The 53,852-nt window shown below is 66.0% G+C and carries 64 protein-coding genes and 2 pseudogenes (1 of these 66 running past the window's edge); 35 read left to right on the top strand and 31 right to left on the bottom strand.

Annotated features, from left to right (window positions below; all coding sequences use genetic code 11):
• Window positions 1-59 carry the 3' portion of a hypothetical protein gene (locus Q0964_RS17350; RefSeq protein WP_299270267.1) on the top strand. 106 nt of this gene lie to the left of the window's left edge, so the window shows 59 of its 165 coding nt (coding positions 107-165); the start codon falls outside the window, past its left edge; the stop codon is at window positions 57-59.
• A 4-nt stretch (window positions 60-63) separates the two neighbouring features.
• On the opposite strand, the gene Q0964_RS17345 is transcribed toward Q0964_RS17350, so the two are convergent.
• Together Q0964_RS17345 and Q0964_RS17340 are read right to left on the bottom strand one after the other, a co-directional pair.
• Entirely contained in the window at window positions 64-486 is a 423-nt protein-coding gene (locus Q0964_RS17345) for a universal stress protein (RefSeq protein WP_299270265.1), read from the bottom strand.
• A 70-nt stretch (window positions 487-556) separates the two neighbouring features.
• Window positions 557-2,353 carry an acyl-CoA carboxylase subunit beta gene (locus Q0964_RS17340; protein WP_299270262.1) on the bottom strand — a complete coding sequence of 599 codons (1,797 nt, stop codon included), beginning with the start codon at window positions 2,351-2,353 and terminating at the stop codon, window positions 557-559.
• Between the two features lie 93 nt (window positions 2,354-2,446).
• On the opposite strand from Q0964_RS17340, the gene Q0964_RS17335 reads away from it, so the two are divergent.
• Both Q0964_RS17335 and Q0964_RS17330 read left to right on the top strand, forming a co-directional pair.
• A complete protein-coding gene (locus Q0964_RS17335) occupies window positions 2,447-2,845 on the top strand; it encodes a hotdog family protein (RefSeq protein ID WP_299270259.1) in 399 nt (132 codons plus the stop codon).
• Window positions 2,803-4,290, top strand: coding sequence for an acetyl-CoA hydrolase/transferase C-terminal domain-containing protein (locus tag Q0964_RS17330; protein ID WP_475405897.1), 1,488 nt, complete (start codon window positions 2,803-2,805; stop codon window positions 4,288-4,290). The genes Q0964_RS17335 and Q0964_RS17330 overlap by 43 nt, the downstream gene beginning before the upstream one ends.
• 12 nt (window positions 4,291-4,302) lie before the next feature.
• Here Q0964_RS17330 and Q0964_RS17325 read toward each other — a convergent pair whose 3' ends face one another.
• Window positions 4,303-5,166, bottom strand: coding sequence for a class 1 fructose-bisphosphatase (locus Q0964_RS17325; protein ID WP_299270252.1), 864 nt, complete (start codon window positions 5,164-5,166; stop codon window positions 4,303-4,305).
• The gene (locus tag Q0964_RS17320) at window positions 5,167-5,982 is read right to left on the bottom strand and encodes a class I fructose-bisphosphate aldolase (RefSeq protein ID WP_299270249.1); all 816 of its coding nucleotides are present in this window, start codon (window positions 5,980-5,982) and stop codon (window positions 5,167-5,169) included.
• A 135-nt stretch (window positions 5,983-6,117) separates the two neighbouring features.
• Between Q0964_RS17320 and Q0964_RS17315 the strand changes: the two genes are divergently transcribed.
• Together Q0964_RS17315 and Q0964_RS17310 are read left to right on the top strand one after the other, a co-directional pair.
• The gene (locus Q0964_RS17315; RefSeq protein WP_299270247.1) at window positions 6,118-6,981 is read left to right on the top strand and encodes a 3-hydroxyacyl-CoA dehydrogenase family protein; all 864 of its coding nucleotides are present in this window, start codon (window positions 6,118-6,120) and stop codon (window positions 6,979-6,981) included.
• A gap of 59 nt (window positions 6,982-7,040) precedes the next feature.
• Entirely contained in the window at window positions 7,041-7,229 is a 189-nt protein-coding gene (locus Q0964_RS17310; protein ID WP_299270245.1) for a hypothetical protein, read from the top strand.
• Here the strand turns inward: Q0964_RS17310 and Q0964_RS17305 are convergent.
• Complete coding sequence (locus Q0964_RS17305; RefSeq protein WP_299270243.1) at window positions 7,226-7,711, bottom strand: hypothetical protein; 486 nt, start codon at window positions 7,709-7,711, stop codon at window positions 7,226-7,228. The genes Q0964_RS17310 and Q0964_RS17305 overlap by 4 nt on opposite strands.
• A gap of 32 nt (window positions 7,712-7,743) precedes the next feature.
• Complete coding sequence (locus Q0964_RS17300) at window positions 7,744-8,439, bottom strand: TOBE domain-containing protein (protein ID WP_299270240.1); 696 nt, start codon at window positions 8,437-8,439, stop codon at window positions 7,744-7,746.
• A 67-nt stretch (window positions 8,440-8,506) separates the two neighbouring features.
• Between Q0964_RS17300 and Q0964_RS17295 the strand changes: the two genes are divergently transcribed.
• From Q0964_RS17295 to Q0964_RS17260, 8 genes are all read left to right on the top strand, one after another.
• Complete coding sequence (locus Q0964_RS17295; protein ID WP_299270237.1) at window positions 8,507-9,556, top strand: extracellular solute-binding protein; 1,050 nt, start codon at window positions 8,507-8,509, stop codon at window positions 9,554-9,556.
• A gap of 47 nt (window positions 9,557-9,603) precedes the next feature.
• Window positions 9,604-10,581: an ABC transporter permease gene (locus Q0964_RS17290; RefSeq protein ID WP_299270234.1), complete on the top strand. Its 978-nt coding sequence runs from the start codon at window positions 9,604-9,606 to the stop codon at window positions 10,579-10,581.
• Window positions 10,578-11,690, top strand: a complete 1,113-nt coding sequence (locus Q0964_RS17285) for an ABC transporter ATP-binding protein (protein ID WP_299270232.1) — start codon at window positions 10,578-10,580, stop codon at window positions 11,688-11,690. Before Q0964_RS17290 ends, Q0964_RS17285 begins: the two co-directional genes overlap by 4 nt.
• A 68-nt stretch (window positions 11,691-11,758) precedes the next feature.
• Entirely contained in the window at window positions 11,759-12,661 is a 903-nt protein-coding gene (locus Q0964_RS17280; RefSeq protein WP_299270230.1) for an alpha/beta hydrolase, read from the top strand.
• Window positions 12,662-12,707: 46 nt separating this feature from the next.
• On the top strand, window positions 12,708-13,850 hold the full coding sequence (locus Q0964_RS17275) for an acyl-CoA dehydrogenase (RefSeq protein WP_299270227.1): 1,143 nt from the start codon (window positions 12,708-12,710) through the stop codon (window positions 13,848-13,850).
• A 289-nt stretch (window positions 13,851-14,139) separates the two neighbouring features.
• Window positions 14,140-14,469: a hypothetical protein gene (locus Q0964_RS17270; protein ID WP_299270224.1), complete on the top strand. Its 330-nt coding sequence runs from the start codon at window positions 14,140-14,142 to the stop codon at window positions 14,467-14,469.
• Window positions 14,470-14,547: 78 nt separating this feature from the next.
• A complete protein-coding gene (locus tag Q0964_RS17265) occupies window positions 14,548-15,213 on the top strand; it encodes a helix-turn-helix domain-containing protein (protein ID WP_299270221.1) in 666 nt (221 codons plus the stop codon).
• Window positions 15,214-15,311: 98 nt separating this feature from the next.
• Window positions 15,312-15,662 (top strand): hypothetical protein, encoded by a 351-nt coding sequence (locus Q0964_RS17260; protein ID WP_299270216.1) that lies wholly within the window; start codon window positions 15,312-15,314, stop codon window positions 15,660-15,662.
• A gap of 1 nt (window position 15,663) precedes the next feature.
• On the opposite strand, the gene Q0964_RS17255 is transcribed toward Q0964_RS17260, so the two are convergent.
• On the bottom strand, window positions 15,664-15,942 hold the full coding sequence (locus Q0964_RS17255; RefSeq protein ID WP_299270213.1) for a PadR family transcriptional regulator: 279 nt from the start codon (window positions 15,940-15,942) through the stop codon (window positions 15,664-15,666).
• A gap of 106 nt (window positions 15,943-16,048) precedes the next feature.
• Between Q0964_RS17255 and Q0964_RS17250 the strand changes: the two genes are divergently transcribed.
• Window positions 16,049-16,330, top strand: coding sequence for a DUF7111 family protein (locus tag Q0964_RS17250; RefSeq protein ID WP_299270210.1), 282 nt, complete (start codon window positions 16,049-16,051; stop codon window positions 16,328-16,330).
• Window position 16,331: 1 nt separating this feature from the next.
• Here the strand turns inward: Q0964_RS17250 and Q0964_RS17245 are convergent, their stop codons facing one another.
• Window positions 16,332-16,547 (bottom strand): helix-turn-helix domain-containing protein, encoded by a 216-nt coding sequence (locus Q0964_RS17245; protein ID WP_299270207.1) that lies wholly within the window; start codon window positions 16,545-16,547, stop codon window positions 16,332-16,334.
• Window positions 16,548-16,638: 91 nt separating this feature from the next.
• On the opposite strand from Q0964_RS17245, the gene Q0964_RS17240 reads away from it, so the two are divergent.
• The 3 genes from Q0964_RS17240 (at window position 16,639) to Q0964_RS17230 (ending at window position 18,596) form a co-directional block, all read left to right on the top strand.
• Window positions 16,639-16,920, top strand: coding sequence for a YncE family protein (locus tag Q0964_RS17240; protein WP_299270204.1), 282 nt, complete (start codon window positions 16,639-16,641; stop codon window positions 16,918-16,920).
• 123 nt (window positions 16,921-17,043) lie between these two features.
• Complete coding sequence (locus tag Q0964_RS17235) at window positions 17,044-18,213, top strand: thiolase C-terminal domain-containing protein (RefSeq protein WP_299270202.1); 1,170 nt, start codon at window positions 17,044-17,046, stop codon at window positions 18,211-18,213.
• On the top strand, window positions 18,210-18,596 hold the full coding sequence (locus Q0964_RS17230) for a Zn-ribbon domain-containing OB-fold protein (RefSeq protein WP_299270199.1): 387 nt from the start codon (window positions 18,210-18,212) through the stop codon (window positions 18,594-18,596). Before Q0964_RS17235 ends, Q0964_RS17230 begins: the two co-directional genes overlap by 4 nt.
• On the opposite strand, the gene Q0964_RS17225 is transcribed toward Q0964_RS17230, so the two are convergent.
• From Q0964_RS17225 to Q0964_RS17200, 6 genes are all read right to left on the bottom strand, one after another.
• Window positions 18,593-18,997 (bottom strand): hypothetical protein, encoded by a 405-nt coding sequence (locus Q0964_RS17225; RefSeq protein WP_299270195.1) that lies wholly within the window; start codon window positions 18,995-18,997, stop codon window positions 18,593-18,595. The genes Q0964_RS17230 and Q0964_RS17225 overlap by 4 nt on opposite strands.
• A gap of 1 nt (window position 18,998) precedes the next feature.
• The gene (locus Q0964_RS17220; protein ID WP_299270192.1) at window positions 18,999-19,988 is read right to left on the bottom strand and encodes an alpha/beta fold hydrolase; all 990 of its coding nucleotides are present in this window, start codon (window positions 19,986-19,988) and stop codon (window positions 18,999-19,001) included.
• Between the two features lie 59 nt (window positions 19,989-20,047).
• Window positions 20,048-20,221, bottom strand: coding sequence for a hypothetical protein (locus Q0964_RS17215; RefSeq protein WP_299270189.1), 174 nt, complete (start codon window positions 20,219-20,221; stop codon window positions 20,048-20,050).
• Between the two features lie 103 nt (window positions 20,222-20,324).
• On the bottom strand, window positions 20,325-21,347 hold the full coding sequence (locus Q0964_RS17210) for a transposase (protein ID WP_299270187.1): 1,023 nt from the start codon (window positions 21,345-21,347) through the stop codon (window positions 20,325-20,327).
• A gap of 459 nt (window positions 21,348-21,806) precedes the next feature.
• Window positions 21,807-22,853, bottom strand: a complete 1,047-nt coding sequence (gene meaB, locus Q0964_RS17205) for a methylmalonyl Co-A mutase-associated GTPase MeaB (protein ID WP_299270184.1) — start codon at window positions 22,851-22,853, stop codon at window positions 21,807-21,809.
• A gap of 73 nt (window positions 22,854-22,926) precedes the next feature.
• A complete protein-coding gene (locus tag Q0964_RS17200; protein ID WP_299270181.1) occupies window positions 22,927-23,346 on the bottom strand; it encodes a cobalamin B12-binding domain-containing protein in 420 nt (139 codons plus the stop codon).
• Window positions 23,347-23,624: 278 nt separating this feature from the next.
• On the opposite strand from Q0964_RS17200, the gene Q0964_RS17195 reads away from it, so the two are divergent.
• Entirely contained in the window at window positions 23,625-24,284 is a 660-nt protein-coding gene (locus Q0964_RS17195) for a DUF420 domain-containing protein (RefSeq protein WP_299270179.1), read from the top strand.
• 212 nt (window positions 24,285-24,496) lie between these two features.
• Window positions 24,497-24,850, top strand: a complete 354-nt coding sequence (locus tag Q0964_RS17190; RefSeq protein ID WP_299270176.1) for a DUF7522 family protein — start codon at window positions 24,497-24,499, stop codon at window positions 24,848-24,850.
• A gap of 147 nt (window positions 24,851-24,997) precedes the next feature.
• Here Q0964_RS17190 and Q0964_RS17185 read toward each other — a convergent pair whose 3' ends face one another.
• Genes Q0964_RS17185 through cyoE form a run of 5 tightly spaced genes read right to left on the bottom strand, consistent with a single transcriptional unit; the run spans window position 24,998 to window position 29,156 of the window.
• On the bottom strand, window positions 24,998-25,771 hold the full coding sequence (locus tag Q0964_RS17185; protein WP_299270173.1) for an ABC transporter permease: 774 nt from the start codon (window positions 25,769-25,771) through the stop codon (window positions 24,998-25,000).
• Window positions 25,768-26,736, bottom strand: a complete 969-nt coding sequence (locus tag Q0964_RS17180) for an ABC transporter ATP-binding protein (protein WP_299270171.1) — start codon at window positions 26,734-26,736, stop codon at window positions 25,768-25,770. Before Q0964_RS17180 ends, Q0964_RS17185 begins: the two co-directional genes overlap by 4 nt.
• Before the next feature lie 49 nt (window positions 26,737-26,785).
• Window positions 26,786-27,016: an Rdx family protein gene (locus tag Q0964_RS17175; protein ID WP_299270168.1), complete on the bottom strand. Its 231-nt coding sequence runs from the start codon at window positions 27,014-27,016 to the stop codon at window positions 26,786-26,788.
• A 35-nt stretch (window positions 27,017-27,051) separates the two neighbouring features.
• Complete coding sequence (locus tag Q0964_RS17170; protein ID WP_299270165.1) at window positions 27,052-27,738, bottom strand: DUF7546 family protein; 687 nt, start codon at window positions 27,736-27,738, stop codon at window positions 27,052-27,054.
• Window positions 27,735-29,156 (bottom strand): heme o synthase, encoded by a 1,422-nt coding sequence (gene cyoE / locus Q0964_RS17165; RefSeq protein ID WP_299270162.1) that lies wholly within the window; start codon window positions 29,154-29,156, stop codon window positions 27,735-27,737. The genes Q0964_RS17170 and cyoE overlap by 4 nt, the downstream gene beginning before the upstream one ends.
• A 159-nt stretch (window positions 29,157-29,315) precedes the next feature.
• On the opposite strand from cyoE, the gene Q0964_RS17155 reads away from it, so the two are divergent.
• Complete coding sequence (locus Q0964_RS17155; RefSeq protein ID WP_414652184.1) at window positions 29,316-30,314, top strand: cytochrome c oxidase subunit II; 999 nt, start codon at window positions 29,316-29,318, stop codon at window positions 30,312-30,314.
• 54 nt (window positions 30,315-30,368) lie between these two features.
• On the opposite strand, the gene Q0964_RS17150 is transcribed toward Q0964_RS17155, so the two are convergent.
• The 3 genes from Q0964_RS17150 to Q0964_RS17140 all read right to left on the bottom strand — a co-directional run bounded on the left by Q0964_RS17150 (window position 30,369) and on the right by Q0964_RS17140 (window position 32,061).
• On the bottom strand, window positions 30,369-30,620 hold the full coding sequence (locus tag Q0964_RS17150; RefSeq protein ID WP_299270160.1) for a helix-turn-helix domain-containing protein: 252 nt from the start codon (window positions 30,618-30,620) through the stop codon (window positions 30,369-30,371).
• A 121-nt stretch (window positions 30,621-30,741) separates the two neighbouring features.
• Window positions 30,742-31,479: a spore germination YkwD domain-containing protein gene (locus Q0964_RS17145; protein ID WP_299270157.1), complete on the bottom strand. Its 738-nt coding sequence runs from the start codon at window positions 31,477-31,479 to the stop codon at window positions 30,742-30,744.
• Window positions 31,480-31,605: 126 nt separating this feature from the next.
• Window positions 31,606-32,061, bottom strand: a complete 456-nt coding sequence (locus Q0964_RS17140; protein WP_299270154.1) for a MaoC family dehydratase — start codon at window positions 32,059-32,061, stop codon at window positions 31,606-31,608.
• A gap of 86 nt (window positions 32,062-32,147) precedes the next feature.
• Between Q0964_RS17140 and Q0964_RS17135 the strand changes: the two genes are divergently transcribed.
• From Q0964_RS17135 to Q0964_RS17120, 4 genes and pseudogenes are all read left to right on the top strand, one after another.
• Window positions 32,148-32,999 (top strand): HpcH/HpaI aldolase/citrate lyase family protein, encoded by an 852-nt coding sequence (locus Q0964_RS17135; RefSeq protein ID WP_299270151.1) that lies wholly within the window; start codon window positions 32,148-32,150, stop codon window positions 32,997-32,999.
• A gap of 79 nt (window positions 33,000-33,078) precedes the next feature.
• Window positions 33,079-34,338 carry a Glu/Leu/Phe/Val family dehydrogenase gene (locus Q0964_RS17130; RefSeq protein WP_299270148.1) on the top strand — a complete coding sequence of 420 codons (1,260 nt, stop codon included), beginning with the start codon at window positions 33,079-33,081 and terminating at the stop codon, window positions 34,336-34,338.
• Between the two features lie 54 nt (window positions 34,339-34,392).
• Window positions 34,393-34,872: an SRPBCC family protein gene (locus Q0964_RS17125; RefSeq protein ID WP_299270145.1), complete on the top strand. Its 480-nt coding sequence runs from the start codon at window positions 34,393-34,395 to the stop codon at window positions 34,870-34,872.
• Window positions 34,873-34,917: 45 nt separating this feature from the next.
• Window positions 34,918-36,671, top strand: a pseudogene (locus Q0964_RS17120) (MutS-related protein).
• Here the strand turns inward: Q0964_RS17120 and Q0964_RS17115 are convergent.
• On the bottom strand, window positions 36,668-36,871 hold the full coding sequence (locus Q0964_RS17115) for a hypothetical protein (protein WP_299270142.1): 204 nt from the start codon (window positions 36,869-36,871) through the stop codon (window positions 36,668-36,670). The pseudogene Q0964_RS17120 and the gene Q0964_RS17115 overlap by 4 nt on opposite strands.
• Window positions 36,872-37,150: 279 nt before the next feature.
• Here Q0964_RS17115 and Q0964_RS17110 point away from each other — a divergent pair, with 279 nt between their 5' ends.
• A complete protein-coding gene (locus Q0964_RS17110) occupies window positions 37,151-37,402 on the top strand; it encodes a DUF8015 family protein (protein WP_299270140.1) in 252 nt (83 codons plus the stop codon).
• Window positions 37,403-37,432: 30 nt separating this feature from the next.
• Here Q0964_RS17110 and Q0964_RS17105 read toward each other — a convergent pair whose 3' ends face one another.
• Together Q0964_RS17105 and Q0964_RS17100 are read right to left on the bottom strand one after the other, a co-directional pair.
• Window positions 37,433-39,352, bottom strand: a complete 1,920-nt coding sequence (locus Q0964_RS17105; protein WP_414652183.1) for a DEAD/DEAH box helicase — start codon at window positions 39,350-39,352, stop codon at window positions 37,433-37,435.
• Window positions 39,353-39,432: 80 nt separating this feature from the next.
• On the bottom strand, window positions 39,433-39,567 hold the full coding sequence (locus Q0964_RS17100) for a DUF7128 family protein (RefSeq protein ID WP_299270138.1): 135 nt from the start codon (window positions 39,565-39,567) through the stop codon (window positions 39,433-39,435).
• A 77-nt stretch (window positions 39,568-39,644) separates the two neighbouring features.
• Between Q0964_RS17100 and Q0964_RS17095 the strand changes: the two genes are divergently transcribed.
• Window positions 39,645-41,789 carry an AAA family ATPase gene (locus tag Q0964_RS17095; RefSeq protein WP_299270135.1) on the top strand — a complete coding sequence of 715 codons (2,145 nt, stop codon included), beginning with the start codon at window positions 39,645-39,647 and terminating at the stop codon, window positions 41,787-41,789.
• A gap of 371 nt (window positions 41,790-42,160) precedes the next feature.
• Here Q0964_RS17095 and Q0964_RS17090 read toward each other — a convergent pair whose 3' ends face one another.
• Complete coding sequence (locus Q0964_RS17090; protein ID WP_299270132.1) at window positions 42,161-42,874, bottom strand: cytochrome c biogenesis CcdA family protein; 714 nt, start codon at window positions 42,872-42,874, stop codon at window positions 42,161-42,163.
• Window positions 42,871-43,410, bottom strand: a complete 540-nt coding sequence (locus Q0964_RS17085) for a TlpA family protein disulfide reductase (protein ID WP_299270129.1) — start codon at window positions 43,408-43,410, stop codon at window positions 42,871-42,873. Before Q0964_RS17085 ends, Q0964_RS17090 begins: the two co-directional genes overlap by 4 nt.
• Window positions 43,411-43,540: 130 nt before the next feature.
• Here Q0964_RS17085 and Q0964_RS17080 point away from each other — a divergent pair, with 130 nt between their 5' ends.
• Window positions 43,541-44,152 (top strand): DUF998 domain-containing protein, encoded by a 612-nt coding sequence (locus Q0964_RS17080; RefSeq protein ID WP_299270126.1) that lies wholly within the window; start codon window positions 43,541-43,543, stop codon window positions 44,150-44,152.
• Window positions 44,153-44,226: 74 nt separating this feature from the next.
• Window positions 44,227-45,063 carry a DUF7537 family lipoprotein gene (locus Q0964_RS17075; RefSeq protein WP_299270124.1) on the top strand — a complete coding sequence of 279 codons (837 nt, stop codon included), beginning with the start codon at window positions 44,227-44,229 and terminating at the stop codon, window positions 45,061-45,063.
• Here the strand turns inward: Q0964_RS17075 and Q0964_RS17070 are convergent.
• Window positions 44,982-45,437, bottom strand: coding sequence for a TrkA C-terminal domain-containing protein (locus Q0964_RS17070; protein WP_299270121.1), 456 nt, complete (start codon window positions 45,435-45,437; stop codon window positions 44,982-44,984). The two genes, Q0964_RS17075 and Q0964_RS17070, sit on opposite strands and share 82 nt — an antisense overlap.
• A 35-nt stretch (window positions 45,438-45,472) precedes the next feature.
• Window positions 45,473-45,976 (bottom strand): annotated as a pseudogene (locus Q0964_RS17065) (TrkA C-terminal domain-containing protein); the annotation flags it as partial.
• 168 nt (window positions 45,977-46,144) lie between these two features.
• On the opposite strand from Q0964_RS17065, the gene Q0964_RS17060 reads away from it, so the two are divergent.
• On the top strand, window positions 46,145-46,384 hold the full coding sequence (locus Q0964_RS17060; protein WP_299270118.1) for a CDGSH iron-sulfur domain-containing protein: 240 nt from the start codon (window positions 46,145-46,147) through the stop codon (window positions 46,382-46,384).
• A gap of 21 nt (window positions 46,385-46,405) precedes the next feature.
• Here Q0964_RS17060 and Q0964_RS17055 read toward each other — a convergent pair whose 3' ends face one another.
• Complete coding sequence (locus Q0964_RS17055; protein ID WP_299270076.1) at window positions 46,406-47,203, bottom strand: enoyl-CoA hydratase/isomerase family protein; 798 nt, start codon at window positions 47,201-47,203, stop codon at window positions 46,406-46,408.
• 172 nt (window positions 47,204-47,375) lie between these two features.
• On the opposite strand from Q0964_RS17055, the gene Q0964_RS17050 reads away from it, so the two are divergent.
• The 6 genes from Q0964_RS17050 to Q0964_RS17025 all read left to right on the top strand — a co-directional run bounded on the left by Q0964_RS17050 (window position 47,376) and on the right by Q0964_RS17025 (window position 52,941).
• Window positions 47,376-47,597 (top strand): hypothetical protein, encoded by a 222-nt coding sequence (locus tag Q0964_RS17050; RefSeq protein WP_299270073.1) that lies wholly within the window; start codon window positions 47,376-47,378, stop codon window positions 47,595-47,597.
• 119 nt (window positions 47,598-47,716) lie between these two features.
• A complete protein-coding gene (locus Q0964_RS17045; RefSeq protein WP_299270070.1) occupies window positions 47,717-48,460 on the top strand; it encodes an ABC transporter ATP-binding protein in 744 nt (247 codons plus the stop codon).
• Between the two features lie 32 nt (window positions 48,461-48,492).
• Window positions 48,493-49,872, top strand: coding sequence for a hypothetical protein (locus tag Q0964_RS17040; RefSeq protein ID WP_299270067.1), 1,380 nt, complete (start codon window positions 48,493-48,495; stop codon window positions 49,870-49,872).
• 111 nt (window positions 49,873-49,983) lie between these two features.
• Entirely contained in the window at window positions 49,984-51,384 is a 1,401-nt protein-coding gene (locus Q0964_RS17035) for a response regulator (protein ID WP_299270063.1), read from the top strand.
• An 81-nt stretch (window positions 51,385-51,465) separates the two neighbouring features.
• Window positions 51,466-52,251, top strand: coding sequence for an HAD-IIA family hydrolase (locus Q0964_RS17030; RefSeq protein ID WP_299270060.1), 786 nt, complete (start codon window positions 51,466-51,468; stop codon window positions 52,249-52,251).
• 93 nt (window positions 52,252-52,344) lie between these two features.
• Window positions 52,345-52,941, top strand: coding sequence for a DJ-1/PfpI family protein (locus Q0964_RS17025; RefSeq protein WP_299270057.1), 597 nt, complete (start codon window positions 52,345-52,347; stop codon window positions 52,939-52,941).
• 20 nt (window positions 52,942-52,961) lie between these two features.
• Here Q0964_RS17025 and Q0964_RS17020 read toward each other — a convergent pair whose 3' ends face one another.
• Window positions 52,962-53,753, bottom strand: a complete 792-nt coding sequence (locus tag Q0964_RS17020) for a cyclase family protein (RefSeq protein ID WP_299270054.1) — start codon at window positions 53,751-53,753, stop codon at window positions 52,962-52,964.
• Window positions 53,754-53,852: the final 99 nt, after the last annotated feature.

Here is a 53,852-nt window from a genome sequence, read left to right as displayed (position 1 = left end):
TCTCGTCGCTCGGCGGGTACCTCGGGGTCGAACTGGCCGACCGAGACGGGGCGGCCTGAACCGTCAGGACAGATCGACAGTCAACACCGGCACCGACGCGTCGGCGACGACCTGTTCCGCCGTACTCCCGAGGATATTCTGCGTGTAGTCGTCGCCCTGGGTGCCCATCGTCACCACGTCGACGCCCTCCTGTTCGGCGTATGCGACGATTTCGTCGGCCGGTGTCCCCCGTCGAATCGCGGTGACCGCCTCCAGCCCGGCGGCTTCGAGCTTCTCCGCGACGCTACCCACAGCATCGGTCCCCTCTGCCTGCAGGTCGTCGAGGACGTCTGCCTTCATCTCGTCGTCAAGTGTCAGGAACGCCCGGTCGTCGACGACGTAGAGGACGTGAACGGTGCCGTCGTCGGGGACGATGTCGACGGCGCGGTCGAGGACGGCGTCGAACCCCTCGCCGCCGTCGGTCGGGATCAGAATGTCGTCGTACATACGGGAACGTCACCCCGCGGTGTACACACCCCTTTCGGTTGCAACCCGGTCGCCTTGTTTCGACCCCGAGTCAGATGACGGTACCGTGTTTCTTGCTCGGCCGGTCTTTCTCGACGTCCTCGTAGAAGTCGAACCGAGCGGCCAGTTCCGCCCGCAGGTCGCCGGGCGGGACGATGTCGTCGATGACGACCTCGCTGGCCATCCGGTGTACGTCGATATCCTCGCGGAACTGTTCGCGGAGTTCCCGCTCGCGTTCGGCCCGCTCGTCCTCGTCGTCGATCGCCGCCAGTCGGTTGGCGTAGACGGCGTTGATCGCCGCTTCCGGCCCCATAATCGCAATTTCCCCGCTCGGCAACGCGATGGTCGACTCGGGGTCGTAGGCCGGCCCCGACATCGCGTAGATGCCCGCGCCGTATGCCTTCCGGACGACCACACACTGCTTGGGCACCGTGGCCGCCGACGCGGCGTAGATCATCTTCTTTCCCTGTTCGAGGATGCCCGCTCTCTCGACGCCTGAACCTGCCATGAACCCCGGCGTATCACAGAGATAGAGCAGCGGCACGTCGTAGGCGTCACACGTCCAGACGAACTGGGCAGCCTTCTCCGCGGCGTCGGGGAAGATCGCGCCGGCGCGTTGGGCCGGTTGGCTGGCGACCACGCCGACGGGACGCCCGTCGATCCGCGCGAACCCGGTCAGGATTTCCGCGCCGAACTGGGGGCGTAACTCGAGGAAGGTGTTCGCGTCCACAACTCGCTCGATCACGCTGGTCATGTCGTAGCCCTTGTTCGGTTCCGCGGGGACGATTGAATCGATTCCCTCGGGTGGTTTCGCGGGCGCGGTTCCGGCGACGTTCGGCGGGTTCTCGTCACTGTTGTCCGGGAGATAGGAGAGCAGTTGGGCCACCAGCGACCGGGCGTGTTCCTCGTCCTCTGCGACCAGGTCCGCGCTGCCGGTGTGTCGGGCGTGGACCTCCGCGCCCCCAAGCTCCTGCAGGTCGATCTGCTCGCCCGTGACCATCTCGACCATTCGTGGACTGGCGATAGCCATCGCGCTCACGTCCCGCACCATCACAGTGAAGTCCGCGAAGATCGGCGTGTAAGCAGCACCGGCGATACAGGGGCCGTAGAGCACGCAAATCTGTGGCACTCGACCGGAGAGCCGAGAGTGGTTGAAGTAGTACTTCCCGATTCCCTCCCGGTTCGCGAAGAAACCGGTCTGCTGGTCGATCCGGCCGCCCGAGGAGTCCATCAGATAGAGAACGGGCTTGCCTGTCTTCAGGGCTCGCTGTTGCATCCGGAGGAACTTCTCGACGCCCTTCTCGGCCATGCTGCCGGCCTTCACGGTGAAATCGTTGGCCATGAAGTGGACGTCCCGGCCCTCGAACTCGGCCGCGCCGGTGAGCAGGCCGTCGGCGGGGAGGCGGTCGCCGTCCCCGTCGTCCTCACCTCTGGCGTCGTCGTCTCGCGGGTCACTTCGCTCCTCGCTCGACTGTTCCGAGGCCTCGCTACGCCACTCGTCGAAGTTCGCGAACCGTCCGTCCTCAAAGGCCACGCCGTCCTCGCCGAACCAGAGGTCCAGACGGTCGCGGACGAACAGTTTGCCCTGCTCTTCGAGACGCTCGCGGTACTTCTCGGGACCGCCGGCCTCGATGTCCGCGATCTCCTCGCGCAACCGCCGCTCGCGCTCGGTCGGGCCGAGGCCGTCGTCCGGTTCGGCCCCGTCCCGCCCCTCCGCCGCGTGGGTGACGGTGGGTTCGGTCGCGTCACCGACGTACAGTTCGACCGTGTCTGCGACGTGCTGGGCCATCGCTTCGGCGATGGCGGCCAGTTCCTCCTGATCGGCCCCCTCCGGAACGCGGAGTTTCATGCCACAGGACTGTGCCCAGGAGTGTGAAACCGTTTTCCCCTCTCTCGGTTCGCGACCGACACTGACACAATCCCGGCCTGCGAGCCAGTGGCTATGACAGCACAGGAGCCAGCGGATTCGGACCGCGGTCTCGTCGAGGGCTGGCAGGGCCGCCTCTTCCAGGACTTCACCGTCGGTGAGGTGAACGACCACCCATACGGCTGGACGGTGAGCGAAACCGGTAACGTCTGGTTCAGGAACCCGACGACGAACGCCGACCCGATGCAATTCAACGAGACCGACACCGGCACCGCCGATGGCGTACTGCTGGAAACACCTGACTTCGACTCCCGCGACCACGTCGGCATCGTCACCACCGAACTCCGGACGTGCAACCAGGACGACGACCTGGTCCTCACGCTTGAGCGGACGCCGATGGTGCTGAAACGCGAGGCCGCCGCCCCGACCGGCTGGCCAGAGGGCGTCGGAACCCAGCCGGAGGGCCCGTCGTGACCGAGCTCCCTCGGATCGAGGGTACCCGTCCCGTCCGGGAGGCCGGGGTCGCCGCCGCCGAGATTCCCGCCGACGCCACAGTGCTGGTCAGCGGCTTCGGGAGCGTCGGCTATCCAAAGGCCGTGCCGATGGCGCTCGCCGACTCGGACCGCGACCTCTCGCTGACCGTCGTCAGCGGCGGGAGCGTCGGCGAGGAGATCGACGTCGCGCTGGTCGAGGCCGGCGCCATCGCCCGCCGATACCCCTACCAGGCACGCTCGCCGGCCCGCGCCGCCGCCAACGACGGGCGGATGGCCTTCTCAGACCGCCACATCTCGACGCTGGGCGACGACGTGCAGTTCGGCGGACTGGTCGACGCGGACGTGGCGGTCGTCGAGGCCGTCGCCGTCGGCGAGGACTGGCTGATCCCGTCGGCCTCGGTCGGGCACACGCCGGCCTACGTCGACACCGTCGACAGCCTGCTCGTCGAAGTCAACCACGCACAGCCGCGGTCGCTGGCCGGCCTCCACGACATATACCGCCCGGACCTGCCGCCCGACCGCGATCCCGTGCCGCTGTCCGCGCCGGACGAGCGCATCGGCGGCCCGAAGATCCGGTTCGACCCCGACGACCTGCTCGCAGTCGTCGAGACCGACCGCCGCGACGAGTCCTACGAGTTCCGCGACCCGACCGACACGGATCGAGACATCGCGGCGAACCTCCGCTCGTTCGTCACCGACGAGGTCGAGCGCTCGCCGCTCTTCGCCGACGCCGTGCGCCTCCAGTTCGGCGTCGGGAGTCTCGGGAACGCGCTGATGGGCGCGCTCGCCGACGCCGACTTCGGCGACCGGGACCTGGTCTACTTCGGCGAGGTAATCCAGGACGGCCTGCTCGACTTACTCGACTCTGGGGACCTGGCGTCGGCGAGCGCCACCTCGCTCGCGCTCTCGGCCGAGGGACAGGACCGCCTGTTCGCGGACGCCGAGCGCTACGCCGAGGACGTGGTACTCCGACCCGCCGACGTGTCCAACCGGCCTGCACTGATCGACCGGTTCGGCGTGGTCGCGGTCAACAGCGCTCTCGAAGTCGACCTGTACGGTCACGCGAACTCGACTCACGTCGACGGGTCCAGAGTGCTGAACGGAATCGGCGGGAGCGCCGACTTCACCCGTAACGCGGCGCTGTCGATTCTCGCACTTCCCGCGACGGCCGCCGACGGTGACCGCTCCCGGGTCGTCCCGATGGTGCCACACGCCGACCACACCGAACACGACGTGGACGCCGTCGTCACCGAACACGGTGTCGCGGACCTGCGGGGCACAGTACCGCGGGAGCGCGCCAGCCTGCTCGTCGAGCGCTGTGCCCACCCCGACTACCGCGAGCGGTTGCAGACCTACCTCGACGGCGCGCTCGAAGGTGGCGGGCACGAACCACACGACCTGGACGCGGCCTTCGACTGGCGCTGAAAAACGGGTGCGCTACGCCAGCGCGCCCTCCAACCGCTCGATCAACTCGGTGTTGCCGACGTGGACCGGGACGCGCTGGTGAAGCCGGTCGGGCTCGACAGCGAGCAGTGACTGTCCCCCGTCGGAGGAACGGCCCCCGGCACACTCGACGATGTAGCCGATAGGGTTGCCCTCGAACTGGAGGCGGAGCTTGCCGTTTTCGGCCGACTGGAGCGACGGGTACGCGAAGACGCCACCGTACTCCATGACCTGGCTCACGTCGCCGATCATCGCGCCGCCGTAGCGGAGCTTCAGTTCGTCTTCGATCTCCCGGACGAACCCCTCGAAGTCGTCGTGCCAGTCCGGGACACGACCGCCGAACCCGTAGACCACCGGATCGGTGGGAATCGTCACCTCCTGTTCGACCACGCGGCGCTCGACGCCCTCGTCGGTGTCGTCGATCACGTACTCGGTCACCGTCCCGTTACGGGCCAGCACGAGCGTCGTGATCGGCCCGTAGAGAACGTAGCCCGCGGCGACGAGCGCACGGCCCGGCGCGGGCAGTGGCTGGTCGTACACCGCCAGAATCGTCCCCATGACGTTGTTGGACTTCAGGTTCGACGAGCCGTCGAGCGGATCACAGGCGACGTGGTAGTCGCCCTTGGCTCCCTCGCTCTCGACGACCTCCTCGCGTTCTTCGCTGGCGTAACTGGCGACGCCGTCGATGGCGAGCAGGCGTGCTTCGAGCAACTCGTCGGCGTGGCGGTCGGCCGCGAGCATCTGCTCGCCCGAGGGGTTCTCGCTGGTCTCGTACTCGCGCCGGCCGGTCAGGCCAGCCCGGACGTCCGGCGCGGTCTCCGTGACGACGTCGACGATTCGGGAGACGGTGTCAGTCATCTACTCGGCTTCCGGCGCCGCGCCCCCGGCAGCGGCCAGGGCCTCCTCGACGGAGGACTCCTCGAAGATGACCTTCTCCAGGGCGTCGAGGATGCGTTCGGGGTGCTCCCGCTGGAAGACGTTGCGGCCGACCGCGAGGCCCGCACCGCCGGCGTCGATCACACTCTTGACGTTCGAGAGGAACGCCTCGTCGGAGCGCTTCGAGCCGCCGGACATGACGACTTTCGTCTTTCCGGCCATCCGGACGGTCTCTTCCATCGCGTCCTGGCTGCCGGGGTACTTGACCTTCGCCACGTCCGCGCCCAGTTCCAGGCCCAGCCGGGCCGAGTAAGCGATGCTCTCGGGGGTCGTGGCGTTGCGTAGGCCCTGACCGCGCGGGTAGGACCACATGACCACGGGCATGTCGTACTCGCGGGCCTTCTCCTGGGCGTCGCGGAACTCCTCGACCATCTCGATCTCGTGGTTCGAACCGCCGTAGACGGTGAACCCGATGGAGTCGGCGCCGACCTCGTTGGCGTAGTCGACGGTCCAGTTGACGGCCGAGTTCGGTTCGCCCCGCCAGAGGTTCGACGTGCCGTTGAGCTTGGCCAGCAGGTCCACGTCGTCCTCGTAAGACGGGTAGTACGCTTCCGCGACGCCTTTCTGGACCGCGAGGGAGGTCACGGCGTCGTGGGTCGCCACGTCGAAGACGTGTGTGGGGTCTGCACTCTCCGGTACGTCCTCGAAGTCGACTGGCCCGTGTTCCAGGCCGTGGTCGTACGCCAGAATCAGCACCTTCCCGTCCCGGGTCAGGGGGCTGTCGTCGATAGGGATCATCTCACTTTTCTCTGCCTCACGTTCGCTAATTAAGTTGTTGGAGACCGTCAGTGAAACTCTCCTTCGAATTCGAGTTAATTTTCGACAGACGGGACCGGCGACACACTTAGGCGAGTCGGCATGGTCCACTTTTGCATGCGCTCACTGGACGAGATTCAGACCTGGGGCGTCGTCGGCGCGGGGACGATGGGCCACGGTATTGCACAGGCTGCGGCGACGAGTGGCTACGATGTCGTGCTGCGCGACGTCGAGGCGGAACTGGTCGAGCAGGGGCTACAGGGTATCGAAGCCAGCCTCTCACGGTTCGAGGAGAACGACGACCTCAGCAGTGAGGAAGCCACCGCGGCCCGCGACCGGGTCACCGGGACGACCGACCTCGCCGACCTCGCCGACTGCGATCTCGTCGTCGAGGCAATCGTCGAGAACGTGGATATCAAGCAGGACGTGTTCGCCGATCTGGACGAGACGGTCGAGGAGGACGTGATGCTGGCGACCAACACCAGCACGCTCTCGATCACCTCTATCGCGAGCGCGACCGAGCGCGCCGAGCAGGTGGTCGGCCTGCACTTCATGAACCCCGTCCCGCTGATGGAGGGCGTCGAGGTCGTCGTCGGGGAGCGGACCAGTGCCGAGACCGTCCAGTTAGCCCACGACCTCGCCGAGGACGTCGGCAAGACCACCTGGGAGTCCGACGACAAACCCGGGTTCGTCACCAACCGCGTGCTGATGCCCTGGATCGCCGAGGGCATCCGGGCTTTCGACGAGGGTGTCGCCACGAAAGCCGACATGGACAAAGGGATGAAACTCGGCACGAACGTCCCGATGGGGCCGCTGGAACTCGCCGACCACATCGGGCTGGACATCTGTCTGGACGCGATGGAGACCCTCCACGAAGAACTCGGCGACCGCTACCAGCCGCCGTACCTGCTCAAGCGAAAGGTCGAATCCGGTGACCTCGGGAAGAAATCCGGAACGGGATTTTACCGGTACGGGGAGTAGACTCGGACCCCGCAACGGGTACTTTACTATAGGTAGCCGGGTGACCCGGACGCACCAGAATGACCCTCACGCACTGGGGTGCGGGCCACGTCGCGCTAGCCGGGGCCGTCTGTCTGAGTGCTGTTCTGTACGTCGAGCGCCCAGCCGTCGATGCCGTCGTCGGCCTGTTCGGTGCGTCTGCAGTCCTGCACGCCGCCGTCATGATCCGCAACGAGCGGGCGGGAGAGAACACGCGGGTCGGGCTCTAAGACTCCTCGCTCAGCGCCCGTTCGAGCGCTTCTACGTCGTCCATCAACGACTCGAACTCCGCGCGCACGTCCTCGCGGTCGCCGAACTGGCGCTCGGCCCGTGTTCTGAGTTCCGTGGCGTCCTCGGCCAGCAGGTCCACCTGGCTCCGGAGTTCGTCCCGCCGGTCGAGTAGCTCGGCGACCCGTTCGGCGAGTTCGTCGATGTCGGCATCGCCGACCAGGTCGTAGTCGTCGTAGAGGCCGTTCCCGACGGCTCCGTGGCCGGCACCGGTCAGTTCGTGGACCGGCCCGTCGTCGGTGTCGGTTTCGGTGGCTAGGCCGAGCGTCGAGAGTTGCTGACAGCGGTTCTCGACCTGCGACCGGTCGAGGCCGGTCGTCTCGACCAGTCGGTCGATGCCGGCTCCCCCGTCGTCGTCGATGGCCCGCAGCACCGTTACTGCCTCCCAGTCGAGTACGTCGGAGAGTTCAGAAATCGTCGGCATGCCCGGACCGATGCGGGCCGACCGTGTAAGCGTTAAGACTCCGTTCGCGCGACGGCACGGGTCGCCGTCGCTTTGAACGTCGCCACGACCGCGGCACGAGAGTCGAGGCCCAGTCGCTCGACGCTCTCGACGGTCACGAGCGCAGTCAGGTGCAGTTCCGGGTCGATGCCGACCGTCACGCGGGCCAGGGTCTCACCGTGGTCGACTTCCAGCACCTGGCCCTCGAAGCGGTTGCGCGCGCTGGTCCCGCCGGGTTCGGGCGCATCGGCCGGCCGGTTCAGCGTCACCGCGTCCGCCCGAATCGTGACCGCGACTGCAGTACAGTCGGGCGGCGTCACGGCCCGTACCCGCCCCGCGGCGGTCTCGACCGTGGCGAGTTCGCCGTCGCGGTCGATTACGCGGCCGGTCAGGACGGTCTCGTCGGCCTCGGCGACGCCCGCAAACTCCGCGCGAACGCGGTCGAACGTCGCCAGCAACTCCTGGGCGCGGTCCGTGAGTTCGCTCCCACCGCCACCTCCACCACCCCGACTCCGGTCGACGAGCGAGCCGAACGCGTCCTCCAGCTCCACCACGCGGCGCTGTGCGTGTGCGTACGAGCGCCCCAGCGAGTCCGCCGCGGCGTTCAGCGAGCCCGCCTCGTCGATAGCCGACAGTAACTCCCGGTCCCTGACCGTCAGTGCGACGCCGTCGCGACCGAGTTGCACGTCGAAATCCGGGGAGACGTCCATAGCCAATGGTTGCCAAGCACTGACAAAACTGTTATGTCAGGGGCCGCACAACGGCGTTGTATCGTCTATGGCACAACGCAGCGGATCGCAGGGTGAGACGGGAGCGACGGACCGGACACGACGGGGATTCCTCGCGGCGGCGGGCGCGACGGGTGCGGCGGCGCTCGCTGGCTGTATCGGTGGTGGAGGCGGGAGCGGCGACTCGCCGGGATCGGCGATGCTCTTCCACGCCGGCAGTCTCGCGCCGCCGTTCAGCGCGGCCGAACCGCAGTTCGAGGAGGAGACCGGGATCGACGTGACCCGGGAGGCGAAGGGGTCGGTCGCCTCGACGAAGAAGATCACCGAACAGCGCCGCCGAGCCGACGTGCTCGGGGTCTCTGATTTTCGACTCATCCGGGACATGGTTCTCGGGGAGTACGGCGAGTGGCTCATCGTGTTCACGACCAACGCCATGTCGATCCAGTACCGGGAAGACTCGCCAGGAGCCGACGAGATCGGGACGGACAACTGGTGGGAGGTCCTCTCGCGCGACGACGTGACCATCGGTCACAGCGACCCCGCCGTCGACCCCGGTGGCTATCGCGCGGTGATGACCCAACAACTCGGGAAAGAGGCGTTCGAGGGGAGTCGACTCTACGACGAGTCGACCTATCAGGCGATGCGGGACAACTCGACGGTGCCGACGGGGACCGAGACGAACCTGACGGGCCAGCTCAAGAGTGGCGAACTCGACTACGTATTCTACTACCAGTCGATCAGTTCGTCGTCGGACCTGCCGTCCGTCGGCCTCCAGCCACGGGTCGACCTCTCGAAGGCCAACGCGAAGTACGCCGAACATTACGCGAAAGCCGAGGTCGAGACCGAGGACACGACCTACGTCGGCGCACCTATCGCCTACGGGATGACGGTGCCGGGCGTCGCGCGGAATCCCGAAAACGGGGCGCGCTGGGTGGAGTATATGCTCACCGAACCCGGCAGGCAGGTCCTGCGGGACAAGGGTCTCCAGCCGGTCGAGACGCCCGCAGTCAACGCCAGTGGCGAGGGGAGCGTCCCCGGCCGTGTCATGCAACACGCCGAGGCCAAAGAGACGCTCGGCCCGCTCCAACTGGACTCGTGACGACCGAGCGGAAGGCTCAGTAAGCTCCCACCGGGACCCACAGTCAGATGGCTACACGTTCGACGCCGCTCCCGCTGTACGCCCTCGGCCGCGGCTCGGTCGCCTTGGCGGTCGTCGCCGTCCAACTCGTGGCCTTCGCCGCCGCCTACTCGCTGGATCGACCCACCCTCTACGCCGGCTTCGTCGTCCTGAGCGCCGCAGCCTTCGGGCTCGCGTCCCGTCGCGGCCTGTTCGGCGTCGCGATGGCGACCCTCGGGAGCGTCCTGCTGGTCGCGCTCGGGCTTCCGCTCTTGCTTTTTGCCGCCCGACAGTCCCCCTCGTTGATCGTCGAGAAAGCCATGGACCCTGGTGTCCACCGCGTACTGTACCTGGGCGTTTACGCGCCGCTGCTCGCCGCCGTCGCGAGCCTGGCGTTCGGCGTCCCGCTGGCCTACCATCTCTCGCGAGGCTTCGCGGGCCAGCCGCTGGTCGAGAGTCTGGTGGACCTGCCGCTCGTGGTGCCCCACAGCGTCGCGGGCATCATCATCCTCTTCGGGTTCGGCCAGGGCGGGGCCTTCCCCGGGCTCTCGGTGCTGGGGACCCTTCCCGGGATGGTGCTGGCGCTCACGTTCGTCAGCGCACCCTACGCGGTCAACGCGGCCCGCGAAGCGTTCGAGTCGGTGGACGACCGGCTGGAGTACGCCGCACGCGTCCACGGCGCGAGTCCGTGGCAGGCCTTCCGCCGGGTGACTGGCCCGCTCGCCGTGCGTGGAATGGTCACCGGTGGCGTCCTCGCGTGGGCGCGCGCAGTGTCGGAGTTCGGGGCGGTCGCCGTCGTCGCCTACAGCGTCGAGTTCTTCTACCCGCCAGCGGGCAGTCGGGTCATCGCCCAGCACGCGCCCGTATTCGTCTACAACACCTACCTGCAGGGCGGCCTCGACGAGAGCGGCGCGGTGGCGGCTCTCCTCCTGGGTGTCTCCGCCGCGATCTTCCTGCTGGTGCGCTGGCTCACGACCGACGCGACGACGACGCAGGGTGTGGCATGACCCTCGAAGTCGACATCGAGGCGACGTTCTCGGCTGACGGGGCCGATGCCTTCCACGTCGCTGCGGACTTCTCGGTGCGGGACGGCGAGACGGTCGTCATCCTCGGCCCGAGCGGGAGCGGCAAGACCCTCCTGCTGGAGACCGTCGCGGGCTTTCACGACCACGAGGGCACCGTCGATAACGACGGACTCGTCCTGTCGGACCGCCCGCCGGAGGGCCGGGACTTCGCGTTCGTCTTCCAGGACTACGCGCTCTTTCCGCACATGACCGTCAGCGAGAACGTCGGGTTCGGGACGCGATACGAGTGGACCGACGACGGCTGGGTCACATCGCTCACCGACCGATTTCGGTCGGCTCTCGGGCGATTCGGGTCGGTTATCAGTCGACCACGCTCGACGGTCTCGAAACTGTGGCGACGCCTCCGCGGCGGCACCGGTCCAGCCCCGGAACCGCCCGGACTCCGCCTGCTCGCCGACCTCGGCGTCGCCGACCTGTCCGAGCGCTACCCGCCGACGCTCTCGGGGGGCGAGGCCCAGCGTGTGTCGCTCGCGCGGGCACTGGCGGTCGACCCCGCGGTCCTCCTGCTGGACGAACCGCTCTCGTCGCTGGACGTGCCTACCCGGCAGTCGCTCCGGGACGACCTGCAGGACGTGTTGGCCGGCGTCACGTCGGTCTACGTCACCCACGACCGGACGACGGCGCGGGCACTGGCCGACCGGATTGTCGTGATGAACGACGGCGACGTCGTCCAGACCGGGACGCCCGAGGACGTGTTCGAGCGGCCGGTGTCGCCACTCGTGGCTCGGTTCACGGGGAGTAACTGCGTCCCGCTCGCTGCGCTGAGTGACCGCGCCGACCGTCTGCTCGACGGCGACCGCGACGCGACCCACCTCACCGTCCGGCCGGAGGACGTGAAACTGGACGCAAACGACCCGGACCTCACCGGGACCGTCGAGCGAGTGACCCGGGAGGACGCCACCAGCCGCGTGACCGTGGCCGTCGACGCCGTTCCCGAACCGGTCGCCGTCTACAGCACGGACCCGCCGACCCCGGGGACCACCGTCTCTCTCCGATTCCCGCGCGAGCGAGTGGCGACCTGCCGGGCGTGACCGCCCGCCAATAAACAGCCGAACAGTGGCGCGACTGGAATTATATACCCGAGACGACAGTTCGGTGTATGGTCAGACGGACCGATTCGGACTTCGAGAGTCAGGGAACCCGCTGTGCGGGGTGGCTGTACGAACCCGCGGACACCGATAGCGAGTCGCCCGCGATAGTCATGGCCCACGGCTTCGGCGGTGAGCGGACCGCTCGCCTGCCGGCTTTCGCGGAACGGTTCGCCGAGGCTGGCTACGCCGTTCTGCTGTTCGACTACCGCGGGTTCGGCGACAGCGACGGCGAACCGGGACACGTCATCGGCGGCTCGGCCCACGTCGAGGACTATCTGGCGGCGCTCGAACACGCTCGCGCCTGCGACGCGGTGGCTGGCGACCGGGTCGCCCTGTGGGGCACCTCCTTCAGCGGTGGCCACGCCGTCGAGACCGCCGCCCGGGACGGCGAGGTGGCCGCGGTCGTCTCGCAGGTCCCGTTCACCGACGGTCTCCGCAACGCGCTCCATCTCGTCCGGCAGGGCGGGTTGGACTACCTGACAGCGAGTATCAAAGCGGTCGCGCGCGACCTCGGTCGCATGGCCACGCTCCGGGACCCCTACTACGTGCCCGTCGTCGCCGACGCCGGCGGGTTCGGGGTGTTGAACACCCCAGACGCGAAAACGGGGTACGAATCGTTGATTCCCGACGGCGAGAGCTGGGACAACGAGTGTGCCGCCCGGATTCTCGCGACCGTTGGCTTCTACCGGCCCGTGACGGCGGCCCCCGACGTGGACTGTCCGACCTTCGTCGTGGAAGCCACCGAGGACTCGATAATCCCGTCCGGTTCCGTGGACGCGCTCGTCGACGGACTGGACGACGTGGAGCGGGTGCGTTACGACATCGGGCACTTCGAGGCCTACACCGGGGAGGCGTTCGAGCGGGTCGTCGCCCGCGAGCGGGCCTTCTTCGACAGAACGGTTCGGGACTGACCGGCGGATGCCAAAACTAAAGAACTGAGTGGTCTAGATGTTCCGTATGGATCTGAGTCTCACGCAGGAACAGCGTCAGATTAAAGAGATGGTCTCGGAGTTCGTGGACGAGGAAGTCGTGCCGCGGGCTGCCGAGATAGACAAGGAAGACGAGTTCCCCTGGGACCTGATCGACGAACTCGCCGAACTGGGGTTGATGGGGATGCCGTTCCCCGAAGAGTACGGCGGAGCTGGCCTCGACTATCACGCCTACCCGATGGCTCTCGAGGAACTCTCGCGGGGCTCGGGTGGACTGGGCACCATCGTCGCCGCCCACATCTCGCTGGCGGGGAACATGATCTACGAGTTCGGGAACGAGGCACAGAAAGAGGAGTACCTGACGCCACTGTCCGAAGGTCACGACATCGGCGCGTTCGCCCTCTCGGAGCCCGGTGCAGGCTCGGACGTGCCCGCCATGGGCACGACCGCCGAGAAAGACGGGGACGAGTACGTCATCAATGGGAACAAGCTCTGGATCTCTAACGGCTCGGTCGCCGACACCGTGACCGTGTTCGCGAAAACCGACCCCGACGCCGGCAACAAGGGCATCTCCTCGTTCATCGTCCGCCCCGGGGACGACGACGGCTTCATCGTCGAAGGGACGGAGGACAAACTCGGCGACAAGGGCTGTCCCACCGCCGAGTTGCGCTTCGACGAGATGCGTATCCCCGAGGACCGACTCCTGCAGGAGGAAGGCGCGGGCTTCGTCCACGCGCTGAAGACTCTCAACGGCGGCCGCATCACTATCGCGGCACGGTCGGTCGGCATCGCACAGGCCGCGCTCGACGAAGCCGCCGAGTACGCCGGTGACCGCGAACAGTTCGGCCAGCCCATCGGCGACTTCCAGGCCATCCAGCACAAACTCGCCGACATGGACACCAAGACCCGCGCGGCACGCCTGCTGATGCACGACGCCGCCGACAAGAAGATGCGCGGCGAGAGCTTCATCAAGGAGGCCGCCCAGGCCAAGCTGTACGGCTCCGAAGTTTCACGTGAGGTCGCCAACGAGGGTATTCAGATCCACGGCGGCTACGGCTACACCAAGGACTTCCCGATGGAGCGGTTCTACCGGGACGCCAAGCTCAACGAGATCTACGAGGGCACCAGTGAAGTCCTCCGGAACACCATCGGTCAAGAACTCCTCGATTAACTCACCCCTGCGGTCGTATTCGCGGCACGATGACGATCGAAGAGTCGTCGGCACGGGTTGTGCGACCACTGAGTTGAACCGGCTGCTCGCACGCGACCACAGCGTCATTCCCGACGCTCTCGGCCGACAGGACCCCACGCATACGGGACAGACCCTGGCGATTCGGACCGCGGAGCGAACCCGTGAGCGGTAGTTCTCTGCCTGACGGGACCGGTACGTGCCCCGTTATCAAAGACGGGATATCGAAGGCACAGGCTTTGTTCAATCGAGTCACTTGTGATGAGTACACATGACGGCAGCAGCCGACAACGTCGCCGACGGGCGGGAGCCAGTGGCGTCCGACGGTGAACCGACAGTGTGTGAACTGGTCGGGGAGGCAGTGGACAGTTCACCGGAATCGATCGCGTACCGTGAGAACGTGGGGACGCTCGACGCGCCCGAAGAACAGTGGCACCGCTACGAGACGGTGGCCGAACTGCCGGACCGTGCCTTCGACGGGTGGGACGAACTGTTCGTGTACACGGAGACGCACGTCTACCGCTGGGTCGCCGGTGGGTTCGCACAGGGCCCGGAACGAATGCCCCGCGATCCAGACTCGCTTCCGGACGCTTCGGAGTAGCTCGACCAGGGGTCGCGAGCAAAGCGCTGCCGGCCCTGAGTCACAACGGTAAAGCGCTCGAGCCTGCTAGCAGATGCAGTGTTCGTTATCGCCGAACTCGCGCTTTCCTCGCCGACTCTCGTGATGACGCCGACCATCGAGGCGAACCCGTCTGCGCGTGTCTGCATCCAGTTTCAGCCGGCCATGGACCCGGAGCGGCGGCGGTTTTTCGTTCTGGTCGAGGGGGGTGACTTCGACGCGTTCGACGACGCACTCGCCGACGACTACACCGTCGCCGAGCCGACCGTGTTGGCCGAGCAAGACGGCGTTCGCATGTACCGACTTGGACTCTCCGAGGACGTCATCGCGGTCACGCCGACGGTCACCGAACTCGGTGGGATGGTGCTGGAGATGTACAGTACCGGTGGCCTCTGGCTGGTCAAGCTCCAAGTCCCCGACCGGGACGCGCTGGCCGCGTTCCGCGAGTTCTGCCTCGACAGCGGTATCGAGTACCAGCTCGAACGTCTCTACCGGACCGAGCCCACCCGGAGCGACGACCACGGACTGACCGACCAGCAACGACGGACGCTGCTGACGGCCGCGCGCGAAGGGTACTTTGATGTCCCCCGGTCGATCAGCCAGGCTGAACTCGCCGAGAATCTGGGCGTCTCCGACTCGGCGGTCTCCCAGCGAGTCCGCCGGGCCGTCGCCGCACTGATCGAGGGGACGCTCCACACCGACGAACCGCCGGACAGTCGAGCCTGACACCCGATTGCTCCCACTCGTTCTCTCCGGGTCAAATTTAAACGGCGGTATATCGAACCCGACAGTTTGGAACCCTGCAGAACCAACGGCCGGTACCGATGGAAAACACAGCCACTGCGACGACCGAAGAGGAGACGAGCGGGGCGGCGCGTCGGAAAGCTGTGCCCGAGCCGACGGTACGCGACCGCGTGCTGTCGGCTCTCTCGGGCGACCAGTTCGTCGCCGCCTTTCGCCGTCGGACCGAGGGGTCGCCTTCGGATCCAGCGGTCAGCCGGACGCGGTTCGGCGCGCTGGACCGACTCCCCGACGACCCCTTCGACAGTACTCCCGTACGGACCGAACTCGTCGTCTACTCGGACACCGACGTGTACCGGTGGGTCGTGACCGCCGGGACCGTCGAGCGGACCCGGCTGCCCCGCGACCCGGCGGCTCTGGCCCGCCAGCAGTGACCTACTCCAGTTGTTCCTGCAACCAGTCGTAGTGGTCCCGTAACCGTCGCTCGCCCGCGTCGGTCAGCGCGTACACGTCGCTGAGTTCTTCGGTTCGGGACTCGAGGAACCCCTTCCGTTCGAGTTCCTCGATGGCCCCGTAGAACTGCCGGGGCTCGATACGGCCGTCGTAGTGACGTTCGAGCCGTGTCTTGAGTGTCTGGGCGGGCAACTCGGCGTCCTCGGCTCCGCTGAGGAGAACACAGATGTCGCGGCGGGTACCGCTCTGGAGCCAGCGCATACCGGTATCCGAACCGTCAGCGGCTTCGGACTTTCGGGATGGGGCAGCCGACGGCCGACCGTTCGCGACCGACAGGTTCGACTATCCCACGGCCCAACGTGTCCTAATGCCAGACACTGAGGAGGAAGTGACGGCCGACGGGATTACTGGACGCTACTACGAGACCGACACAGAGCGCGTGCTCACGTTCGACCGTGACGGTACGACTGCCGCCGTCGCTCAGAACGTCGAGGGGTACGCGATGCTGAAGGTTCGGCCGACGCCCGACGGGGACGAATTGGAACGCTACTACGGGTTCGACATGGCGCTCGACCACGCCGCGGAGTTGCTCGGTGTCGCACCTTCGACCCTCCCCGTGCCCGACGACGCTGCTGACATGGGAATGTGACTCAGGCGTTGAGGACGGCGGCTACCAGTGCCACCTTAGCCCGTCGAAGGAGGTCGTTCGCGGCGCCCGGGACACAGCCCAGCTCTACGGCGATTTCCTCGTAGCTGGTCGCCCGTGGCGACTGATAGAACCCGAGTTCGAGGGCGGTCTCTATCGCCTCCCGCTGGTGGTCTGTAAGCTGTGCCAGCGGACCGTTGTGGCCGGACTCGGAGGACAAATACCCACTGCAGTCGACCCTCCACGGCACCGAGGTCTCGCCCGACGAGCAGTGCATCTGTGCTGCGTGCACCACGGGCACCTACGCGGCCGTGACCGACCACGAGAGTTTCGAGACCGTCGGTATCACCGACGTAGGGACGTACCCCTACCGGGTGTCGAACGCGCCAGGCGGTGACCACGCCTTCGTCTCGATAGAAAACGAAAAGAGGATTTCGATCACCGAGTGCGAAACTGCCGAGAAGGTCGCGACGATTCCGACCGGTGACTTTCCAATGGTCACGCAGGTCGTCGACGCCCCCGAGGCCGCGCTCGGCACGGGCAGGGAAGTCACAGACCCCGACGACGGCCTGTTCGATTGGCTGTTCGGCTGACAGCCCTCCCGCCCGTCCGTGGCCGTTTCGCGGCCCGTTCGAGGCGGACTCCCGTCGGTGACCGTGTGCGAAATGTGCTCACACCGGCAAGATTAAATGCGGAACGACTCGTAAGCCGTTGTGATGTCTGACCCACGCGTAGCCGGCGTCGGCCTCACCCACTTCGGCAAGCACCCCGAACAGACCGGGCGTGCGATGTTCGCCGAGGCGGGACTGGCCGCCCTAGACGACGCCGGGATCGACCCGGACGACGTCGAGGCGCTCTTCTACGGCAACTTCATGGGCGAACTGGCCGAACACCAAGGCCACCAAGCACCGCTGATGGCCGAAGCCGTCGGGCTCGACGTGCCGGCGACGCGATACGAGTCTGCCTGCGCGTCGAGCGGGGCGGCGATCCGGGACGCCGTGCTCCGACTCCGCAACGAGGAGGCCGACGTGGTGCTAGTCGGCGGTTCCGAACGGATGACGAACATCGGAACGGCCGCAGCGACCGACGCGCTCTCTATCGCCGCTGACGACCTCTACGAGATTCGTGCCGGTATGACGTTCCCTGGCGCGTACGCTCTGATGGCTCGCGCTTACTTCGAGAAGTACGGCGGATCGAAAAACGACCTCGCAGAGATTGCCGTCAAGAATCACGAACACGCGCTCCCCAACGAGTACGCCCAGATGCAGCAGGCGATCACCACCGAGGACGCCATCGACGCGCCGATTATCGCCGATCCACTCGGACTGTACGACTCCTGTCCCATCACGGACGGCGCGACCGCGGCGGTCCTCGTCAGCGAAGCGTACGCCGCCGAGCACGACCTCGACACCGGCGTCGCAATCACCGGCACCGGGCAAGGCGGTGACAAGATGGCGCTGCACGACCGGGACTACTTCGCCCGGACGCCAGCCACCGAAGACGCCGCCGACGAAGCCTACGACGACGCCGGCATCGGCCCCGATGCCGTGGACTTCCTGGAAGTGCATGACTGCTTCACCATCGCCGAGGTCCTCGCACTGGAAGGGTTGGGTCTGTACGAACCCGGCGAGGCTATCGGGGCCGCGGGCCGGGGCGAGACCACTCGCGAGGGTGACCTTCCCGTGAACCTCTCCGGGGGGCTCAAGTCCAAGGGCCACCCCGTCGGCGCGACGGGCGTGGCACAGTTGATCTCCATCACGAAGCTGTTTGAGGGCCGTCATCCCCGGGCTAACGACGTCGACGACTCGACGACCGCCCTCGCCCACAACGCAGGTGGGACCGTCGCGAGTGCGACAGTCCACGTGTTCGAGGAGGTGGAACAGTGAGCGACGGACCGCGCGACGATGGCTTCGACGACCTGCTCGACGCCATCGCCGACGGCGAGGGCTTCTACATCGAGTGTGAGAACGGTCACGGCTCCCTCCCGCCACGACTGTCCTGTCCGCAGTGTGGGTCCCAGGAACTCGGCAAGCAGGGACTCCCCGAATCCGGCGAGATCAGCACGTACACCGTCGTCACCGTTCCAACGCCACAGTTCGACGAGGACGCTCCCTACGTCACCGCAGTCGTCGACTTCGGGCCCGTCTCGGTCACCGGCCAGGTCCGCGGCCGCGAACCCGACGACATCGAAACCGGCCAGGTCGTCGGTATCGACGTCGGTGAGACAGTCACGCGAGACGAGCGGCTGATCGTCTTCGAGCCGCGCTAACCGACGTTTTCGACGCCATTCTCGGTTTCTCCCGGTCTCGCTGGCTCGGTAGACTCGGCTTCTCGGACCGTTATGACGCCGATTAGGTATGTCGTGTACGCCAGGCCGAGCGCAAGCGAAGCCATCGCGAACCCTGCGGCCGGCGAGATACCCAGCCGGTTGTTGAGGAACGGCATCAGTACCAGTATCGGCAGACCGCCGAGTAACCCGTTCCAGCGAGTGACCGTCCAGTCGTCTCCCTCCGGGAGGTCGGCGTAGTGGCCAGCGAACAGCCACGTCAGTATCGCGTAGACGGCGACGAGGTTGATCGCGAGCAGCGCGTCCCCAGCGAGCCAGTAGCCACCGGTCCCGACCGCGAGGCCGACGACGACCCCCAGGATGGCACGGGAACCGGTCTGCATTCTATTCCTCTGTCTCGGCGGGCTTCTCGTCACCCGGCCGTTCGATTTCGATGCTGGTCGCTTCGGTGGCCTCCTCGCCGTGGACGACCCGGCGGACGAACTTCTCGGCGTGTTCGACGTGGGGTTGCACGTCGGACTGGTCGAACACTAAAAGTCGGGCGTCCGCACGCTCGGCGAGTTCTTCACCGTCCTCCAGCGGAGAGACAGTAGCCTGGCGACCCCAGACCAGCGTCACGGGTACGTCGAGGTCGGCCAGCACTCCCCCGAGGTCGACGTCGAGGTCGAGGAAGCCACCGAAGAACGACGCGGGGGCAAAGCGCGCGCCGGACTGGTGTGACGTCTCCCACTGGTAGTCGACCAGTTCGTCGGTGACGTTTGTCTCGTCGTAGTAACCGTGGTCGCTGTTGAAGTAGCGAATCGCGGGCTTACACGTCGCGAGGTTGTAGAGGGAGGTCCCCAGAAGCGGCGTCCGGACGAGCGACCGAACCAGGGGCCGCCGTCCCTCGAAGGTGGTCGCGTCGGGACAGACCAGAATCAGCTCCGCCACGTCTGCGTCCTCGGCGGCGACCGCGGCGTAAGCCCCCGGCAGAGACGCCGCGACGACGGTCGCGTCCTCGGTCACGTCGTCGAGGAAGTCACCGACGAACGTGGTGTACAGCGAACCCGAGTACAGCAGCGGTGGTCGGTCCGAACGCCCGAAGCCCGGCATGTCGGGCGCGATTACGTGATACTCCTCCGCGAGCGCGTCGAAGATGCCGCGGAACTCGTGACCCGAGCCCGAGGCGTTGATGCCGTGGAACAGGCAGATGTCGGGGTCATCGGGGTCGCCGGCCTCCGTGTAGGCCACGTCGAACCCGCGCCAGCGGTACGTTCCCGTCTCGCCAGAGAGCGGCGAGTCGAGGCCGTCCGCGCGTTGGCTCAACAATCGGTTCGCGGCTGCGGTCAGTCCCACAGTACTGAGCGCCCCCAGTGCGGCGGTTCGGAGTTTCATATCGGAATCAAGGGGCGACAGGCGTTTATACGTGATGGCGCAGATGGGGTCGCCGGAACTCACTCGCGCCAGACCCGCGCGACGGCCACGTCTGTTGCGCCGACGAACCAGACGGTGAGCCCGTCTATGCCCGCGACCGACGAGGACGTCGGCGGGCGCCGGGTGTACACCCCCGCGACCGCGAGCGTGCCGACGAAACCGCGGGACGCTGTTCGAACCGAGACAAGTGACATCCTCCTCGGCGTAAACGGAGAGGGAGCGAAGCTCCCTCAAGCAGTCGGGCGTAGCCCGACGACGGCGAGGCTTCCCGTACCGCAGTGTGGGATGTTTGCTGGTCTACAGTCCTGTGACTTGTTCTTGTAGGGCTACTCTCCCCGTCGATGTATCGAACAAGTGGACTGCCGGCTGTGCCACACAGCAGTTACTCCTATCCGCTCCGTGCGGACTCGGAGTTATTTTCCCGGTTTTGCCCCAGTCGTCTTCGCGGGCATCTTCCGGCCAACTCACCGCCAACGTTCCAACACCTCGCTCAACACACTCGTCAATAAGGGCGTCAGTGAGAACATGGTAGAAATGCGTCTCACGCCGTGAGCGTTTCTGTCGTGCCCACTCTGCTCGTTCTGACGGGCCGTTCTCACCTTCTGTATCGTATTCGGCTCTCGTGAAGTAGTGTTTGTCCTGTTTCACCGTGTTCCCAGGATACAGCACGTATTCGTCTGGGAATGCGACTGCGGCGATGTTCTTAATCCCGAGGTCAACACCAGCCACGCCGTCGCCTGCCGACTCAGTAACTTCCACTTCCTCCTTGCAGACGAAGTGGACTTCCCATTCGTCGCCATTCCAAACGATTCTGACGTTCTGAACGGTTTTCATGGCGCTGAGGTCTCCGTCTGGCCGGGTTTCGTATTCGCAGAGAACGAAGTCAGAGAACCCGTCTTTCAGATTCTTTCCTTTCGACAGTCGAACGCGGTTATTCTCTGAGTCGTGTTTGAAGCCGTCTGGTTTGAACGTGACTGTACTACGTGGCCGTTCGTCGCCGTGTTTGCGGTAGCCGGGCGGATTCGCCGTTTCATCCTTGTGCCGCACGTCGAACCACGACTGGAAAGCGTCAGAAAGTTGTTCAAGGACCTTCTGACTTGACTGCGAGTTCAGGTTTTTCCAGCAGTCCCGTGTTTTCATGTAAGACTTCAGCGGGCCGTCGTCTGGAATTTCGCCAGTCTGGTCCCAGATGCGGCCAGCGGTCCAGCGTGCAACATTCCAGATTTTCGCGGCGGAATCTCCAAGTGAATCCAAATCGTCACCCACCTGCCGGTGATTCTGAATGGTGCCGACGTAACTGCGGGTGACGGTCAGATTCACAATACACAACGAATGCTGTTTGAGTGATTTATTGGCCGCGACTCACCGTTGAATATCCAGCCAGCAACACTGTCAGCGTATGCCCGGAGCTTACGCGATTCACGCCCGGCGTGAACGGCGGGATTCTCTCGCTGTCAGAAGATAGTTCCCTCTGTCGTGGTCACCGCCGCGAGCGCGTCCGCCGTCCCGCCGGTCCCCGCTCCCGACTCTCCGAACGACCCGGCAGGGTCGCCATAGCGACCGCACCCAGCCAACTGGGGCCGGCCCGACGAAGGGAGCTCTGTTGCCGAGCCGGTTCCGTCGAGTACACGCAATCCTCACACGACGATTCGCCAACGATTCCCGACGAAGGGCGTACAACGACTGTATCCGGCAGTCGAGGCCGGGATAGTCTCGTGCTGTCGTCAGGGAAACTGTCGTACACACGTCTACGTCTGCTCTCGGACGGTGGGAACGCGCTCAGTCTCGCTTCGATTCGACGCACTCTACGACCGGGTCGAGCAGGTCGTCCGCGACGGCGTAGGGGTCGGTCTCGCGGTCGAGTACGCGGTCGACGAACCCTTCGATACCGCCGCGGGCCTCGATCTCCTCTGCCAGCAGCTCGGCCGAGTCTTCCCGCAGGAGCGTCCTGATCTCGGCGGCGTAGCGGTCGCGAGCTTTGCTCTCCAGTTGCCCCGACGAGACGAGATACTCGCGGTGGTCGTCCAGTATCGACAGGAGTTCTCCGAGTCCCTCGCCGCGTTTCGCCACCGTCTCGACGATGGACGGCGACCAGGAGGGTTCGTCGTCGGTTTCCTCGTCGGCCCCGCCCCCGCCCGGCGATGTCTTCTCGACCGCACCGTGGTGGCCGGTGGCGACGGCGAGTTCGTCCCGTCGCATCTCGATCATCTCGCGGAGTTCCTGCACGGTCCTGTTCGCCCCGTCGAGGTCGGCCTTGTTGACGGCGAACAGGTCCGCAATCTCCAGGATACCCGCTTTGAGCATCTGTACGTCGTCGCCGCTGGCCGGCGGGACCAGCACGGCCACGGTGTCGGCCATTCGGACGATGTCGACCTCGTTTTGCCCCGCACCCACTGTCTCGATGATGACTTTGTCCTTGCCGAAGGCGTCGAGCGCCTTGACCGCGTCCGTCGTGGCGGTCGAGAGTCCGCCCAGTGAGCCACGCGCAGACATCGAGCGGAAGAACACGTCCATATCACCTGTGTTCGAGGCCATCCGGATCCTGTCTCCGAGAACTGCTCCGCCGGTGAACGGCGAGGACGGGTCGATCGCGATGACACCGACGGTGAGTCCGCGGTCGCGATACTCCTCGGCCATCTTGTCCACGAGTGTCGACTTGCCCGCGCCGGGACTCCCAGTGATGCCGATTACGTCGGCTTGGCCGGTGTGTTCGTGTAACTGTGAGACCAGATCGCGGTAGCCCGGCGCGCGGTCCTCGATCTTGGTTATCGTGCGGGCCAGGGCCCGGTGGTCGCCGTCGAGCAGGTTCTCGATCAACTCCGTCACTGGAGACCACTCCGTCTGTCGCTCCTGTCGTCGCTGGCGCTCCGTGCTGTCGGCGCTGGACGTCCCACGAGAGTCATTGTCGCTCGGGCGCGTTCTCGCGGATGAAATCGACGATCTCGTCCATGGACGCTCCAGGGCCGAAGATGCGCGACACACCGAGGTCGAGCAGTTCGTCACGATCCTCGTCGGGGATGATCCCGCCAACGAGAATCAGCGTGTCCTCTTTCGCGCCGTACTCTTCGAGGCCGTCCATGATTTTCGGGACGAGCGTGTTGTGTGCGCCCGAGAGAATCGAGAGGCCCAGTACGTCCACGTCCTCCTGAACCGCCGCCTGAACGACCTCCTCGGGCGCCTTGTGCAGTCCCGAGTAGATGACCTCGAAGCCCGCGTCGCGGAACGCCCGCGCGATGACGTGTGCGCCGCGGTCGTGGCCGTCTAGCCCCACCTTTCCGACGAGACACCGGATCGTCCGTTGTTCCTGCGCTTCACTCATGCCCTGGTATAACAGAGACTGGACTTTCACTCTTGCTGTTGTCGCCGGGTGTCTGGCCAGCGGCTCACGACCCGTGGCCGAGCATCCGTGTTCGGCATCTCTTGCAGAAACCGCGACGGAACGGCGCATCATCGAACCCATCGTCGGTCCTCGGGATGCTCGTCGGCCCGCGCACGACGTCGCGGAGCAGCCCGATAACCGGGTACGGGGCCGCGAAACACGGCCGCTGAGCCGATCGAATGCGACGGACTGATGCCCGATGGGTCCCCAGAATCGGTATGGCAGTTGCCGACGACCTGCAGCGCTGGCCGAAGGCTCACCCACGCGTCGTCACGACAGTTCTCTCGATTGTTGGATACGCGCTAGTGATCGGCGCGTTCGGTGGAATGCTTCCGCTCCCGGAGTTCAGCCGGGACGTCGTCATCCTTCTGGGTGACGCCATCGCCGTCGTCAATACGCTCGCGCTCGCCGCCATCCTCGCCGGCGTCTACTTCGTCCGGAACGACGAGATTCGCAGACACCGTGCGGCCATGCTGACCGCCTTCACCCTCATCATGATTTTTCTCGTCCTCTACCTGCTGAAAGTCGGCGGCGGGTTCGAGAAAGCCATCGACGTGGGTGGACCGGTCCGGACCGCGTACCTGCTCATGCTCGCCGTCCACATCCTGCTGTCGGCACTGGCCGTGCCCGTTGTTCTTCACGCAGTCGTTCTCGGCCTGACTCGTTCGCCAGCGGAACTGCGGGACACAATCCACCCGAAAGTCGGGCGAGTCGCCGTCACCGCGTGGGGCCTCTCGCTCGCGCTCGGCATCGTCACGTACCTGCTCCTGAATCACGTCTACGGCTGGACGCCGCGAGGTCACAGCGCCGGTCTCCTCTTCCTGCTGGTCTCGATACGGCCGCTTCCGCCTACTCGACTGCCGTCAGACCGTGAGTGAGAACTCGGAGCGTGCGCATCCCTGGAACGGTGTTCACCTCCTCCGGACGTAACCGGGCCGATAGATACCGAGACTGTCCGGTGTACACGTCCGGCCGTGTTATTCGTCCGCCGACCGGGCCGCTCTCTGGCCGGTACGTCGGGAGATACTCTGTATTACGACACCGATACCGGGCGTAATTTCATGTGTATATCCGCCCACTGAGATGCTGTATGGACGACGTAGTTCGGGAATTTCGAGACATCGACGCGGATATGCGTCTTGTACTGACCCTGTCTGCGGTCTCCTGGGATCTGGCGTACCTCAGGGACGACCTCGAGGATGTGTACACGGACGCGGATTTCGATGCGACGTACCGTGAACACATGGGGAATCAGATCTCTTCGGACAACATGCGCCAGACGGTCAACGGTGGCACATACTTCGGCCAGATGTACCTACTCGAAGACATCGTTATCTTCCAGTTCCCGTCCTCACGGTACGAGGCTATCGTGGTTTCGTACGACAGGAACGGGACGGTTCCAGTCGAGCGAGTATTCGACACGGCCAGGAAGTTGGACCTGTGAGGAACTGCTGGCAGGTCTGGCCCCCCTCAGACGACCGGAGTTGATCCGATGAGGACACTCCCGCCGCAGCCGTCGGTCCGACCGTGCTCCGCGCCGGCACATCTGGCCGGTTCGGCGGGGAACGGTGTGACACCGGTCCCACGGGTGTCAGTCCGTCCGTGGAAGCGCTGCGGCACCGCCGGCAAAAAACACCAACGTCAGTCCCGCGAGTACCCCGAGTGAGAACAGCGGGTCCGTCGGCAGGCCCGCGAGCGGTTCGACGCCCTGGCCGTAACTCACCGCCCGTACGCCCCGCGAGAAGTACGTCAGCGGCGATAGCAGAATGGCGGGCCGGAACCACTCCGGCAGCATCGACGGCGGGACGAACGTCTCGGAGAGAAAGAGCAGGGGGAGCGCGACCCCGTTACTCGCCGCGATGACGCCGTCCTGCGACCCGGCGAAACTCCCGAGTAGCGCGCCTCCACCACAGAACAGCGCGACCCCGAGAAAGACGAACGGAATCAACAACGGCGTGAACGCGAGTTCTGCGCCGGTCACGACCGTGATCAACCCGAGCAGGAGGAGTCCGGCCAGCCCGATGATGACGACGTTGACCAGCGTCTGGGCCAGCAGCCACTCCCACCGCGACAGCGGCGTCGTCGCGAGCTTCTCGAACTGGTTACCCTCGCGGTGGCGGGCGACCTCGCTTCCGACGCGGGACAGCGGCGTGAACAGAACCACGACTGCGAGGTAGCCGGGCACGTAGTAGGCCGCAGGCTCGGTGAACAGACCGGTCCCGCCACCGCCGGTCTGGACCAGCGACCCGAAGATCAGGATGATGATGACCGGAAAGAAAAACGTGAAGAAAACCGCCGTCCGTCGCCGGAGGAACGACTTCCCGGCGGCGACGGTGGCGGCGCCGACCCGCCCGGCTGCACTCATCGGTGCGTCCCTCCGTCTCGACCGTTCTGGCCCCCGTCGGCGAGAGGCGTCTCGCCGCGCCGGACCGTCTCACCGCTCGCGGTCACGGCCTGCCCGGTGAGGTCGAGATACACGTCTTCGAGGTCGGGTTCGGTCCAGCTGAGAGACTCGTAGGCCGCGCCGGCCGCGTCGAGCGCGGCGACGACCGCGCCGATCTCCTCTGGCGGTACGTCGTAGACGGTCAACTGCCCGTCCGCCAGCTCGGCGGGATAGTCCAGCTCTCCGGCGAGAGCGGCGTCGGTATCGGTATCGACCACCAGCCGGCTCTCCCCGCCGTGGTCGGCGACCAGAGCGTCGGGCGAGTCGCGAGCGACGAGTTGCCCGTCGGCGACCAGCCCCACCTCGTCGGCCAGTCGCTCTGCCTCGGCCATGTAGTGGGTCGTCAGGAAGACGGTCGTTCCGCCGGCCGCGAGGTCTTCGATGAGTCGCCAGAGTGCCCGCCGACCAGCAGGGTCGATCCCCGTCGTCGGTTCGTCCAGCACGAGCAGGTCCGGGTCGTTGACCAGCGCCGTCCCGACACAGACCCGGCGCTGCTGTCCGCCCGAGAGCGCCTCGTACCACGTGTCCGCGTCGTCGGTTAGTCCGACATCGTCCAGCACCGCCGCCACCGGGCGCGCGTCGTCGTACAATCCACCGTAGTAATCGAGCAACTCCCGGGCGGTCAGGCGCGCAGGCGGGTCGAACGACTGGGGTAGTGACCCCAGCCGTGCCCGCTCGACTGCCCGTGGCGGCTTCCCGAATACCCGCACGTCGCCCTCGGCGTCCGTCGTGCCGAGCAACGCCCGGACGAGCGTGGTTTTCCCCGCGCCGTTCGGTCCGATCAGCGCGAACACGTCCCCTTCGTCGACGGCGAGTGTGACGCCGTCCAGCGCGGTCGTGTCACCGTAGACCCGGCGAACGTCCTCGGCGACGACGGCTGCTGTCATTGTCTGACCGCGGACCGGTATCGTCCTAAGCCCGTCGGTTCGGCCCCGCTTAGACGTGGTCACGCACCCGACGGACGATGTCGTCTACGTCGTACTCCGATTCCTGTTTGTCGTACACCAGGTCACCGCTGACGGTCACGCGGAACACGCCGTTCGCCCCGGTTCGCAACGTTACCGCGTCCAGTTTCTCTCCGAACGTCGCCAGCAGTACGTGTTGGACGTTCTCTGCACGCTCGAGGAAGCCACAGGGAACGCAGTACTCGATTTCGACTTCCGGCATACCTAGTCTTCGAGACTGAACAAAAAAAGGATTCGTCACCGCCCGAACGGTCGCCAGTACAGTAGTCCCACCGTCACCACGAACACGAGCGTCGAGAGGCCGTAGGACTGACTGTACACCGCGCCGGCGATGGCGCTCCCACTGCCGAGAACGCCGGTCGCCAGCGAAGCGAGCACGGGCCACGTACAGCTGACACAGGAGAGCAGGCCGAGCACACCGGTCACCGCCGAGCCTGCGGCGTCCAGCACCGTCGCGTACACCAAGTACGCCAGCGCGACGTAGCCGACGAGTTTGAATGGGAACAGCGCCGCGGAGAGGACGCCCCCGTTATAGATTAGCGTCGGTGCCCACCCCGGCGGCAGCGCCAGCACCGTGAGCCGCAGACTCCGTCCGGCGGCACTACTGGCGGGACCGACCAGACCGCCGAAGTACGCCAGCACCGCGAAGTAGCCGACCGCAATGACACCGGCGAGCCAGCGGTCTCGATCGTCGGCAGACGCCGGCACCGTCTTGAATATCGCCCACAGGCCGACGTTGATCCAGACGAACGGGTAGACCCAGTAGCGGACGGCCAGGAGACTCGTCAACTCACTCGAACTGACGAGCCAGTAGACACCCAGCAGGAGTACCTCCGAGTTGACGACCATGGCGGCGATCAGCAATTCCTCTCTGTCCGGTCTGAGTCCCGCGAGTCGATTCGAAATAGAGGCGTCGGTTGTCATACGGCGAGTGCGTCGACGACGATTGCCAGTAGCAGGGCCCCGAGGTAGGCGTTCGACGCGTGGAACGCACGGAACGCCGCGGACTCGTCGCGTTCGCGGTGGAGGCGAACGACCGCCCAAAGGAACACCGCGCCGAGTCCGGTCGTCGTGACGGCGTACACCCAGCCGAGATTCGTCAGCGCCCCCAACCCGGCAGCGGCCAGCAGCGTCGTGGCCAGCCACAGCAGAATGTGTTTCCGGGTGGTCGCTTCACCACGAACGACCGGCATCATGGGGAAACCGCCGCGCTCGTAGTCGTCTTTGTACGCGAGCGCGAGGTTGTAGAAATGCGCCGGCGTCCAGACGAAGATGACGCCGGCCAGCATGAGTCCGGGCAGGCCGATGGTCCCCGTTACCGCGGCCGACCCGATCAGGGCCGGCAGGGCACCAGCTGCCCCACCGATGACCGTGTTCTGTACCGTGTTGGGCTTGAGCACCAGCGTGTAGATGACGCTATAAAACAGGATGGCTGACAGTCCGAGCGCGGCAGCGAGCAGGTTCACCTGCAGGAAAACCGCCACGGAGGCGGCCGTCAGCACCAACCCGAACGTTACGGCGTTGCGGACGGGAAGCTGGTGGGTCGCGACCGGTCGGTCGCTCGTCCGGTCCATCTTCTTGTCCCGGTCACGTTCGAGAACGTGGTTGAACGTCCCGCTCGCGCCGATGGCGAGAACGCCGCCGCCGAGCGTCAGTGCGACGGTCCGGACCGCGAGGTCGGGGCCGGCAGCGAGTGCCATCCCCGCTGAGGCGACGAGACAGAGCAGCCACATCAGTCGTGGCTTCATCAGCCGGAAGTACGCGCCAACGACGTGTGTGACTCGCGCCAGTGAACTGTCCGGGAGCGACGGTTGCTCGCTGTCTTCGGACGCTTCTTCCGCGGGTGGTGTCGGTTCCAGTTCCGGTTCGGGTTCGGGTTCGGTCGCCGGTCGTCCGACGTCGCGGGGCTCCAGTTGCCAGGCGAGCGCGAGGGTCAGACCGGCGAAGATGCCCATCCCGGTGAGCAGGTGGGCCGCCGGGAACGGGTTCGCGGCGGTGGTGGTCGCGACCTGTGCGCCGAGTACTACCTGCAGTGGAAACAGGACGAGCGCGAAGGCCAGTGCGGCCTTCACCCGCCGTGACACCGTCGCTCGTCGCAGACCGGTCCAGGCGGTGGCGAGGACCAGTACACCTACGAGCGCCGCGGCCACGCGGTGGCCCCAGGCCACCAGCAGCGGCGGTTCGGCCAGCGTCGGGGGACGGGAACACACCGGCCACGTCGAGCAGGCGCTCGCGGCGTCCGCGACGGCCGCAGTCGCGCCGGCGACGACGAGCAGGTACACGCCCACGGCCGACCCTGCCAGAAGCGTCGCGAAGCGGGGACGAGAAACGTGTCCGGTCATGGCCGTACCTCTCACTATTTAGAGGTTAGTGGGGCCATACTTATGACCCGCGCTTTCGGTCGGTCGCGCACTCCCCACCAGCGGGCGAAACCGTCGCAGGGGGACCGCACTCGCGCGAAGACAGCAGCTATTTATGGCCCAGTTCCTAAGCGTCGCTTAATGATGAACCGCAAGCGCGTCGGGGCGTTGGCGCTTTTCGGTGCTGCGTTGCTGCTGACGGCGGTCGAACCCGCGGCCGCCCAGTCAGGGTATGCGTCGACCACCGAAGGGGCGATCTGGGAACTGAACAGTAATCTAATCTACGTGGCAGTCCCGATTACGGTCCTCGTCGAAGGGATACTTATTTACACCGTCTGGAAGTTCCGAAACAGTGACAAGGCCAGGCCGACGCAGGAGAACCGTCGTCTGGAGATTACTTGGACCGTCGCGACGGCAGTGATCCTGCTTTTCGTCGGCGTCGCGTCATACCAGGTGCTCGCGAGCCCGTACGTCACTGCGTCGTCGGAGAACACCCTCGAAGGAGACCAACCCAGGGAGATCGAAGTGTACGGACAGAAGTACAACTGGGACTTCGTCTACCGGAACGTCAGTGTAGACAACGCAAGCGCCACGGACGTGTCGTTGGCGAACGTTTCGGTCGAAGGGACGACCGTCGAGAACGTCACCAGTGACGGGGTGATACTATCCGGCGGTTCCATCTCCAGTGCTACGGACGGTGCACTGGACAGCGCCTCCCTCGTCAACGGCACGGTGACTGCTGGCGTCGGCAACGCGTCCCAGTACGAGGACCGCATCGGTGAGCAAGTGAGCTTCGCCGACGTGAGCGTCGGTGGCGCGGCCGTCGAGCGTGCGAGCATCTCCGGTGCCACGGTCCAGAACACGAACAAACTGGTACTGCCGAACGAGAGGAACATCCGCCTGAACGTTACCTCTCGTGACTGGTTGCACGCGTTCCACGCCCCGGACCTGGGACTGAAACAGGACGCGCTACCGGGCGAGTCGAACTACATCGTCACCAAGCCCACGTCGACGGGCGAGTATCCGCTTTACTGCGCCGAGTACTGTGGCGTGGGACACTCCGGGATGCTCGGCAGTATCGAAGTCAAGTCACAGTCCAACTACGAGTCCTGGCTGGCCCAGGCCTGGTTCAGCGCATAGGAATAAGCCGCCGCTCTTTTTTTCCTTTCGCCGCGACAGTTCGTTCCTCACCGGCTAATCACTGGTCGCCGCGTCCGTCGCGTCCGTTTCCCGTTCGGCCTCTTCGGAGAGAAATTGCTCGCCACGGTCGGTCGTCTGGTAGACCACCTCACCGCTGACGGGCTCGACTAGCCCGTGTTCAACGAGGACCGCACACCGACGCTCGACATATGCCAGATGCATCCCCAGTCGGTTCGCGATTAGCGCGAGGTAGCCCGGCTGTGCCTCCTGAAGCTGTCGGAGAATCCGCTCGTCTGCTGACCGCATCCAACTGGGTCGAGACATCCTTTTCGCTCGTAATATGGTAATCGGTCCCACATAACAGTACCGCAACGACAGTTGGCGAGTCCGTCGGTTACCGGCGCCGAGCGATGCAGAGCGGTTGGTTTCAGCAGAGGTTACCGGTCACGTAGACGTCGCCGCTCTGTGTGACTTCGACCCCGACGCCAACTTGATTCGCGTTCTCGTAGAAGACACGGTCCCGGCTGGTGCCAGAGGACCAGTCCGAGACGATCGCCTGCGCGACCTCCTCTTCGGTCTTGAGGAACTCCCCGTCGTGAACTCGTCCGGCGACTGCGTGACTGACCAGTTCGAGGCGGTTGTACCGCGCGTCGACGACGTAACTCCCGGCGTCGGACTTGAACTGACAGGCACTGTACAGTTCGGCCGACTCGTAGCGGTTGCGGCTTGAGTTCCCGTCGATGGTGTGACTGACGCGCGCGTCGTCGGCCATTGCGACGCTGTGGCTATGGGCCAGCGCGTCGAGTTCGCCCGTGACTCGCCCGCTGGTCAACAACTCGGACAGATCACGGCTTGTCCGGCGCTGGTTGAGCAACCGTTCGATCTCCCGGCTTATCTCCTTAGCCTCGAAGCGTCTGGCTGGAATCGTCTCTTCGTCGTCCGGTGGCTGGACGGTGGCCATCTCACCGCCCGGAATCGTCGTCCGCGCGGGCGGGTCGGCCCCGTCGCTGCTCGGTGCCTGCCGCGAACTCTCGTCCGCCGTCGGGGTCGACGCACCCACCGTCTCGGCGCCACCACCGCCGATCTGCATTCCGATGAGGACGCCAACGCCCATAGAAGCCAGAACGATAACGCCGAGCACCGATAATGCCGCCTTATTCACCATACTATCGCTCTCCTAACCGCCGCAGTAATTCAACTTTTGGTGCTATTACCACACTCGTAATTGGCCATTACACGGGCGATTGTATGCGGTCTCTCGAACCCACACTCGTCGTCCGCCCGACGGGCGTCAGCTGGGTCGCTTCAGAGAGAGCGCCGTCCGGTCGAACTCACAGACCAGTCGGTCGTCCTCGCCGACGACGAGCGCCTCGACGCGCATCGTGACGACGCCGCGGTCTCCGTCGCTGGTCTCGCGTTTGTCCGTGACCGTCGACTGCGCTCGAATCGTGTCGCCGTGATAGACCGGCGCCGGGTGTTCGACGTTGTCGTAGGAGAGGTTCGCCACGATGGTCCCGTCGGTCGTGTCGGGAATCGTGAGCCCGACGGCGAGGCTCATTGTTAACAGCCCGTTGACGATGCGCTCGCCGAACTCGGTGTCGGCTGCGAACGCCGAATCGAGGTGGAGCGGCTGCTGATTCATCGTCATATCACAGAACCGCTGGTTGTCGCTCTCGGAGATGGTCCGGCGCTTCTCGTGGTGAATCGTCTCTCCGACCTCGAACTCCTCGTAGTACAGGCCAGGCATGTCCGACCTCTCGACCGCCCCGAAAATAAACGCTGGCGTCCGCCCGGCGGGGGAACGGACTTACGCCTGGGCGAACACGCCAGCGTATGGCCCGTAGAAGTGTGTTGTTCTCACCCGGTGACCAGCCCGCACTCATGCGAAAGGCACCCGGCTCCGGTGCCGACGCGGTCGTGTTCGATTTGGAGGACGCGGTTGTTCCGGACCGCAGGCCTGTCGCCCGGGACGCGATACACGAGGTGCTCACCGACGCCGAATTCGACCCCGAGTGCTCGGTCTGGGTCCGTGTCAACCCACCGGGCACAGTGGCAGACGCCGACGTGGCGAACGCGCTGGCCGACGCGTCGCCAGTCGATGCCGTGATGCTCCCAAAAGTCAGTGACGTGGCGGGGGTCGAACGAGTCGTCGGCCTGCTCGACGAGTACGGCGTCGACGCTCCCGTTGTCGCACTGATCGAATCGGCGGCGGGCGTGTTACACGCCGAGGACATCGCCGCCACTCCCCGAGTCGACGCTGTCGCCATCGGTGCAGAGGACCTCGCGGCGGACATCGGTGCGACCAGGACCGACGACGGTGTCGAAGCACTGCACGCCCGCGAGCAGGTCGTCCTCGCCGCCGCAGCAGCCGGCGTCGACGCCCTGGACACGATTCACGTCGATGTCGACGATACCGACGGACTGGAGTCGGCCGCCGAGTTCACCGTCCAACTCGGATTCGACGGGAAACTGGCAATTCATCCCGCGCAGGTCCCGGTCATCAACAACGCGTTCACCCCCAGCGAGGAGCGCGTCGACTGGGCGAGACGTGTCCTGGACGCCAGAGACGAGGCCGACGCGGAGGGCCGGGGCGTGTTCCGCGTCGACGACGAAATGATCGACGCGCCCCTGATCGCGCAGGCCGAACAGGTCCTCGACCGCGCCCGCGCCGCCGAGCAACGGTGACAGTCCTTGTACAATATTAATTCCTCCCCATGATAATTACACCATCAAAGTTAAACCCGAAACGGACAAGAAACGTTGCATGTCCGGCGAGGTAAATCCGTTCGAGAGTCTGCAGGAGCAGATCGACGATGCGGCCGCGTGTGTCGACGTGGATGCTGACGTCCTCGAACGGCTGAAGCGGCCCGAGCGAGTCCTCGAGACGACACTCTCAGTCGAGATGGACGACGGGTCTATCGGCGTATTTACAGCCTTTCGATCGCAGTTCAACGGCGACCGCGGACCCTACAAGGGGGGAATCCGGTACCACCCGAACGTCAGCCGCGACGAGGTCACGGCGCTCTCGGGGTGGATGGTGTACAAGTGTGCGACCGTCGACATCCCCTACGGCGGTGGGAAAGGCGGCATCGTGATCGACCCGCGAAAGTACTCGCTGTCGGAACTCGAACGGGTCACGCGGGCCTACGCGAAAGAGCTCCGGCCGCTGATCGGCCCGGACCGGGACATTCCGGCCCCGGACGTCAACACCGGACAGCGGGAGATGAACTGGATCAAAGACACCTACGAGACGTTAGAAAACACCACGGCACCGGGGACAGTGACCGGGAAGGCACCGACCAGTGGCGGGAGTGCGGGCCGCGTCGAGGCGACCGGTCGGTCGGTGATGCTCACCGCCCGCGAAGCGTTCGAATACCTCGGCAAGTCGGTCACCGAGGCGACCGTCGCCGTCCAGGGCTTCGGCAACGCTGGGTCGGTGGCCGCGCGCCTGATCGACGAGCAACTCGGGGCCAACGTGGTCGCCGTCTCCGATTCGAGCGGTGCGGTACACGACCCCGACGGTCTCGACGTGGCGGCCACGAAAGGGCACAAAAACGAGACCGGTCAGCTCTCTGGCTATCCCGGCGCGAGCGAGGAACTGACGAACGACGAACTGCTGACGATGGACGTGGACCTGTTGATCCCCGCGGCGCTCGAAAACGCAATCGACGAGGAGATCGCCCGGCGAGTCAGCGCCGATATCATCGTCGAGGCCGCGAACGGACCCCTGACACCCGACGCCGACGACGTGTTGACCGACCGTGACGTAGCGGTGTTCCCCGACATCCTGGCGAACGCGGGTGGCGTCACAGTCTCGTACTTCGAGTGGGTTCAGAACCGACAGCGGTTCTACTGGACAGAGGAGCGCGTCGTCGACGAACTCGAACGGATTATTACCAACGCGTTCGACACGCTCACAGAGACTTACGAGGACAAAGACGTGCCTAATTACCGGACCGCGGCATACGTCACCGCCATCGAACGCGTCGCCAACGCTGCCGACGAGGCGGGCACGTTCCCCTGACCGTCCGCGCGTCGGCAACGCTAAGGTTTTACACCCGCTGGCCGTAACCCAGGCGTGTCTCAGTACGAGCGAACAGTGCGGGTTGACGCGCCGTTCGAGGAGGTGTGGGACTTTCACTCCCGTATAACTGGTCTCGAAGCGCTCACACCCGGCTGGATGAATCTGGAGGTCGAATCCGTCATCGGTCCCGACGGCGCCCCCGACCCCGGGATTCTGGAGACCGGCGCACAGATCGAATCGTCGGTCCGCCCGCTGGGCCTCGGGCCGCGCCAGGAGTGGACCTCCGTCATCGCGGAACGCGAGGAAGGCGACGGGTCCGCGATGTTCCGCGACACGATGGAGGGTGGCCCGTTCGCCGAGTGGGAACACACACACGAGTTCTTCGCCGACGGTGACGGGACCCTCGTTTCCGACAGCGTCGAGTACGAACTCCCGCTGGGCGGACTCGGGCGGGCTCTCTCACCGCTTGCGGTCGTCGGGATGGAGCCGATGTTTCGGTACCGTCACGGGCAGACCAAGAAGCGACTGGAGTAGGCGGGTTTCCGAATCACTAAGGCCGCGCCGCTTCTGGCCGCGGATATGCGACTGGAGGAGTACTGGGGCGTCGGTCCCAAGACGAAGGCGGTACTGGCCGACAGTATCGGTGAGGCCGCGGCAATCGAGGCCATCGAGAACGCCGACAGCCGGGCGCTGATGGACGCCGGGCTCGGTCGGGGGCGTGCCACCCGGATTCTTCGGCGTGCCAACGGTGGGGACGGGATGGCCGTCCTCTCGACCCGGGACACGCGAGCGGTGTACAAGTCGATGCTCGACCTGGCCAGTGAGTTCGCCGTCACGCGGCACGCCGAGGACCGCATCCGCGTACTGACCCCGCTCCGTGACCGTGCAGCGATGACCGACCGGCTGGACGCGGTCCTCTCGGCCGTCGACGCCTGGACCGCCCTCTCCGAGTCCGACCGCGAAGCCGTCGTCGAGGCGTTCGGGGCACACGACAGTGTGACCGGTGGCGAACACTCGGCGGTCGAGACGGCAGTCGATTTGCTCGACGCCGGTGTCAGCGGCGGCGTCTTCGACCGCGTGGCTGCGCTGCACCGCGATGCACTGGCCGATGCCGCCGACGCACTCGCGGCGCTGGGTGAGGACGGGGTCGACCGCGGCGTCGACGACCGCCTCGACGAACTACGCGACCAGTACGCCGCCGTCGACGAACTCGCCGCCAACCGCAGCGCGGTGGTCGAGTCGGTCCAGGAAAGCGCCCGCGGGGCCGAGGAGTTCCGCGAGGCGTTCCGCCGCCACATCGTCGACGAGACCACCGTTCCGGCGGCTACGATCCGGGAAGCGATGCCCGGCGACGCCACCGACGCCGCCGACTTCGTCGGAGAGAGCCTCCGGAACCTGGCCGACGGCCGCCGGACCGCGGTCGAAGAGCGGCGAGAGGAGCTCACCGCCGACCTGGAAGGCGCCATCGAGGACGCCCGTGAGGAGATCGATGCCGCCGTCGCGGCCGTCGACGACGCGGCACTGTACGTCTCTCTGGCTCGTTTTGCAGTAGCATTCGACCTGACGCGACCGGCGTCGCCGACGACGGTGAGACCGTCGCCGTCGCACAAGCCCGGAACCTCGAACTCCAGGCGGCCGACGTCACCGTCCAACCCGTCGACTACGCCGTCGGTGACCACGATTTGGACGTTTCGAGCGGGTCGCCGCCGCCGAGCGACCGCGTGACCGTTCTCACTGGCGCGAACAGCGGAGGGAAGACCACCCTGCTGGAAACGCTCTGTCAGGTACAGTTGCTCGCGCAGATGGGGCTTCCCGTCCCGGCCGACGCCGCCGAAGTCGGCATCGTGGACGTGATCGTGTTTCACCGCCGGCACGCCAGCTTCAACGCGGGCGTCCTGGAGTCGACGCTCCAGACCGTAGTGCCGCCGCTGACCGACGACGGCCGGACCCTGATGCTCGTCGACGAGTTCGAGGCTATCACCGAACCTGGAAGCGCCGCCGATATGTTGCACGGACTGGTGACGCTGACCGTCGACGAGGACGCACTGGGCGTGTTCGTCACCCACCTCGCCGACGACCTCGAACCGCTACCCGACGAGGCTCGAACCGACGGCATCTTCGCAGAAGGGCTCGACCCGGATCTGGACCTCTCGGTCGATTACCAGCCCCGCTTCGGCACCGTCGGCAGGTCCACACCGGAGTTCATCGTCTCGCGACTGGTGGCCAACGCCGACGACCGGAAGGAACGTGCGGGGTTCGAGACACTCGCCGCCGCGGTCGGTCAGGAGGCCGTTCAGCGCACGCTAGCAGACGCCAAGTGGTCACAGGACTAGTCGATACCGTCGAGATCTTCGACGGCGACTGCAAGTGCCGTTCGGCCGTCCGGCCCCGGTTCGTCGAGGGTTACTTTCGCGATCAGATTCCCTTTTTTCGGCGTGTACGTCACTGACTCGACGCGTCCGTGAACGGCCCGCCCACCGACCATGGCGCGGACCCGCTGGCCCTCCGTCGGCCGACTCCCGAGTTCGTCCATACATACCGTTACGACCGAGCCGACCTGTGTCTTGTGGAACCACCAGCCTTGGACCACGGTCACACCGCGGACTGTCGGAACGACCCGGTAGCCGCCGGAGTCACGCCGCCCGCATCCGCGGTCGGTCGCCCCCGTCGTCCCCCGACGAGTGGACACAGACGCCGCGATAAGTTCAGCATATTATTTTCTGATTATCTCCGGAACCGCCAACGGTATTCAAGATGTGTTCGGTGAACTGTATCGGAGCAAGATTTTAGTGAAACTGTGTGGTAGTTACACATGGGAGAGGTGAATGCCATGCCCTGGAGTGACAACGCAGAATCGAGCCGTACCGGACTGCAGACGATAGACTCGCTCTCGCGGTACGATCTGATACTCGTGTTCATTCCGGTGGTGTTTCTGTTGAGCGTCGCTCTCGGTTCCCTGCTGTCGGTGTCGTTCCAGACGACGCTCGTCGGCGCGTCGGCAGTCGGCGCGCTCGCGCTGGTGGACGCGCTGTTCGTCAACCCACCGATCAGACCGACGGAGTGACCGGTCCGCTCTTCCGTCGACCGGTGTCAGTTAGCTCCGGTCCTCGTCGCCCGAAGTGGCGTCTCCGTCGTTCGTAACGGCTTCCGCTTCGGCCTCGGAGACGCGGACTCCCTTCGAGGAGAGGTGGCGCATCCGTCGCTGTGCGAAGTCCTCCTCCCGGCTTCCACGTGTTGCGAGTACGAAGACCAGCGACCGTCCTTCCGGGCGCATGGTTCGACCCGCTCGCTGGGCGCCCTGTCTGCGCGACCCCCCGAGGCCGGACGCGACGACGGCCAGTTCGGCGTCGGGCAGGTCGATTCCCTCGTCGCCCACCCGGGAGACGATCAGTGTGTCCCGGTCGGCCCGCCGGAACTCGTCGAGCAGGCGCTCACGGCGGCTGTGGGGCATCTCACCGCTGATGAACGGCACGTCGAGAAACGCCGACAGCTCTCGCCCCTGGTCGAGATAGTCACAGAAGACCAGCGCCTTCCTCTCGGGGTGGCGGGCGAGCAGGTGTGCCACCTCCTCGCGTTTGGCGGGGTTCGCCGCCGCGAGCTGCCGGCGCTCGTGGCCGTCGGAACTGACGTACTGGTTTCGTGCGTCCCCGTCGGTCCAGGGGACGTATCTGATTTCGACTTCCGGTTCGGCGACGAAGCCCGCGTCGAACAGCGCGTTCCAGTCCGTCCCGATGGGCGGCCCGATCAGCGTGTATATCTCCTCTTCCTTGTCGTCCTCTCGAACGGGCGAAGAGGAGAGGCCGAGGCGGTGTTTGGTCTGGAGGTCGGCGCTCCGTCGAGCTACCGAGGCTGGAATGTGATGAACTTCGTCGTAGATGACAAGCCCCCACTCGCGGCTGTCGAACAGTTGCCGGTGACGGTCCATCCCTGCGGTCTGGTAAGTGGCGATGGTGAGCGGCGCTATCTGCTTGGTCCCGCCGTGGTACTCCCCGACCTGCTCCTCGGTCAGGGTCGTCCGGGCGAGGACCTCGTCGCGCCACTGTCCGGCGAGTTCGCGGCTGGGAACCAGTACGAGAGTCTCTCCGCCGACGCGCGAGAGGATGCCCAGCGCCGCCACGGTCTTGCCCGCGCCTGGCGGCCCGACGAGAACCCCCGACTTGGTCTCCATGAACTGTCCCACCCACTCGTGCTGGTAGTCCCGGAGGTCCAGGTCAAGGTCGAGGTCGAGGGCCTCGCCGGTGTCCAGGTCCCGCTCGTCCTGGACGGGGTAACCAGACTCGTAGAGGATTCGTTTGACCTCGGCGACGGCCTCCTCTGCGACCCAGCTCTCCGTGTCGGAGATGGCCGCCCGAAGCTGTCCCTCGTCGAGTTTCTCGCGAGCGACGTTGCCCATCAGCGAGTCCGTCGCGGCTTCGAGAACGACGTAGCCGTCCTCGTGGGTCCGGAGGGTAAAGCGGTGGGCGCGTTTCCACTGGTCCTCGACCCACTCCTCCAGTTCGGGTGAGCGTTCCGGTAGCACGTCCCGAACCGTGCCCAGCAGCGCCTCGAACTCGTCGTATGGTGCGCCCCAGATGTCCTCCCGGCGGAGTTCGTAGAGGTAGCCACCGCGGTGGGTCGTGTCGACGAGGTGGGCGAACTGCGAGAGCTGTGCCCGTGTGAACTGTGTGGGGTGGTCGACGACGATCTCGCGGCGGCCGGGAAAGAGAATCACCCGCTCGCGTTCGACCAGTCTGGACCAGTCGGTCGGGTACCAGACGACCGGGTCTGCGGAGACGTCCAGTCGGTCGACCGCACGCTCTTCGGCGAGGTCGTCGAGGGCGGCGCTGGCGTCGTCCTGTGTCCAGTCCAGCGTCTGTGCGACGTGACTGGCGGTGACGACGGGTCGCCCGATATCCTGCACCACGTCCGTGAACGTCTCGGCGTCGAGAACGGCGTCGCTGGTGGGCGGGTCACCGCCGGGCTGGCCGTCCCCGTCCGTCGTGTCGACACCGTCGGGCTCGTCGTTGTCTGTCACTGCAAACTACTAGGCCGCGGACGGACAAACGGCTTACGTCCCGCGGCCGCCCGAGAGAGTCCCCGGTGTCCCGCGGCGAATCACTGGATGTACGACGGGTCTTCGCCGTCGCACTCCGTTTCGTGCTGGCTCGCGTCGTCTCTGTCGTCGAACAACAGTCCACAGGCCTCACACTTGTACCAGGTGACCTCGTCGCGCTGCGTTTGCACGACCATATGACTGGGTGACACGCCCGACGGTATATGTGTTTCTCCGGGGAACCCTCTTGACGATGGGGCGACTACGGGCGCGCATGAGCGACGAGTTGGGCGTTGAGCTGACAGTCGCCGGCGCGGACAAACGCGACGCGGGCCGAGGGGTAGCCCGCCTCCCCGAATCCACCCGCCGGCGACTGGGCGTTCTGAGCGGTGACCCCGTCGTCGTGCGCGGCGAACGCGAAACCGTCGCGAAGGTCTGGCCGACCGACGAGGGCGACGACGTGGTCCGCATCGACGCCGACACTCGTGCCAACGCCGGCGTCAACGTCGGCGATACCGTCACCGTCGCGACCACTTCCGTCGAGGAGGCCGCCATCGTCTCGGTCCGACCTACCGAGTCCCTGCCCGAAGACACCGACACCGACGCCCTCGTCGCAGACGGCCTGCTCGACCGACCGGTCCGGGAGGGCGAGCGCGTTCACGTCGACGGCCTCGGTGTCGTCGTCGTCTCGCTGACCGACCCCGACGGACCCGTCCGGGTCGTCGAGGACACCGAGGTCACGGTCCTACCAGGCATCGACCTCGACCTCGGGGACGGCTCTCCGGCGGGTGACACGCTCCCCGACGACGCTCCCGACTCGGACCCCGATTCGAGCCCGGAGGCGGGTGAGCAGGCGGCGGATCTCGGCGCGACCTACGAGGACATCGGCGGTCTCGACGACGAACTCGACATGGTGCGGGAGATGATCGAGCTCCCGCTCTCGGAACCGGACCTGTTTCGCCGACTCGGTATCGACCCGCCAAAAGGTGTTCTCCTGTACGGCCCGCCCGGAACCGGGAAGACGCTAATCGCCCGCGCCGTGGCGAACGAGGTCGACGCACACTTCCAGACGATCTCGGGGCCGGAGGTCGTCTCGAAGTACAAAGGTGAAAGCGAGGAGCGTCTCCGGGAGGCGTTCGAGGAGGCCGAGGCGAACGCGCCCGCAATTCTGTTCATCGACGAGATCGACTCCATCGCCGGCCAGCGCGACGAGGACGCCGACATGGAAAACCGGGTGGTCGCCCAGTTGCTGACGCTGCTCGACGGCCTCGAAGATCGAGGTCGTGTGGTCGTCATCGGAGCGACCAACCGGGTCGACAGTATCGACCCCGCACTCCGGCGTGGCGGGCGGTTCGACCGCGAGATCGAGATCGGCGTCCCCGACGAAACGGGTCGCCGCGAGATTCTGGAAGTCCACACGCGCGGAATGCCACTCGACGACGACGCGGACCTCGACCGATTGTCTACGCGAACGCACGGGTTCGTCGGCGCAGACCTCCAGTCGCTCGTGACCGAGGCTGCGATGTCGGCGCTCCGGCGCACCCGCGAGGAACCGGTCGTCGCCCGCGAGGACTTCGAGGCGGCGCTGGCGGCGGTCGACCCCTCCGCGATGCGGGAGTACGTCGCCGAATCGCCTGGCGTCTCCTTCGACGACGTGGGCGGGTTGGACGAAACGAAAGACCGGCTCACGGAGGCCGTCGAGTGGCCGCTCTCCTACGCTGAACTGTTCGAGGCCACAGAGACCGACCCCCCTTCCGGCGTCTTGCTGTACGGTCCACCCGGAACCGGCAAAACGCTGCTCGCGCGGGCGCTGGCGGGCGAAAGCGACGTGAACTTCATCCACGTCGCCGGCCCCGAACTGCTCGACAAGTACGTCGGCGAGAGCGAAAAGGCAGTCCGCGAGGTGTTCGAGCGTGCCCGACAGGCCGCTCCCTCTATCGTCTTTTTCGACGAGATCGACGCCATCGCCGGCCGCCGCGGCGAAACCGGCGAGGCGACCGAGCGGGTCGTCTCGCAACTGCTAACCGAACTCGACGGACTGGCCGAGAACCCCAACCTCGTGGTGCTGGCGGCGACGAACCGCCGGGACGTACTCGACCCGGCGCTTCTCCGTCCGGGGCGACTCGAGGAACACATCGAGGTTCCCGACCCGGATGCCGACGCCCGCCGGGAGATACTCGAAGTACACACCCGTGAGAAACCGATAGGTGCGAACGTGTCGCTGGTCGACCTGGCCGCCGAGACTGAGGGGCTGTCGGGCGCCGAACTCGACGCGCTGGTCCGGGACGCCTCGATGCGCGCCATCCGAACGTTCGCCCGCGAACACGGCCCCAAGGAGGCAACCGCGCGCGCAGACGAGGTCACCATCGAGGCCGACCAGTTCGATGCGGCGCTCACGGCACTGGAGCGGCGAGACTGAGAGTCCACGAGGCGGCCCCCGACTATCGGTCTGTGACTGTGGCAGGAACAGTTACACGAGACTGTGGGTTAGCCCCGGTCGTCAGCACGATACCGACCGCACGCGGACGCTGTTCGTTTGCTCGTTGCCGCCCATTACGAGCACACGCACACCGACACCGACGATTACAGACCACGAACCCACCGACGCACCGCTGACGTTCCCGACCGACAACGAGGCGCCGATACCGGGTCTGTTCGACGCCGAGAGCAACAAGCACTGACACACTGCCGTCCCGTTTCCGGCCGACTTAACCCCCGAAGGCAGCCGTTGTTCCGATTCGGCCTCATCTCTCGGCGACGAACTCCCCGGTATCGGGTAGTGGGTGACGATCAGGCCAGTCCGAGCGTTCTCAGTCCGTCGAAGACGACGAGGAAGTAGTAAAGCTGCACCAGTCCAGCCAGCACGACGACGACACCGGCGGCCCGCGAGATTCGGCCCGTCGCCGCCGACAGTCGCCTCAAGACGGTGTCCCGGCCCAGTGCGGTCACGGTCGTGACGCCGATCATCAGGACGCTCATGCCGGCGGCGTACGCGCCCAGGGTCGTCACCGTCGCGACGGGGCCGGTCGTCACCGCGGCGAACGCTACACCCAGAAACAGGGGCGCAGTACATCCCGCGGCAGCCGCGGCGTAAACCACACCGAACAGGACGTATCTCGTCGCCGACCGCCGGCGCTCAGGTAGTGGGACGTGGAGCGTGGACGCCCGGAATCGGCCCGTCGCCATCACGCCGCCGACGACGATCAGTGCTAGACCGACGACCAGTTCCAGCGCCGCGATGTTTTCGAGGACTCGTGGTCCGACCGCGGCCAGCAAGAGCCCGAGCGTTCCGTACACCAGCGCGAACCCGACGCTCACCAGCAGGCCAACCCCGACAGCGCGACCGAGGCGGACCGTCAACGAGCGCTCGGTCGCGTCCGTCCCGGACGTACCGAGATAGTAGGCGACGTAGCCGGGCAGGAGAGGGAACGCACAGGGGGCGAAGAAGGTGCCCGTCCCGAGGGTGAACGCATAGCCCAGCCGGGCCACCCCGAACTCCGTCACTGCCGGGCCGCCTCCAGTTCCGTCTCCATCGTCGCCGCCTCGGCCAGTCCGGTGTGTCGCCAGGTCTCGGTCCCCTCGGCGTCGAGAATCAGCGTCGTTGGGAGTGCCTCGACATCGTACGTCGGCCCCGTCTCGACGTCGGGGTCCAGTGCCACGGGCCAGGTGCCATCGTACTCCGTCCAGAACGAACGCACCCCGGTCGCGTCTCGTTCCCAGGTAATCGACAGCATATGAACGTCCGGAAACGCCGACCGCACCTCCCGTAGCTCCGCCATCTGGGGCTTACAGGGGGCACAGTACGTCGCGAAGAAATCGAGCAGTGTCACCGTCCCGTCGGGCACGACTGGCACCGCTTCGCCGGGAGAGCCGCCGACGTCGAGCGTGTCGAGCGTCTGCCCGCCGTTCTCACTCCCGCCAGTAGCTCCCTCGCTCGAACCTGGCGCGTCGCGCGACCCGAGGAGCTGTGTACACCCGCTCAGGGCTGTCACTGCGGCCCCGGTGACGGTCAAGAACGCCCGACGGTCGTGCCCGCGCATACCTGGGGGTCGGGGCCGGGCGTAAAAAAAAGGCGCGTCATCGTGAGCGGCGTCTGCACGACCGGCAGCGGGCCACACGGGCGGCAGGAGGACCGAACCGTTGAGTATCTGCCGGTCAAATGGTTGGTCGATGACCGACACGGCCGAACAGGTGAGCGTCTGGGCCGGCCTGACAGCCCCGGTCCTCTCGTTGGTCGGTGTCCTGCTCGCGACGGTCCTCTCGCCCTCGTTCGCGTGGACCGCCAACGCGCTCTCCGATCTGGGCGCGCCGACCGACCCCGTCGCGACGGACCTGACGCGGCTCGTCTTCAACGGCGGGCTCATACTGGGGGGGCTCGCCGCCCTCGGATTCGGGTACGCGATGTATCTGGTCGCGCGCAACCTCGTCGAACTCGCCGGCATCGGGCTGTTCGGGCTCACCTCGATTTCCATGGCCCTGATTGGCGTCTTTCCGCTCCCACAGGACGCTCACTTCCTGGTCGCCGTCTCGTTTTACATTTTCCTATCGCTTTCGCTGTGGGTGTACGGGGCCGGCAATTTCACAGCCGGTGACCGGACTCGCGGCGGCGCGACGGTGGGACTGGGCGTCCTGAACGCCGCCGCGTGGGCCGTCTGGACGTTCACCGGCGAGTTTGGTCGTCCGGGGCTGGCACTGCCGGAGGTCGTCGGAGCGGCGGCGCTGGCCGGCTGGACCGTCGCGACGGCGCTTTGGGTCCGGCGACGGCTCGACCGTGCATCGTGACCTCCTTTCACACCGTCCTCGGCAAAGATAACGTGAGCGGTACGTTTACAAAAGACGGTTGCAGAGAGGGAGACATGCGAAAACGAGTTCTCGCGACGCTGGCGATGACGGTTCTCGTTGCCCTGGCAGGGTGTACAGGGGGTCTCTCCGGCGGGGATGTGACACCGGACGACACACAGCCCGGCTCGGAAGACGAGGCACTCGGTTCGACGACCGCGACGGTGACGTCTTTCGCCTATCCGGCCGGTGCCACGCCCGCTGGCATCGAGAACGTCTCGACGCTTCTGGACGAACACGAGGCGGCACTCTCGGGGTCGAGTGTGACGCTCTCGGGCACGAAGGGATTCTCGGCGGGCGGCAGCGAGAGCTCTGCCAGCGCGGGCATCGACTACACCATCGCACACGAGGCGGCCAGTAACGAGACGCTGACGCGGGTCGTCGGGGGTGGTTCCAACGACACGTTCACATCGTACCTCACGGACGGCACGGCAGCCTTCCGCGTCGACGGGTCCGACGGCGTCGAGTACGGTGCTATCTCGGCGGCCGTCGACGCCCCGTACGCCGACACCGCGCCGGACAGTTTCACCGGCCGGGCTCTGTTGCGAACCATCCTCGGTTCGGGGGCGTACAACGCGACCGAAGTTGTCACCCGTGACGGGACCGAACTCGTCCGCTATGAACTCGAGACCGTGGTGTCGACGCCCGACGCGAAACTGAATATCGGTCGTGACGTGGAGGCCAAGGGCACGGTGTTCGTCGACTCAGCAGGGATCGTCCACGAGGCCTCGTTCAGCGCCACCTCCGGCTCCGAACAGGGTTTTTCGTTCGGTTACGAGGCCAGCGCCACGTTCTCGGATATCGGGTCGACGACCGTCGAGGAACCCGAGTGGCTCGGCGAGGCCGACTCGTAGCGAGCGGCGAATCCGGTGCTGTTCTCGTCGGGACCGGCGACGATCAGGTCGTCGTCCGGCCGAACCTCGAAGTCGGGCGAGAGGTCGGTGATCACGTCGCCGTCTCGTTCGACCGCGATTACGGTACAGCCAGTTTCGGCGCGGATGTCCGCCCCGGCCAGCGTCTCGCCGGCGAGTGAACTCGCGTCGAATCTGACGACCTCGACCTGCTTGTCGTAGGAGATGATGTCCTCCTCGAATAGCGTCGAGGCGAGCATCCGGCCACTGACGGTCGCCAGCGCGAGTCCGTAGTCGGCACCGGCCTGGTAGAGTTTGCGAACGCTCTCCGTCTGGCCGGCGCGCGCGATAATCTCGACTCGGGGTTGAGTTCCCACACCACTAGAGTCGCGAAAACCGTCATCGTGTCCGACGAGCGGGCGAGAATCACTGTACTCGCGTCCTCGGCACCGGCCTCCCGGAGAACGTCCTTTTTGATCACGTCGCCGACGATATCGACACCCTCGTGAGCTTTCTTCTCGACCGTGGCGCAGGAGACACCCTCGGCGACGACACGCTCTCCGACGGTCGAGCCGACTTCGCCGTGGCCACAGATGATGACGTGGCCACGACGACGGCGACGCTGCTCCGAGAGCGTCATCTGCTTGAGTGGGCCGAGCTGACGGTCGTGCCCGGCGACGAGCAGAATCGTCTGCTCGTCGAGCCGGGCGTCGAGCGACGGTGGGCTGGCGAACTCGCCACGAAACCACGCGCCGATGACGTTCGCCCCCGTCTGCTCGGGAATGTCACTTTCGGCGATAGTCTCACCGACCAGTTCGCTGCCGGACAGGACAGGTAGCTCCACGATCTCGAAGTCCTCGCCGATCTCGACGGCGTCGCCCTCGAAGGTTGCGGCGGCCCAGCGATAGAGCAACATGTAGATAAACATGACTCCGGTTAAACCGAGAAGGTAGTATCCAGTCCGGCGCTGGCACTTGTCCATCGATAGCGAGCCAAACGAACAGCCTGCCGTTACACCTTCTGACCCGCACACGCCCCCGAATCGCCCCGCGGCTTTTTTTAGTTCGTGGACCCATGTCAACGTGTGACACGAGAGATCACCCACGAAGCAACCGGACCGAAGATCGTCGACGAGGACGACATCGAAGAGAACGGTAATATCGCCGTCTGTATGTGTGGGCTGTCGGGTAACTACCCGTTCTGTGACGGCTCGCACCAGGCGACGGCCGACGAGGAGGACGGCAGGCTGTACAAGTACGAGGGCGACGACGACGAGAACCCGCGCCACGAGATCGCGGAGATGGTGTTTACCGACTCGGAGTAGTGACGGCGCTGCGCGCGCCGGTCACTCGCCCTCGAACTCGGGCTCTTGATCCGTGACGAAGGCGGTTATCCCCTCGCTGAGGTCTTCGGTGTCGAGCAGGTGGCCGAAGGCGGTGGCCTCCAGTTCGAGGCCGGCTTCCATGTTGTCCCAGCCCTCGCGCATGGCACGTTTGGTGTACTTCTGCGCGATGGGTGGGCCGCCGGCGACGTTCTCGGCGAACTCGAGCGCCTGCTCCTCGAACTCCTCGTCGTCGTACACCTCGTGGACGAAGCCGAGTTCGTGCATGCGTTCGGCGGGAATGCGCTCGGCGGTGAAGACGACGTACTTGGCTGCGCTCTCGCCGATAAGCCGTTGGAGGCGCTGGGTGCCGCCCCAACCGGGCAGGAGACCGAGGGTGTGCTCTGGGAGCCCCATCTCCGAGGACTCGCTGGCGACCCGGAGGTCGGCACACATCGACAGTTCGAGGCCACCGCCGAGGGCGTAGCCATCGATGCCCGCGATCACAGGCAGGTCGCTCTCGCGGAACTTCCCGAACACGCGCTGGCCGTACCGGGAGTGTTCGACGCCCTCGCGGTTGTCCATCGCACCGTTCGAGGACACGTCCGCCCCCGCAGAGAATGCCTTCTCACCCTCGCCGGTGATGTAGATGGCTCGGACCGCCTCGTGGTCCTCGAGCACGTCGACGGCCTCGTCTAACTCGTCGAGCATCGTCGCGCTGACCGTGTTCATGTCTTCGGGCCGGTCCAGCACGAGGTGGCCGACGTGATTCCCGGGCGTCTCGATGCGAATCGTCTCGAAATCGATATCGATGTCAGTCATTGTTGCTCCCCCGTGGACCGCGTAGTCCACTCTGTCGACGAGGTGTGCCCACGACCGGTGTAACCCTTTACCATCTGATGTGTGGTGTTTGAAGTTCGAGCAGCGCGAGGGCGGGAGCGCCGCCCGACGACCGAGCGGTGACACGCGGTGTGGCGCGAGTCGTAACTGACCCATGTCGACGACCGTATCGACCCCCGACGCGGACGAGACGTGTGCGTACTGTGAATCGCGTATCTTCGACCACGACCCCGTCTGCGTCCGTGACTGCACCGACGACTGCGAGTCGCCGACGTGCTTCTGTCACCACGCGTGTCTCTCGGCGTACATCGACGAACACGAACTGACGACCGGGAACGCCTGCCGGTGGTCGCCGGACGAGAGCGAGCGTCGGTAGCGGGAGCGACTGTCGGAATCGTGACCGCCCCGCGCTCCGTCGCCGACACGGACACCGGTCACGACTCGCCGTTCAAAACCCAGACAACCTTTTTTTGCTGACCCGTCGGATATCGGAGGATGACCGCCATCGAGACGGATGGCCTGACCAAGCGCCACGGCGACGTGGACGCGCTGGTCGCCCTCTCACTGACCGTCCCCGACGGCGAACTGTTCGCCCTGCTCGGCCCCAACGGCTCGGGCAAGACGACGACCATCGAGATTCTCACCGGGCAGCTCGAACCCACATCGGGGACGGCGTCGGTACTGGGTAACGACCCCGTCGGCGACCCGCTCGCCGTTCGAGAGTCGGTCGGCATCCTCCCCGAGCGCGAGGACCCGCCGAGCTTTCTGACGCCACGTGAGTACCTGGCGTTCGTCGGGAGCGTCCGCAACCTCGACGACGTGACCGCCCGCATCGACGAGTGGGCCGAGCGCTTCGAGTTCGCCGGCCTGCTCGACACGCTGTCGACGGACCTCTCGGAAGGCGAGCGCCAGCGTGTGATGCTCGCGGCCGCGTTCGTCCACGAACCCGACCTGGTGTTCATCGACGAACCGCTGGTGAATCTCGACCCCCTCATGCAGGAACAGATCAAGGGCCACCTCCGGGAGTACGTCGACCGCGGGAACACGGTCTTTCTCTCGACGCACTTCATCGAGGTCGCCGAGGAACTCTGTACGCGTGTGGCCATCGTCAGCGACGGCCGACTCGTCGCCGAACGCGACCCACGGACGCTCGAGGGTGGCGAGCGCCTGCTCGACGTGTTCCGGACAGAAGTGAACGACGCCGAACCCGACACGCCGACCAGTTCGGCACAGCACTGACGATGTCTCTCACGACCGATTTGTTCCGGCGAATGCTTCGCGAAGAGTGGCGCCTCCACGAACACCTGTTCGGTGGCCGGCGGTTCGCCGCCTTCCCCGCCGCCGTCGCCCTCTTGGCCGCCGGCGGCTTCGCGCTCCTCTCGTACACCGGCACGGAGTTCGGGACCGTCGCCGCGGGCCTGCACGGCCTCCTGTTCTTTTTTGGCCTACAGGTCGGGACCATCGGACTGGTGGGCCGAGACGCGCTGCGTGACGCGGTGGGCGACGTGACGCTGCTCGTCTTCTCGGCGCGAACACTGCCGGTGTCCTGGAACCGTCTGCTTGCCGTATTCCTCTGGAAGGACCTCGTGTACTACACCGGCTTTTTTATTACGCCAATCGGACTCGCCGCGGTGCCGACCGCACTCCGGACCGGGGTCGCCCCGGGACGGCTCGCCCTGCTGTGGCTGACGCTGATCGGCGCGTTCGCACTCGGTGTGACGCTCTCTTTGACGCTCGCGGGCGCGGCGACCCGGAGCCGATTGCTCGTAACCGGTGCGGTCACAGTCGTGGTGGCCGTCATCCTCTGGTCAGGGGCTGAGGCGCTGGCGTACACGCCGTACGCGCTCTACCGTGACCCCGCTCTCCCGAGTGCGGTCCGAGGGTTCGCCCCGGTCGCGGTCTTCGGTGTGCTCGGTCCGGTCCTCTTCCGGCCGGCCGATAGCGGGGCGTACCGGACGGCCAACGAGCGGTTCAGGACGGTCAGGTCGTGGCTTCGCGACGACGACGGACTGAGTACTCGGGCCCTGCTGGAGGTGAGCCGCTCCAGCGGTTCGGTCTGGAAGGTCCTCCTCTCTATGGGCGTCCTGTTCGGGGTGACGGCCCTGCTGTTGGGAGCGGTCACCGCCGCCACCGGTCTCGAACCGTCCGCAGGCGTGGCCTTCGGGACCCTGCTCGGGCTGGGTTCGTTCACGACGTATAGCTGGGTGACGCAGTTCGATACTGCCGAGGAGTACCTGCGGTATCCGCTGTCGATCGCGACCGTTCTTGCCGGGAAGCGGCGGGCGTCTCTCCTGCTCTCGGTGCCGGCCGGACTCGTCTACCTCGGTGTCGCGACGGTCTGGTACGACCCGGTGACACTGGCACCCGGACTCGTCGTTCTCCCCCTGCTCTCGGTGTACGTCTTCGGTGTGACCGCGTTCGTCGTCGGACTGTCTCCGACGGAACTGCTGTTCGACACACCTCGATTCTTGATGTTCGGTGCGGCACTGTCAGTCGTGGCGATGCCGTTACTGGTGGCCGCGCTGGTCGAACCCTCGTTCGGACCGGTGACGACGGTAGCGGCGATGGCGCTCGCGGCGGTCGCCGCCGTCGTCGGCCTGCTCCTGCAGCGCCGAGCGGGACCGCGGTGGGAACGACGACTTCGCCAGTAAAATTGCCCGAGGATATTTGCCAGTGGACGGATTGAATAGAGACAGTACACATGGCCAGTCGGTCGGTTGTCGCGTGCTACACGCGTCCTGTTCCTGCGGAGGGCCGGAACGATGAGTGACGACATCCGCGTGTTGGTCGTCGACGACAGCGAGTTCTTCGCCGAGATGACCGCCGAGACGCTCACAGAGGACCACAGGATGGAGTCCGACTGGGCGACCGGTGCCGAGGAGGCGATGGGTGTGCTGGCCGACGCCGAAATCGACTGTATCGTCAGCGACTACGAGATGCCCGGTCCTAACGGTCTGGAGTTGATGGAGACGGTCCGGGCGGAACACGGCGACGTGCCTTTTATTCTGTTGACCGGTCGGGGAACCGAGGAAGTCGCCAGCGAGGCGATTTCGGCGGGCGTCGACGACTACATCCTCAAACTCGAAGTCGTCGAGGACCAACAGCACCAGCAACTGGCCAATCGGATAACAAGCGCAGTCGACCAACAGCGGACCCAGCAACGCTACGAACTGCTCGTCGACAACACTCCAGACGTGGTCGCGCAGGTCGCGTGTGACGGCGAGATCGTCGCCGCCAATCCCGCGATGGCCGACCTCGCTGGCGTCGACCGGGAGTCGTTACGTGGCGCGTCGCTCCTCGAGCAGTTCCCCGAGACCGGCGAGTCGTGGCTCACGGCCGGGCAGGCGGTGCTCGAAACGGGAGCGTCTCGCACCGTCGAGAGTGAACTCGACGGCCGTCACTTTCACAACATCGTCGTCCCAGTCGACATCCGTACCGAGCGGGACACCTTCCAGTTGATCGCTCGCGACGTGACAGAGCGAACCGAGCGCGCACGGGAGCTCAAGCGAAAGAACGAGCGACTCGACCGCTTCGCGAGCATGGTTTCACACGACCTCCAGGGGCCGCTCGACATCGCGAGCATGAACGCGAAACTGCTGGCCGAGGCGTTCGAGGAGCGTCCCGAGGAACTGGAAGCGATCCAGCGTTCCCACGACCGGATGGAACGGCTCATCGAGGACGTATTGACGCTGGCCAGACAGGGCAACACGATCGACGACCCCGCTGCGACGACCATCGGAACGGCCGCGGAGAAGGTCTGGCCGCACGTCGATGCCGGTGGGACCGACCTCGTCGTGGAGACGGACCAGCAGATCATGGCCGACGGTGCGCGCCTGCAGGAACTCCTGAGCAACCTCTTTCGCAACGCGACCATCCACGGTCACGCTAGCACGGTACGGGTCGGAACACGTGCGGACGGAGCGAGCGACGGCGACCCGGGCGACCCCGACCTGGCGTTCTACGTCGCCGACGACGGTTTGGGCATTCCCGAGGAGGAGTACGACACAGTGTTCGAGACGGGTTTTTCGACGGCCGGGGACGGCACCGGCTTCGGGTTGGCTATCGTCGAGCAGATCGCCCACGCACACGGCTGGACGATAGAACTCGGAGAGAGTGAGTCCGGCGGGGCACGCTTCGACGTGTCCGGCGTCGAACCGGCCTGACCGGCCGCGTTCGCCGACGCTCGGTGGCCCGACTGCCCGGGACCACGACCGTTATGACTCTCCCTTCCGTGTTCTGGAACAATGACGTACCGTGGCGTGGTCCTCGATCTCGACGGGACGGTCTACCGTGGTAACGAACTGCTCCCCGGCGCGGCCGAGACGGTGCAGACGATCCGGGACTACGATGTCTCGCTGTGTTGCTGCTCGAACAACCCGACGAAGACGCGGACGGAGTACGTCGACCGGCTAGCCGGTATGGGTATCGAGATCGACGAGGGCGAGGTCCTCTCCGCAGGGACCGTCACCACCGACTACCTCGTCGACGAACACACCGGTGACGACTGCTTCCTGATCGGCTCGCCGGGGCTGCGCGACCAACTGGCCGACGCCGGTGTCTCGCTGATCGACGACCCCACCGCGGCCGACGTGGTCGTCGCATCCTGGGACCGCGAATTCGGCTACGACGACATGACCGACGGCCTGCGGGCACTCGCGGACCCAACGACTGCGTTCGTCGGCTCGGACCCCGACCGGACCATCCCGGCCTCTGGCGGTCGGTCGGTCCCGGGGTCGGGGGCGATCATCGGCGCGGTGGCAGCCGCCGCCGCCCGTGACCCGGACCGCGTGATGGGCAAGCCCTCGCCGGAGGCCATCGACGCCGTCGGAGACGCGCTGGGCGTCTCACCCGGCGAGTGCCTCCTGGTCGGCGACCGCTTCGATACCGACATCGCCATGGGCGAACGCGCGGGGATGACCACCGCGCTGGTGCTGACCGGAGCTGCCGACCGCGACGACGCGTCCGACGCGGACGTGACGCCCGATCACCTCCTCGACGACATCGGCGACGTGCCGGACCTGCTGGCGTGAGCATCGGCCAGCATCAGGCGGCGATCGGCGACCAGTTTTATGTCTGTGCCGTTCGTTCGCACATCCCGTGTTCCACCCGAACACGGACTCACAATGACCGGCAAACAGATCCTGATGATCGTCGGCGACTTCGGGGAAGACTACGAGACGATGGTGCCCTTCCAGACCCTCCAGACGGTGGGCCACGCGGTCGACGCCGTCTGTCCGGAGAAGGAGGCAGGCGACATCTGCAAGACCGCGGTCCACGACTTCCGTGGCGACCAGACGTACATGGAAGACCGGGGACACAATTTCCAGGTGACGGCGACGATGGCCGCCATCGACCCGGCCGATTACGACGCGCTGGTCGTCCCCGGCGGCCGCGCGCCGGAGTACCTGCGCACACACGAAGACGTAATCGAGACGGTCCAACACTTCTTCGAGGCCGGCAAGCCGGTCGCCTCGCTGTGTCACGGGCCACAGATCCTCGCGGCCGCGGACGTGCTTGACGGCTACGAGATGACGACCTATCCCGCCGTGCGGGCCGAAGCCGAGGCCGCGGGCTGCTCGTGGGTCGACGACGTAACGCGGGACCGGAACCTCGTCACGGGCCAGGACTGGAGCGACCACGTCGAGTGGCTCTCGGAGTTCCTCGACATGCTCGGCACCGACATCGAACACGGAGAACCGGCTGCGCCGGCCGACGATTGACAACGCGCCACCGGCACTCTCTACTCCTCGACCATCGCTACGGGCCTGACCCACCCCGCGCTCGCGTCCTCGATCTTCACGGGGAAGGTAACCACGGGCACGTCCGTCCGCCTGGGCAACTCGTCGAGGTTGGCCATCTTCTCGATCTGGCAGTACTCGACCTCGCGGCCGGCGACGTGGGCGGGCCAGAGTTCGGCCTCGTCGCCGCTCTCGACGTAGCGCCGCCCCATCTCGTCGAAGGGTTTGTCGAAGCCGTAGGCGTCCGTGCCGATCACCTTCACCCCCTGCTCGACGAGGTGTTTCGTCGCCGCCGCGCCCATCCCGGGGAACTCGGTCAGATACTCTGCCTCGCCCCACAGGTCGTCCGCACCGGTCTCGACGAACACCAGTTCACCGGCAGAGAGTTCGTGACCGAGGTCCGCCAGTCGCTCGTCGAGCATCTCGGGGGCGATCTCGGCTCCGGCCTCCAGATCCCGGAAATCCAGCACGACGGCGTTCCCGCAACACCACTCCAGGGGAATCTCGTCGACGGTTCTGGCGGGTTCGCCGTCGCACTCCGGGCCGTAGTGCCAGGGCGCGTCGAGGTGGGTGCCCGCGTGGGGAATCGCCGTGACCGCTTCCCAGGCGAGTCCCTGGCCGTCGGGGAACGCCTCGCCCTCGACGTCGTGACCCAGTGCCTGGAGGTTGCCCGCGAGTTGGGCCGCGCCCGCTTCGTGGTCCATGTAGTCGATCTCGGGCGGGAAGGGTTCGCTGGCGACGCCCGGTTCGAGACCGACGCTCAGGTCGATCAGCCGCTTGCTGGCGAAGTCCATACAGGCCCCGTCGGCCACGGGTGACAAGGAGTTTTCCCGGCGGCAGGTCGGGCGAGTGCCGGGACGTGTTCCGGTCGGGTGCTTGGCTGTGGGGAGTCG

Origin of the sequence: Halorientalis sp., assembly GCF_028275115.1 — an archaeon.
Classification (GTDB): Archaea; Halobacteriota; Halobacteria; order Halobacteriales; family Haloarculaceae; genus Halorientalis.
Note: the sequence above shows the minus strand (reverse complement) of the source record. Positions and strands in the feature narration are given on the sequence as shown.

Coding starts and splice junctions, on each gene's coding strand:
- Q0964_RS17270 (WP_299270224.1), top strand. CDS start 14,140: ATGACGGCAGCAGCCGACAACGTCGCCGACGGGCGGGAGCCAGTGGCG.
- Q0964_RS17175 (WP_299270168.1), bottom strand. CDS start 27,016: ATGCCGGAAGTCGAAATCGAGTACTGCGTTCCCTGTGGCTTCCTCGAG.
- Q0964_RS17310 (WP_299270245.1), top strand. CDS start 7,041: ATGACCCTCACGCACTGGGGTGCGGGCCACGTCGCGCTAGCCGGGGCC.
- Q0964_RS17110 (WP_299270140.1), top strand. CDS start 37,151: ATGGGAGAGGTGAATGCCATGCCCTGGAGTGACAACGCAGAATCGAGC.
- Q0964_RS17050 (WP_299270073.1), top strand. CDS start 47,376: ATGTCGACGACCGTATCGACCCCCGACGCGGACGAGACGTGTGCGTAC.
- Q0964_RS17025 (WP_299270057.1), top strand. CDS start 52,345: ATGACCGGCAAACAGATCCTGATGATCGTCGGCGACTTCGGGGAAGAC.
- Q0964_RS17145 (WP_299270157.1), bottom strand. CDS start 31,479: ATGGTGAATAAGGCGGCATTATCGGTGCTCGGCGTTATCGTTCTGGCT.
- Q0964_RS17180 (WP_299270171.1), bottom strand. CDS start 26,736: ATGACAGCAGCCGTCGTCGCCGAGGACGTTCGCCGGGTCTACGGTGAC.
- Q0964_RS17320 (WP_299270249.1), bottom strand. CDS start 5,982: ATGATCCCTATCGACGACAGCCCCCTGACCCGGGACGGGAAGGTGCTG.
- Q0964_RS17085 (WP_299270129.1), bottom strand. CDS start 43,410: ATGCGCGGGCACGACCGTCGGGCGTTCTTGACCGTCACCGGGGCCGCA.
- Q0964_RS17280 (WP_299270230.1), top strand. CDS start 11,759: ATGGTCAGACGGACCGATTCGGACTTCGAGAGTCAGGGAACCCGCTGT.
- Q0964_RS17095 (WP_299270135.1), top strand. CDS start 39,645: ATGAGCGACGAGTTGGGCGTTGAGCTGACAGTCGCCGGCGCGGACAAA.
- Q0964_RS17290 (WP_299270234.1), top strand. CDS start 9,604: ATGGCTACACGTTCGACGCCGCTCCCGCTGTACGCCCTCGGCCGCGGC.
- Q0964_RS17170 (WP_299270165.1), bottom strand. CDS start 27,738: ATGACAACCGACGCCTCTATTTCGAATCGACTCGCGGGACTCAGACCG.
- Q0964_RS17035 (WP_299270063.1), top strand. CDS start 49,984: ATGAGTGACGACATCCGCGTGTTGGTCGTCGACGACAGCGAGTTCTTC.
- Q0964_RS17195 (WP_299270179.1), top strand. CDS start 23,625: ATGGCAGTTGCCGACGACCTGCAGCGCTGGCCGAAGGCTCACCCACGC.
- Q0964_RS17235 (WP_299270202.1), top strand. CDS start 17,044: ATGTCTGACCCACGCGTAGCCGGCGTCGGCCTCACCCACTTCGGCAAG.
- Q0964_RS17130 (WP_299270148.1), top strand. CDS start 33,079: ATGTCCGGCGAGGTAAATCCGTTCGAGAGTCTGCAGGAGCAGATCGAC.
- Q0964_RS17305 (WP_299270243.1), bottom strand. CDS start 7,711: ATGCCGACGATTTCTGAACTCTCCGACGTACTCGACTGGGAGGCAGTA.
- Q0964_RS17215 (WP_299270189.1), bottom strand. CDS start 20,221: ATGTCACTTGTCTCGGTTCGAACAGCGTCCCGCGGTTTCGTCGGCACG.
- Q0964_RS17255 (WP_299270213.1), bottom strand. CDS start 15,942: ATGCGCTGGCTCCAGAGCGGTACCCGCCGCGACATCTGTGTTCTCCTC.
- Q0964_RS17055 (WP_299270076.1), bottom strand. CDS start 47,203: ATGACTGACATCGATATCGATTTCGAGACGATTCGCATCGAGACGCCC.
- Q0964_RS17080 (WP_299270126.1), top strand. CDS start 43,541: ATGACCGACACGGCCGAACAGGTGAGCGTCTGGGCCGGCCTGACAGCC.
- Q0964_RS17315 (WP_299270247.1), top strand. CDS start 6,118: ATGCGCTCACTGGACGAGATTCAGACCTGGGGCGTCGTCGGCGCGGGG.
- cyoE (WP_299270162.1), bottom strand. CDS start 29,156: ATGACCGGACACGTTTCTCGTCCCCGCTTCGCGACGCTTCTGGCAGGG.
- Q0964_RS17340 (WP_299270262.1), bottom strand. CDS start 2,353: ATGAAACTCCGCGTTCCGGAGGGGGCCGATCAGGAGGAACTGGCCGCC.
- Q0964_RS17115 (WP_299270142.1), bottom strand. CDS start 36,871: ATGGACGAACTCGGGAGTCGGCCGACGGAGGGCCAGCGGGTCCGCGCC.
- Q0964_RS17030 (WP_299270060.1), top strand. CDS start 51,466: ATGACGTACCGTGGCGTGGTCCTCGATCTCGACGGGACGGTCTACCGT.
- Q0964_RS17135 (WP_299270151.1), top strand. CDS start 32,148: ATGGCCCGTAGAAGTGTGTTGTTCTCACCCGGTGACCAGCCCGCACTC.
- Q0964_RS17150 (WP_299270160.1), bottom strand. CDS start 30,620: ATGCGGTCAGCAGACGAGCGGATTCTCCGACAGCTTCAGGAGGCACAG.
- Q0964_RS17155 (WP_414652184.1), top strand. CDS start 29,316: ATGATGAACCGCAAGCGCGTCGGGGCGTTGGCGCTTTTCGGTGCTGCG.
- Q0964_RS17140 (WP_299270154.1), bottom strand. CDS start 32,061: ATGCCTGGCCTGTACTACGAGGAGTTCGAGGTCGGAGAGACGATTCAC.
- Q0964_RS17045 (WP_299270070.1), top strand. CDS start 47,717: ATGACCGCCATCGAGACGGATGGCCTGACCAAGCGCCACGGCGACGTG.
- Q0964_RS17190 (WP_299270176.1), top strand. CDS start 24,497: ATGGACGACGTAGTTCGGGAATTTCGAGACATCGACGCGGATATGCGT.
- Q0964_RS17020 (WP_299270054.1), bottom strand. CDS start 53,753: ATGGACTTCGCCAGCAAGCGGCTGATCGACCTGAGCGTCGGTCTCGAA.
- Q0964_RS17225 (WP_299270195.1), bottom strand. CDS start 18,997: ATGCAGACCGGTTCCCGTGCCATCCTGGGGGTCGTCGTCGGCCTCGCG.
- Q0964_RS17185 (WP_299270173.1), bottom strand. CDS start 25,771: ATGAGTGCAGCCGGGCGGGTCGGCGCCGCCACCGTCGCCGCCGGGAAG.
- Q0964_RS17345 (WP_299270265.1), bottom strand. CDS start 486: ATGTACGACGACATTCTGATCCCGACCGACGGCGGCGAGGGGTTCGAC.
- Q0964_RS17295 (WP_299270237.1), top strand. CDS start 8,507: ATGGCACAACGCAGCGGATCGCAGGGTGAGACGGGAGCGACGGACCGG.
- Q0964_RS17275 (WP_299270227.1), top strand. CDS start 12,708: ATGGATCTGAGTCTCACGCAGGAACAGCGTCAGATTAAAGAGATGGTC.
- Q0964_RS17250 (WP_299270210.1), top strand. CDS start 16,049: ATGCCAGACACTGAGGAGGAAGTGACGGCCGACGGGATTACTGGACGC.
- Q0964_RS17300 (WP_299270240.1), bottom strand. CDS start 8,439: ATGGACGTCTCCCCGGATTTCGACGTGCAACTCGGTCGCGACGGCGTC.
- Q0964_RS17200 (WP_299270181.1), bottom strand. CDS start 23,346: ATGAGTGAAGCGCAGGAACAACGGACGATCCGGTGTCTCGTCGGAAAG.
- Q0964_RS17285 (WP_299270232.1), top strand. CDS start 10,578: ATGACCCTCGAAGTCGACATCGAGGCGACGTTCTCGGCTGACGGGGCC.
- Q0964_RS17335 (WP_299270259.1), top strand. CDS start 2,447: ATGACAGCACAGGAGCCAGCGGATTCGGACCGCGGTCTCGTCGAGGGC.
- Q0964_RS17040 (WP_299270067.1), top strand. CDS start 48,493: ATGCTTCGCGAAGAGTGGCGCCTCCACGAACACCTGTTCGGTGGCCGG.
- Q0964_RS17100 (WP_299270138.1), bottom strand. CDS start 39,567: ATGGTCGTGCAAACGCAGCGCGACGAGGTCACCTGGTACAAGTGTGAG.
- Q0964_RS17260 (WP_299270216.1), top strand. CDS start 15,312: ATGGAAAACACAGCCACTGCGACGACCGAAGAGGAGACGAGCGGGGCG.
- Q0964_RS17220 (WP_299270192.1), bottom strand. CDS start 19,988: ATGAAACTCCGAACCGCCGCACTGGGGGCGCTCAGTACTGTGGGACTG.
- Q0964_RS17325 (WP_299270252.1), bottom strand. CDS start 5,166: ATGACTGACACCGTCTCCCGAATCGTCGACGTCGTCACGGAGACCGCG.
- Q0964_RS17075 (WP_299270124.1), top strand. CDS start 44,227: ATGCGAAAACGAGTTCTCGCGACGCTGGCGATGACGGTTCTCGTTGCC.